The organism is Streptomyces sp. NPDC001156 (genome assembly GCF_053598275.1).
The window spans coordinates 1-41,859 of record NZ_JBSFJX010000075.1; the positions used below are offsets into that span (position 1 = coordinate 1).

Sequence of the window (41,859 nt, forward strand, 5' to 3'; positions counted from 1 at the left end):
CGGTCGGCGAGGGTTTTGGTGACCTTCTCTCCGCAGAAGCATGTCTGAGACAACTTCGTGGTGAAGGTGGAGGCACGGAGCATCCGCCCGCCGGTTTTCTCGCACTCGCGGGCTATGGCGGTGATGAATCTGCCTGGTGTGCTGGCCTGCAGGGCTTTACCCCACAGGCGGTACCAGGTGCGGATGTCGCAGTCCTCAATGGTGAGGTTCGCACCATGCTCGGCGACGATGTCTTCGGCTAGGCGCCTGGCGCGGTGGTCTTTCGCCGCGGCAGCGGCCGCCGCGGCTTCGGAGAGCTGGGCACGGTTGAGGCGGTAACCGACCGACAGAACATCCCGTCGGTACGCCTGCTTCGGAACTCCCGTCTTGTTCCTTGCGCGGGCACCGCCGGGCACCTGGACGGCCCGCTCGGGCAGGCCGGCGGCCGCACGTCGCTCGGCCCGGGCATGCTGCCGCTTCGAGGGCCCGTATTGGCCGGGGTTCGATGCCCTGCGGGAGCGGTCCAGGGCGCGCTTGCGGCCACGTTCCTTGCGCCGGGCTCTCGCCAGGACGGCGCGTTCGTCCTCGGAGAGCTGGATCCGGGTCGCCTCGATGTCGCCGTGGGCAGGGTCGAAGTCGGAGGGGAAGGAGACGATCGACAGGTTGGAGACGTTGCCGTCGACCCCACCGACCCTTTCCAGGGCAGCCGCAGCGGCTCGCCGAGCTTTCGTAGCGGGAGATGTGTAGGCGCCGCAGAGGACCATCAGGTGGGCTTCATACGCCCACCCGCCCGGCGCGGACGCGTCACGACGGCGTACGAGGTCAATCTTGTGCCACGTCTGCGGGTTGTTCAGAAAGTGCAGCAGACGCGGCCAGCGGCCGGAGCCGGAGGGCAGGCGTACGGGCAGGACCAGTTCGCCGCGGCTTGAATCGGCGCCGCCGGTGAACACAACGGCCAGCGCCCCATTGTGATCCCACCACGTCGCGGCCCGAGTCTTCGGTTTGCCCTTCGCCGTCACCTCACCCGTCGCAATTCGTTCCGAAGGCCGCGACGGTGCAGGCATACGCCCGGGCTGCTCGAGAACACGCGCCCCCGAGGGGAGAGCGGCGGCCTGCTCAGGCGTGATAACGGTTGGCGCAAGGTTGCGGTGCCGGTAGGCGGCCAGGTGCCCGGCGAGCGTGCCGTGCAGGCGGAACGTCTCCCACTTACGGGCCCTGGTGTGCGAGCGTGCACGGCCTGGGATACGGGTGTAGTCCCACCACCGGCCCACGCGTGGCCGCCCGTGTCGGCGGCCGGAGGAGTCCGGGAACAGGTGCCGGCTCACCGACGTCTCGAAGACCTCGTCGGCCTGGTGCATCACCAGCGCTTTGGTGACGTGATGGCCCAGATGCCTGGAATTTTCCATGTGCCGCCAGGCGCGGTGTTCCATCCCTTCCCGGGACAGGCCAAGCTCAAGACGCCAGGCCCTCGCATCCCTCTGGCGCCGGACATCGCCGCCCCAGTACGCATCGACCGCGTCCCTGGCATCCCGCTGCAGCGCACGCTTGACGGACCACATGGCCGAGTACAACTGCTCAACCCGGCGCCGAGTGCCCGGGTCGTGAACGTCCAACGGAAGGCGGATCACCGCAAGCTCGGTGTCCGCACCCCGCGCCCACCGTTTCCCTTTGTTCTTGCCCCGGAAGCGGCGGGCAGCAGCATCGGAGGCAGGTACGGCCTCACGCAGCTGCGTGCTCACCGATGCCCCACCTCCCCTTTTCCGCTCACGACCCCCACACCCGTCCGCGGCTCGGCCAGCGCGCGGCAACCAACGCCGAAGCTACATGCCGCCACTGACAACGCCCCGTGCGGCGACACCACCTCACGGCTCTACGATCCATCCATGCGTCCACGTCTTGCCCGCTGCTCGCCGGCTGACCTTCACGCATGGACGCTCGCCGATCTTCTCGGACCACCACCCACCGACCGGCGCGAACTGTGGATCGTCGACGGCACGCTGATCCCGTCTACGACCAGCAGCGCACTGCGAAGAGCAAGAACTACCGGCGTAGCGTCAACGTACAGATCGTCTGCCGCGCAAAGGACCGCCGCGTCGGCGATGCGTGGCCAGGCAACCGCAACGACGTTGTCGTCTTCCGCGAAACGCTTGATAAAACGCTCGCCGACCATCCTCGGCTGTCTGGGGACGGCGGCTACCGCGGCAGCGACCGCGTCCGAACGCCACGCCGCAGGCCCGGCGGCCGCACCATCAAAGACCGGAACTACCGCCGGTTCCGTACACACCGAGCTGCCGCAGAACACACCAGCGCCCGACTCAAAGACCACCAGATCTTGCGCCAATGCCGACGCCGCGGCAACACGATCAACCACGCCGCCGCAGGCGTCGCCACACTCCACAACCTCAAGCTCGACATCCAGTAGACGAAGCACCCACCACGGTGAGGTGCGTCCCGACCCGCATTACGTGACAGCACTTAGGAGATCTGGCGTGGAAGAGCTCGTCATCCGGGACGCCGACGTCGTGGACGGCAGCGGGGAACCCGCCTACCGCGCCGACGTGGTCGTCGACAACGGCAGGATCGTCTCCATCGTCAAGGAGGCCGCGGCGGCCGGCTGCCAGCGCCCCGAGGCCCGCCGCGAGCTGGACGCAGAGGGCCTGGTCCTCTCCCCCGGCTTCATCGACATGCACGCGCACAGCGACCTGGCCCTGCTGCGCGACCCGGACCACAGCGCCAAGGTCGCGCAGGGCGTGACGCTCGAGGTCGTCGGGCAGGACGGGCTGTCGTACGCCCCGGTCGACGACCGTACGCTCGCCGAGGTGCGCCGCGCGATCACCGGCTGGAACGGCTACGGCGACGACATCGACTTCACCTGGCGGTCCGTCGGCGAGTACCTGGACCGCCTGGACGAGGGCATCGCGGTCAACGCCGCGTATCTGATCCCGCAGGGCACGGTCCGGATGCTGGCCGTCGGCTGGGAGGACCGGGAGGCGACACCCGAGGAGCTCGACCGGATGCGGCGACTGGTCGCGGAGGCGATGGAGCAGGGCGCCGTCGGCATGTCGTCCGGGCTCACCTACACGCCCGGCATGTACGCCCCGGACACCGAACTGGCCGAGCTGTGCCGGGTGGTGGCCTCCTACGGCGGCTACTACTGCCCGCACCACCGCTCGTACGGGGCGGGCGCCCTCGAGGCCTACGAGGAGATGGTGGCCCTCACTCGCGAGGCCGGCTGCGCGCTGCACCTCGCCCACGCCACCATGAACTTCGGCGTGAACGAGGGCCGCGCCCCCCAACTGCTGTCCCTGCTGGACAAGGCGCTCGCGGCGGGCGCGGACATCACGCTGGACACCTATCCCTACACCCCGGGTTCGACGACGCTGGCCGCGATGCTGCCGAGTTGGGCGAGCGAGGGCGGTCCCGAGGAGATCCTCGCGCGGCTCGCCGACGACGCGGTGGCCGAGCGGATCCGGCACGACATGGAGGTCACCGGCGCCGACGGCTGCCACGGCGTCCCCATCGAGTGGGACACGATCGAGATCTCCGGGGTGAGCGGGCCCGGGCTCGTCTCCTACATCGGCCGGACCGTCCAGGAGTCGGCGGACCTGCGCGGCGAGGCCCCGTGGACGACGGTCCGGCGGCTGCTGGTCGAGGACCGGCTCGGCCCCACGATCCTGCAGCACGTGGGCCATGAGGAGAACGTGCGGGCGATCATGCGCCACCGGGTCCACACCGGCGGCTCGGACGGCATCCTCCAGGGGGCGAAACCGCACCCGCGCGCCTACGGCACGTTCCCGCACTATCTCGGCCGGTATGTGAGGGAGTTGGGAGTGCTGTCGCTGGAGGAGTGCGTCGCCCATCTCACCTCGCGGCCGGCGGCCCGGCTGCGGCTGCCGGACCGCGGCCTGGTCCGCGAGGGACACCGCGCGGACCTGGTCCTCTTCGACCCGGCCACGGTCGCCGCGGGCGCCACCTTCGGGCGGCCGCGCACGCTTCCCACGGGCATCCCGTACGTCCTGGTCGACGGCCGCTTCGCGATCGAGGACGGACGCAGGACGGACGTCCTCGCCGGGCGGGCGGTCCGCCGGACTCCGGTGTGACCGCCCGCCCCGCGCCTTCGGCGCCGGATGCTACGGCTTGGGCAGGACGCAGCCGCTCGCGTTCAGGTTCAGCTTGTTGCCGGTGCCGAAGCATGCGGGGAGCTGGTACGTCTCCTCGGCGTAGTTGATCCCCTGACGGACGGTCACGTTGCCGCTCGCGTCGACCTCGCAGGGGTTGTCCACCGTGCAGGTCTGGCCGTCCTCGTTGCCGGTGTTGTTGACCGCGACGACCTTGCCGGTGGAGGTGTCGACGACGGGCGATCCCGAGGTGCCGCCGATGGTGTCGCAGGCGGAGGTGTAGCGGACCGAGTCCTTCCAGGTCCAGCCGCCCTCCTTCAGGCGGTAGACGAACCCGTCGATGGTGCAGCTGTAGATCCGCTTCCAGTACCCGGAGACGACCTTGATCGCGGTGCCGGCGACCGGGTGGGTGTCGGCGACGGTGAGCGCACCGATGCCGTACGAGCTCTTGATCTGCGCGTAGGTGCGGGTCAGCTGGTAGATCGTCACGTCCGTGTCGGTCATGGTCGAGTAGGCGACCTTGCTCGCACGGAGGGTGGCGACCTTGGTGCCGGAGGAGTTGAGCAGGCCGAAGCTGCGGCTGGAGGCCTGGTCGACGATGACCTCGCCGGGGTTCGGGAATCCGGTCTCCAGGCAGTGGCCGTTGGTGAGCACGAGCGCCGGGTCGCTGTCCGCGGAGTTCGGGAAGCGGATGACGGAGCCGGAGCAGTTGCTGAGCGAGACGGTGCCGGCGAAGTCGACGGCCTGGACGGTGGCCGTCCCGGGCGCCGTGGCCACCGTGCCGGACGTCGCCGCGGACTGGGGTTCCGCGACCGCCGGCGCCGCGGCCGCCCCGGCGATGACCAGAGCGAAGAGCGCGGCGACGAGAGGCTTTCTCATGTGGGGGTCCCCTCTGGATGAGGTTGCGATGACGGGGAGGACCGGAGGTCTTCCTGCCCTCCTGGTTTGTCATGCGCATTGTCAGCAGTGGGGTGTACGGGGGCAAGGAGCGGTTTTCGGCCGCTTCAGGCGGCCGCCGGAACCGCCGTCACGCATGCCGGAGGAACCGGCGCGCGGACCGGCGGCACCCTCACGGCAGCCGCCCGTCGGTGCACCCTCCTGCCGGACACCGCAACCCGGCGCGCCCGCCCGCCTGGGACCGCGTCCCGGCCTCCGGCCCGGCGGTGCCCCCCGGAGCGCTCGTCTATCCGTGCCCCTTGGGGGGGCGGTGCCCATGGCCCGGCCCGCCGGGCCAGTCACCCCAGCCGCCGCTCGCGGTGGCGGAGGGGGATGGACTGGTGGGCGCCGGGGAGGAGGATGCCGGGGGAGCGGGCCGCGAGGCCGCGGTCGTCGGCGACACCGTGACGGCCGGTGCCGGTTCGCGGCTACTGGACGGCTCTGCGGTGACGGAGGGGGAAGCGGAGGCGGCGGACCCGTCCGCGTTCGACGCGGACGGGGTGGTCGGCGACGAGGACGGCGCGCCCTTCGGGCGTATGGACTCGCCGGCATCACCCGGCGCACCCGAGGAGCCGGAACCGAAGCCGGCCACGAGCGCGACGGCGATGCCCACCGCGCCCAGCGCGCCGACGGCGACGGCCGCCCGCCGGGGCAGCCCGGAGCGGCGCTGCGCGAGCCGTGCCTCCCGGCGTGAGCCGACCTCCGGCCGGGGCGTCACGGGGGTCGGCGCATCGGGGACCGGCGCATCGGGGACCGCGGGCAGTTTCTGCGTCTCGTCGTAGGCGTTCTGCCAGCCGTGGGCGGCCGCGGGATCGTTGTACTGCTCGTACTCGGGCGCCGTCGCGGCATTCGGGTGGTACACGTTCGGGGGACCCTGTGGGCCGCCGTTCGCCGGGTGCACCCCCTCCGTGGCGTACCCACCCTCCGCACCGTTCGCGGCATTCGCCCCGTCGGCCCCGCCGTCGTGCCCCTGCTCCCATGCCATGGGCGTGCATTTTAGGGGTGAGAGTGATCCGCGGGGCAGTTACCAGCGATAACCGCTCAAACCCACCGTGCTCCACGTGGTGGAAAACACGCGGCACGAGGCGGTATGCGGCCGTAAGCTCACGGACATGCAGGTGATCCAGTCCACGAAGCTCGCCAACGTCTGCTACGAGATCCGGGGCCCGGTTCTCGAGGAGGCCATGCGACTGGAGGCCGCGGGCCACCGCATCCTCAAGCTCAACACCGGCAACCCGGCCGCCTTCGGCTTCGAGTGCCCGCCCGAGATCCTCGAGGACATCCTGCGCAACGTCTCGACGGCGCACGGGTACGGCGACGCCAAGGGCCTGCTCGCGGCCCGCCGGGCGGTCGTGATGCACAACCAGACCCTCGGCATCGAGACGGACGTCGAGCACGTCTTCATCGGCAACGGCGTCTCCGAACTGATCGTGATGGCGATGCAGGGCCTGCTGGACGACGGCGACGAGGTGCTCGTGCCGGCCCCCGACTACCCCCTGTGGACGGCGGCGGTGTCGCTGTCGGGCGGTACGGCCGTGCACTACCGCTGCGACGAGCAGTCGGACTGGATGCCGGACCTCGCCGACGTGGAGCGGAAGGTCACCGACCGCACCAAGGCGATCGTCATCATCAACCCCAACAACCCGACGGGCGCCGTCTACGACGAGGCGGTGCTCCGCGGTCTGACGGACATCGCGCGCCGGCACAACCTCCTCGTCTGCTCCGACGAGATCTACGACAAGATCCTCTACGACGGCGCGACGCACACGCCGACGGCGGCGGTGGCCCCGGACCTGCTGACCCTCACCTTCAACGGCATGTCGAAGGCGTACCGGGTGGCGGGATACCGGGTGGGCTGGATGTCGATCTCGGGCCCCCGGGCACACGCGGCGTCGTACATCGAGGGGCTGACCATCCTCGCGAACATGCGGCTGTGCGCGAACATGCCGGGTCAGCACGGTGTGGTGGCGGCGCTCAGCGGCCGCCAGACGATCAACGAGCTGGTGCTGCCGGGCGGACGTCTGAAGGAGCAGCGGGACGCGGCGTACGAGCTGCTGACGCAGATCCCGGGTGTGTCGTGCGTCAGGCCGAAGGGGGCGCTGTACCTCTTCCCCCGCCTCGACCCCAAGGTCTTCAAGATCAAGGACGACCGCCAGATGGTCCTGGACCTGCTGCGCCGCGAGAAGATCATGGTCGTGCAGGGGACGGGCTTCAACTGGCCGGAGCCCGATCACTTCCGGGTGGTGACACTGCCGACCGTGCAGGACCTGACCTCGGCGATGACCCGCATAGGGGACTTCCTGGACGGCTACAGCCAGCCCTGAGGCTCACCGTGCGTGTTCGGCGCACACGTTGCGCGATCCGGCTCAACTTTAGACGAAATCCAAGCTAGGATGGTTTCCTGTCAGAGCACAGGAGGCCGTCCCATGTACGAACCGATCCGCACCAAGTCGGTCCACACGACGGCTTGCACCACGCCTGACTTCCCGCACCGTTCGCGCGAGGAGGAGCTGGACATCCAGCTCGCGGGTCATCTGGCGGCACTGCTCGCGGTGACGGACGAGCTGCGGGCGCTGGAGCCCTCCGGGGAGCTGGATACGGCCGCCGAGCGACTGGCCTGCCAGGTGGCACGGCTGCGATGGGGCTCCCCCCTGCCCGAGCGCAGCCGAGAGCTTGGGGGAGGAGTGCCGCCGACCCCTGCGGCACGAGCTGCACACGGCGACGCGTCGCGCGTCACGGAACTGCACCGGCGCGCCCACGCGCTGGCGGGCCGCGCCCTGGTGGTCGCGGCGTCCCGCGCCGACACGGCCGCGGCGATCCTGTCCGCCGAACGCATGGACGCGCACACCGCCGCGCTGGCCGGGCCCCGGGCGCCCATCGCCGCCGGCTGATCCCTCCGGGCCGCGGCGAGCGGCCCCCTCGGACGGCCCCGGTCCGCGTGCACCCGCAGCGACGCGCGGACCGGGCGCCACAGCACTGCGTTCGGGTGGTCTGCCGTCCCGAAGCGCCTGCCGAATGGCGGTGCCATCGGGAAGTCCTCGTAACGTCGGCGGAAATGACGGCCGTTCGACGAGATGTGACCAAGTGAGAAGTACGAGATTGTGGGCAGTGCTCGGCGGAACGGCGGCGGTCGCCGCGGGCGCGGCGATCTGGACCGCGCAGTCCCCGTCGACCGCACCATCCGATTCCAAGCCCGCTTCAGCGGCTGAGAAGAACCAGCAGGCCAACTCCCTTCTGCAGAGCGCCCTTGTGCAGGAGCAACGCCAGGACTCCAAGGGCGCGTCCCACACCTACAAGCGAGTGGTGGAACTCGACCCCGGCAACAAGCTCGCCTGGTACAACCTGGGGGTCATCGCGCAGCGGGACGGCAGGACGACCGATGCCCGCGCCGCCTACGACAAGGCACTGAAGGCCGATCCGGGTTACACACCGGCCCTCTACAACAAGGCGATGCTGCTGAAGTCGAGCGAACCCGATGCGGCCATGGAACTTCTTCGGCGTTTTCTCGCCGCCGACCCGAAAGGTGCCGCGGCCCATCTGCAACTCGGGCACATTCTGGCGGAGAAGCACCGCGACAGTGAGGCCAAGGACGAATTCCGTCGTGCCGTCGCGGCCAATCCCTCACTGCGTTCCCAAGTGCCGAATCAGTTCAGATAAGTCCGGAGAAAAAAGGGACGGTGCCCCGAGAGGTCAGTCTCGGGGCACCGTCACATTCCCTGATGAGGCGGCAGCCACTGACTTCTGCCGCTCGCGCGGGAATCAGACGCCCGGCACCCTCGCACAGACGATGTAGGCCGTGAGGGTCTGCCCGGGGGCGAGGAGGCCGGCAGCGGTGACGTGCCACTCGTCGGGGGCCGTGTCGACGGGGCGGTTCTCGACCACGTTGACGACAGGGAGGAGGGGCGTGGTGCCGATCAGGTAACCGCCGCCAACGACTTCGTCGTTGTTGTCGGCGCATGTGGCGACCGAGGTACCCGGAACGAGGTCGGTGGTCGGGCTGGGGTCAGTCCTGACGTAGGTGTCGGCGTATCCGGACGGACCGGCAGGGCCCTCGGGACCCCGGGGACCCGGGTCGCCCCGCTCGCCCCGCTCGCCGCGCGGACCGGGGTCGTTGACGGTCACACCGGACTTGTGCATCGTCCCGGCGACGGCCATCGCGCTCGGGGCGACATTGAGTGCGAGGGCAAACGCGCCCGCCACCACAACGGCGGTTTTCACGCGTGAACTTCGGATCGTGCTACGGCTCACCAGAGAACCTTCCTCGAACTTGAGGGATCAGACCGCAAGCGCGCGCACTCGGTGCGCCATTCGCATGCGTGCCACGTCGCCTTTTGACGCCGGGCGAACTCATTGTTTACTCTCCGAATTCAAACGATTACGAAAAGTGCCCGTGTCATACGCCAAGGTCACCCGAGCAGCGGCAGTCACGCCCCACCGCTGATCGGCGTGGCTCATTCCGGTTGCGTACCGGGACCGGTCCGTCACCCCCTGTTCACCGCGGACCAGGGGGAACGTTGGGTTCCGGGAGCACGCTCCTCGCGTGAGACGTATCGCAGGAATCGTCCTCGCGGTGCTGCTGATCGGCGGAGTTGTGGCAGCCGTCGTCGCGGGCCGCGAAGGTAAGGACAACAGCACGGCAACGAAGACCGTGCGGGGAGTGATCGGATCGGAGAAGGCGGAGTTCTTCGCCGATCCCGCCGTGGTGAAGGCCCTAGCCGCCAAGGGCTACACCGTCAAGACCGAGACCTCCGGGTCCTGGGCCATGGAGGGACTCGACCTCAAGGGGTACGACTTCGCCTTCCCCTCGAGCCAGGCGCCCGCCGACGCGCTCGCCGGCAAGTTCCACGTCCGGCAGCCGCTCCCCCGGCCCTTCTACTCCCCGCTGGTCGTCGTGGCCCACCGCAACGCCGCCCAGGTGCTCGCCGCCAACGGGATCGCCACCCTCGACCACCACCGCGGCACCCTCCGTATGGCCGCCTTCCTGGACGCCGCGCGCCACGACCGCACCTGGCAGCAGCTCAAGGGCGCCGCCGGGCACGGGGAGTTGACCGGGACGCTCTACATCGCCAGCACTGATCCCAACACCTCGAACTCGGGCGCCCTGTACCTCGCCGCCGCGAGCTATGTGGCGGCGGGCGGCCGGGTGGCGGCGAGCGACGCCGACGTCGGCCGCACCGCTCCCCTGATGCGCAAACTGATCAGCGTCCAGGGTGCCCAGCAGTCCAGTTCGGACGCCGCCTTCCGGGACTTCATCAGCGGTGCGGGCAATCCGCTCGTCCTGGTGTACGAGTCACAGGTGGCCTCGCTGCTCCGCGACGGTCAGGGCGCGGACGACCTCACCGTCCTCTACCCCGACACCACCGCCAACAGCGACCACACCGTCGTACCCCTCACCGAGGCCGGCCGGGACCTCGGTGAACTCCTCACCACCGACCCGGCGTTGCGCAAGCTCGCCGTCCGGCACGGGTTCCGGCCGCAGGGCGACACCGCCGAGTTCACGGCCGCCACCGCCTCGTACACCCAGTACCTCAACCAGAAGCTGACCGGCATCCGGCAGGCGCCCGTGCCCACCTCCGCGGTGCTGCACGAGATGGCGCGCCGGGCCCGGGCCCAGGGGGGAGACCGCACATGACCGACAACGACGACGCCTTCACCTTGACCCCGCCCGAGCCCGTCGCCGCCGTGCCGCGGGAGAAGGCCGGCGGGTTCGTACCGCTCGACGACTCCGTACGCGCGGACATGGACCGGAAGGCCACCGCCTATATCGAGGGACTCGCCGCGCTCGACGCCCGCTCTCCCCAATTCGCCGGCAAGGTCGGGGAGATCACCGCGCTCGGCGCGAGCGAGATGCGCAACGCCGCCGCCCAGTCCAATCGCATGCTGGAGCGCACCATCCGCAGCCTGCCCGGCAAGGGCGAGGACGCCCAGTCGAGGGTCGGCGGCTCGCTCGTCGAACTGCGGCGGGTGGTGGAGGACCTGGATCCGCGCGACCTGCCGGCCAACAAGGGACGGAAGTTCCTCTCCCGGCTCCCCGGCGGCAACAAGCTGCGCGACCACGTCGCCAAGTACGCCTCCGCGCAAGGCACCCTGAACAAGATCGTCGGGTCCCTGCGCGGCGGTCAGGACGAACTGCGCCGCGACAACGCGGCACTCCAGACCGAGCGCGTCCGCCTCTGGGAGACCATGGGCAAGCTCCAGGAGTACGTCGTACTCACCGAGGCTTTGGACACGGCGGTCGAGCAGCACATCGCGGGCGTCGAGGCGGCCGATCCCGCGCGGGGCGACACCCTGCGGGCCGATGTCCTGTTCCCGGTCCGGCAGAAGCACCAGGACCTGCTGACCCAGCTCGCGGTGTGTGCGCAGGGCTACCTCGCCATGGACGTCGTGCGTCGCAACAACGACGAACTGATCAAGGGCGTGGACCGCGCGGCCACCACGACCGTCTCGGCGCTGCGCATCTCCGTGATGCTCGCTTCCGCCCTGGACAATCAGCGCAAGGTCGTCGACCAGGTGAACGCCCTGCGGGGCACCACCGAGGACCTCATCCGCGGCAACGCCGAGTTGCTCGCGACGCAGAGCGGCGAGATCCAGCGCATCGCCGCCGATCCGGCGGTCGGCGCGGAGACGCTCCGCTCGGCCTTTCAGCAGATCTACCGCACCCTCGACGCCATCGACACCTACAAGGCGCAGGCGACGGAGACCATGGCGGCCACGGTGGAGTCCCTGACGGCGGAACTGCAGGAGGCCAGCTCGTACTTGGAGCGGAGCCGGTCGCAGAGCGCGCTGGAGGGAGGGCTCGGATGAGACGACGTCTGGCCGTGGTCGCCGGGCTCGCCGTCCTGCTGACCGCCTGTACGGTCCCGAAGGGCGAGCCGAAGGACCGCGGCGCGCCCGGGCCCGGCACCCTGCGCGTCCTCGCCTCCAGTGAGCTCAGCGACATGGCGCCGATCCTCGACCAGGTGCGCAAGAGCACCGGTATCACCGTCCGGCCCACCTACATGGGCACCCTCGACGCCGTGGACCTCCTGGCGAAGGGCAAGGTCGACGGCGCGTACGACGCCCTGTGGCTCTCCTCCGACGACTACCTCCGCCTCCGCCCCGACGCCGCGAGCAAGGTCGTCTCCGAGACGCCGGTCATGTCCAGCCCGGTCGCCATCGGTGTCAAGCCCCGGACCATCAGCGCACTGCACTGGGACCCCGAGCACGTCACCTGGTCCCAGGTCGAGCAGGCCGTGCAGGACGGCAGGCTCACCTACGGCATGACCGACCCCGCCCGCTCCAACTCCGGGTTCTCCACGCTGATCTCGGTCGCCTCCGGACTGTCCGGCGCCCAGTCCGCGCTCACCGAGGCGGACGTCGCCAAGGCCACCCCGAAGCTGAAGGAGTTCTTCAAGGGGCAGAAGCTGACATCGGGCTCGTCCGGCTGGCTGGCCACCGCGTACACCCGCCGCGGCAGCGTCGACGCCCTGCTCAACTACGAGTCCGTCCTCAAGGGCATCCGGGGCCTGACCGTGATCCGCCCCCGCGACGGCGTGGTCAGCGCCGACTACCCCCTCTCCTCGCTCGCCTCGACGAGCCCCGGCACCCGCGACGACGTCCGCCGTCTCGCCGAGGCCCTGCGCACCCCGGCCGTGCAGCGGATGATCACCGAACGCACACACCGCCGCCCGGTGGTCGCGTCGGTACGGCCCGCCGTGGGTCTCGACCCGAGCCGGCGGCGGGAACTGCCCTTCCCCGGCACGCGCAGCGTGGCGGACCGCCTCCTCGACGCCTACGAGAACAAACTGCGCCGCCCGTCCCGGACCGTGTACGTCCTGGACACCTCGGGATCGATGGAGGGTGACCGCCTCGCCCGGCTGAAGCGGGCCCTCACCGACCTCACCGGCGACTTCCGCGACCGGGAGGAGGTCACGCTGATGCCGTTCGGCTCGCAGGTCAAGAGCGTACGGACGCATGTCGTCAGCCCCGCCGATCCGCGGCGGGGCCTGGACGCCATCCGCGCGGACACCGAGGCGCTCCACGCCGACGGCGACACCGCCATCTACACCTCGCTGGAGAAGGCGTACGGGCAGCTCGGCGACGACCGTGACACCTTCACCTCGATCGTGCTGATGACGGACGGCGAGAACACCAGCGGTGCCAAGGCCGGTGACTTCGACGGCTTCCACCACCGGCTGACCGGCCACCAGCGGGACATCCCGGTCTTCCCCATCCTCTTCGGCGACTCCGACCAGGCGGAGCTGGAGCACATCGCCGACCTGACCGGCGGCCGCCTCTTCGACGCCCGGAAGGGCTCGCTCGACGGTGCCTTCGAGGAGATCCGTGGCTACCAGTAGGTTCCTGCGCTATGCCGAGTCCCGGAAGAACATCGCCGGGAGCGCCTGCGGACTCGTGGGCCTCGTGCTCACTTTCACCGGCGTCGCGGGCCCCTACTGGCCCGGCGTCGTCGCCGGTCTGTACGGTGCCGGCGCGCTGATCGCCCCGCCGGAACGCCCGACGCTGCCCCAGTTCCCCGACCCGTCGGCGCAACTGGACGAGCTGAGGGCCGACTTCGGGCAGCTGCGCGCCTATCTCGCGGACGTCGAGCTGCCGCCCGCTGCCGCCGGCCGGCTCACCGAACTGACGGACGTGCTGTCCGCGCTGCTGGACCCTGGCTGGGTCGCCGATGTGCTCGCGCAGGACCCCGAAGGCGTGCACGCGCTGTCGCGGGCCGTGCGCCAGGACCTGCCCGAGGCCGTCGACACCTTCGTACGCACACGCTGGTGGAGCCGGATGACACCGGGGCAGGAGCCGCCGGAACGTCATCTTGAGCGCCAGCTCACCCTGCTCCACGACGAGGCGAGCCGGCTGGCCTCCGCCCTGCGGGAGACGGAGGCGAGGCGGCAGGAGACCCACACCCGGTACCTGGAGGACCGCTCGAAGTGATCCGCCCCAGGACCGAGCGCAACGGGCCGGGCCTCGCACTCCGTGGTGCGGGGCCCGGCCCGTTCGCTGCCATCACCGCGGCCGGTCGTGACGACGTCGCAGGTCAGGGCAAGCCGGACCGGCCGCGGAGCTCATAGGGGCGTCAGCCCAGGCGCTGCACCAGCGCGCGGTACTGGTCCCACAGCTCCTTCGGCGTGTGGTCGCCGAACGTGTTGAGGTGCTCGGGGACGAGGGCCGCTTCCTCGCGCCACACGTCCTTGTCGACGGTGAGCAGGAACTCCAGGTCGGACTCCGACAGCTCCAGGCCGTTCGTGTCCAGCGCGTCCCTGGTCGGCAGCACGCCGATCGGGGTCTCGACGCCCTCGGCCTTGCCCTCCAGGCGCTCCACGATCCACTTCAGGACGCGGCTGTTCTCGCCGAAGCCCGGCCAGACGAACTTGCCCTCGTCGTTCTTGCGGAACCAGTTGACGTAGTAGATCTTCGGCAGCTTGGACTGGTCCTTGTCCTTGGCCACGTCAACCCAGTGACCCATGTAGTCGCCCATGTTGTAGCCGCAGAACGGCAGCATGGCGAACGGGTCGCGGCGCAGCTCGCCGACCTTGCCCTCGGCCGCGGCGGTCTTCTCGGAAGCGACGTTCGCGCCGAGGAACACACCGTGGTTCCAGTCGAAGGACTCCGTCACCAGCGGGACCGCGCTGGCGCGGCGGCCGCCGAAGAGGATCGCGGAGATCGGCACGCCCTTCGGGTCCTCCCACTCGGGCGCGATGATCGGGCACTGCGAGGCCGGGACCGTGAAGCGGGCGTTCGGGTGGGCGGCCGGGGTCTCGGACGCCGGTGTCCAGTCGTTGCCCTTCCAGTCGGTGAGGTGGGCCGGAGTCTCCTCCGTCATGCCCTCCCACCAGATGTCGTTGTCGTCGGTGAGGGCGACGTTGGTGAAGACGGAGTTGCCCCACAGCGTCTTCATCGCGTTGGCATTGGTGTGCTCACCGGTACCGGGAGCGACGCCGAAGAAGCCGGCCTCGGGGTTGATCGCGTACAGGCGGCCGTCCTGGCCGAACCGCATCCACGCGATGTCGTCGCCGATCGTCTCGACCGTCCAGCCGGAGATCGTCGGCTCCAGCATGGCGAGGTTCGTCTTGCCGCAGGCGCTCGGGAAGGCCGCGGCGACGTACTTCGACTCGCCCTGCGGGGGCGTGAGCTTGAGGATCAGCATGTGCTCGGCCAGCCAGCCCTCGTCGCGCGCCATGACAGAGGCGATGCGCAGGGCGTAGCACTTCTTGCCGAGCAGCGCGTTGCCGCCGTAGCCGGAACCGTAGGACCAGATCTCGCGGGACTCGGGGAAGTGCGAGATGTACTTGGTCTGGTTGCAGGGCCAGGCGACGTCCTTCTGGCCGGGCTCCAGCGGGGCGCCCAGCGTGTGGACGGCCTTGACGAAGAAGCCCTCGGGGCCGAGCTCGTCGAGGACCGCCTGGCCCATGCGCGTCATGGTCCGCATGGAGGCGGCCACGTACGCGGAGTCGGTGATCTCGACGCCGATCGCGGAGAGCGGAGAGCCGAGCGGGCCCATGCAGAACGGCACGACGTACATCGTCCGGCCGCGCATGGAGCCGCGGAACAGGCCGTTCTCCCCCTGGAATATCTCCCGCATCTCGGCGGGGGCCTTCCAGTGGTTGGTCGGGCCCGCGTCCTGCTCCTTCTCGGAGCAGATGAACGTCCGGTCCTCGACCCGGGCGACGTCGGACGGGTCGGAGGCTGCGTAGTAGGAGTTCGGGCGCTTGATCGGGTCGAGCTTCTTGAACGTGCCCTTGCGGACGAGCTCCTCGCACAGGCGCTCGTATTCAGCCTCGGATCCGTCACACCAGACCACACTGTCCGGCTGGGTCAGTTCAGCGATCTCGTTGACCCACGAGATCAGTTCCTTGTGCTGGGTGGGGACGGTTGAGGGAGCCGCGTTGTCGCGCGCCACGATCGCTCCTAGATGAGGGATTTTCTGTTGAGTGCCCCGTGGGGGCCGCGACCCGGATGCTTCGTAGCCGCTCATCCGGTGCCGACTGCACTCATTTGATCATCCGACTAGTTTGCCCATCTGTCCAGAGGACGTCACAGCTGAGCGGAGTGAGGATCGCCACGTGCCCCCGCGTTTCTTTGCGTGCACGTAAGGTTCGACTGAAAGATTTTTTGCGGTACGCACGTTTGCCCGCAGGCCGGGCACGCCCGGTGATATCGGTCGCACCTTGATACGTAACTTACGGTTCCGTAGGTAGCATGCCGCCCATGACTGCGCCCGTCCCCGACGCGCCCACGGACTCGCCGGCAGCCGGCCGCGGTCCCGTCGCGCTCTCCTTGCCCCATCCGGTCAAGCCGAAGCTCCGCGGCTGGTTGCATCTCGGGATGTTCCCCACCGTGCTCGTCGCAGGCCTGGTTCTCACGGCCCTCGCGAGCTCGACCCGAGGGCGAATCGCCTGCGGCATCTATGTCCTGACGGCGTGTCTGCTCTTCGGTGTCAGCGCGCTCTACCACCGCGGCGACTGGGGCCCGCGCATGGACGGAGTCCTGCGCCGGCTCGACCACGCCAACATCTTCCTGATCATCGCGGGCACGTACACCCCGCTGACCCTGCTCCTCCTGCCGGGGGCCAAAGGGCAGTGGCTGCTGTGGGGGATCTGGGGCGCGGCGGCAGCCGGGATCGTCTTCCGGGTCTTCTGGGTGGGCGCCCCGCGCTGGCTCTACACGCCCTGCTACATCGCGATGGGCTGGGCCGCCGTCTTCTTCCTTCCCGACTTCATGCGCACCGGCGGCATCGCCGTCCTGGTGCTGGTCATCGTCGGCGGCCTGCTCTACAGCGCCGGCGGCGTGATCTACGGCATCAAGCGGCCGAACCCGTCACCGCGCTGGTTCGGCTTCCACGAGGTCTTCCACTCCTTCACGCTCGCGGCGTTCGTCGTGCACTACGTGGGGATCTCGCTGGTGGCGTACCAGCACGCCTAGCCCTGACGACCGGACTGCTCCGAAAAGGCCGCGGCATCGAGCCGCGGCCTTTTCGTATGTCTGTTCGTTCGATCACTTGCTCGTTCACATGCACGTTCGCACGCCCGGAGCAGCTCACACGCCCGGCGCACCAGCCCTGTACGAGGCCCAGCCCCGGTCCCGCAGCTCGTACAGCCTTAACGTTTCTGCCGCAGAACGCAGGGGCCCGCGTGCGACGAGGGAGTGCTAGGTGCGGCTCGGGAACTCGGTGAGGGCGCGCGCCACGATGGCTTCCAGCTGCTCGTGGTGCGCGCCCTTCCAGTAGGCGCGGCCGCACACCAGGCAGCGCGCGAACACATCGTACGAGCGCCGGGTGCCGTGTTCGAGCTGGTCGACGACCTCTTCCTTCGTTGCCTCGCGCAGCAGACCGTTGCAGGCGGTGCACCGCGTCCACGGCCGCAGTTCGGGCGCGAACCGGTGCAGCACGTCCCGCAGTTGGTCCTCCGGCCGGGTGCTGTAGACGAACGCGCCCGCCCACAGTTCCCGGCGGCGCAGCAGCCCCCGGTCGCGGCTGAGCATCACCCGGCGCTCGGCGGCCGAGCGCGAGGCGAGAGCCGGGTCACCGATGTCCATGGACTCATATGCCGCATCCACACCGAGCAGCCGCAGACGGCGGGCGAGAGTGCCGAGGTGGACGTCGAGGAGGAAGCGGAGCGGAGCGCCGGGCACCCGCTGAGGGCGCTCCACGGGCCGCACCTCGACCCGCTCCCCGGCGGCCGGCACATGGGAGGGGCGCAGGACGCGGCCGTCCACGACGAGCGCGCCGACCTCGGTCAGCGGCACACCCAGCGACTCGACGACGTGGCCGAGCGTGGAAACGCCGTCGGTGACGACCTTCGTGGCTCGCCCGCGCCGCCCGTGCGGGATGAAGAGCCCCAGCTCGGGGGCGAAATCGACATGGATCTCCGGTCTGTTCACCTGGTCAGGATGGCACGGGGACGGCTCAGGGGGCTTTGAATTCCGGCGTCAGACCCCGCTCCAGCACATCGAGCGCGCGGGCGACACAGCCGCCGAGGTCGTCCTGCCGCCCGTGCTCGGCCCAGTAGAGGAACGCCTCCGTCAGCGCGGCGGCCACGCCCATGCAGTGGACGCGCACCTCCAGGCTGTCCGGGTCGCGCCCGGTGCGCTCGGCGGCCACCCGGCACAGCATCCGGCCGGTCAGGGCCATGCGCTCGTTCATCCGCGACCGGACCGCCGGCACCTCGACCATCAGCCGCCGGAGCAGGCCCGTCTCCTCGGGCGTCCCGAACTCGCCCCGCATGCTCCGCTCGACGGCGTCCGGGACCACGCGGCGCAGCGACTCCGCGAGCGGCTCGCCGGGCGGGCGGGCACGCAGTTCCTCCTCCAGGACCGGGGCGTACGCGGCGGTGAGGACGATGTCCTCCTTGGCCGGGAAGTACCGGAACACCGTGGAGGTGGACACCTCGGCCGCCTCCGCGATCTGCTCGATGGTGGTCGCCTCGTACCCCCGCTCGCGAACCAGCCGGTAGGTCGCCTCGCGGATCGCCGTACGGGTCTTGATCTTCTTCCGCTCACGCAGCCCCGGACGGGGTGCGGCAGAGGTCGAGCGGTGTGCGGTGGCGGCCATGGTTGTCATTGTCGGACATCCTCGGGACCCCGGCCACGCCGCCGGCGACGTACCGCTGCCGCCCCGGTTGGCCGGACGGCGGGACAGCGGCCCCGCACGGCGGGTGAAGGCGGCTAGCGCCGCGTTTCAGCTCCTCAGGGCCCTGCGCAACTGCCGGGGATCCGTGGTCGGTGCGTCACAGGTGAAGTTGCGGCAGACGTACGCGGTCGGATCGCCGTTCACCAGGATCCGGTCGGCGAGGAGAGGCAGCTCGTCGTCCGGACGGCCCACCGCCACGACGGCGCCCGGCGCGGTGCCCGTGAGTGCCGTGTGATGCAGGCTCCTTGTGGCCGGGTCGTCCAGGGACGGGCCGACGATCGCGACCTCACGCGGCCCGTCGAGGAACGCCTCGGCGACGGCGAGCCCCCAGCCGATGAACCGGGGCACGCGCGGCCCCAGCACCCTGACCACGCCCAACGCCCGCTCCGCGGCGGCACGATGGGGCTCGGAGCCGGTGTGGGCGGCGTAGGAGAGCAGTGCGCCGGCGGCCGCGGACCAGCCGGACGGTGCGGCGTTGTCGGTGGGGTCCTGCGGGCGGCGGATCAGCTTCTCCGCGTCGGCGGCGGTGTCGTACAGCGACCCTCTCCCGTCGGTGAACTGTGCGAGCACATGACCGAGCAGGAGCCCGGAGAACTCCAGCCAGACGCCCTCACCGGTGACGGAGGCGAGCGCGAGGAAACCCTCGGCGACGTCGGCGTAGTCCTCCAGCACACCCGCGTTGGCGCCGACCTGACCGTCCTTCGACGTGCGGGCCAAACGGGCGTGCTCATCCATGTGCAGCCGTACGAGCAGGTCGGCGGCGCCGAGCGCGGCCTCCACCAGATCGGGGCGGTCGAAGTAGGCGCCGGTCTCCGCGAGCGCGGCGACGGCGAGGCCGTTCCAGGCTGCGACCACCTTGTCGTCGCGGCCGGGAGCGGGGCGCTTCCCTCGTCTCCCGAGCAGCCGGCTCCTGATCGACTCGATCTTCTGCGCGCCGAACACACCCTCGCTCTGCGGAAGTTGCAGCACGGAGCTGCCGTGCTCGAAGGTGCCCTCCTCGGTGACGCCGAAGTACTGGGCCGCGATCTCGGCGTCCTCGGGCCCCAGCGCCTCGGTGAGCTGCGCGGGCGTCCACACGTAGTACGCGCCCTCTACGTGCCGGCCCTCGCCTCCGCCCTGCTGCGGACGCTCCCCCGGCTCCCCTCCGGGGCCGGCCGCGTCGCGCGGCACCTCCTCCTCGCTGTCGGCGTCGAACGCGGAGGCGAAACCGCCCTCCTTGGTGCGCAGTTCACGCACCATGAAGTCGGCGGTCTCCAGCGCCACCCGGCGGGCGAGCTCGGAGCCGGTCGCGCGCCACAGGTGGGCGTACACACGGCACAGCAGCGCGTTGTCGTACAGCATCTTCTCGAAGTGCGGCACGACCCAGTCGCGGTCGACGGAGTAGCGGGCGAAACCGCCGCCGAGCTGGTCGTAGAGACCGCCGCGCGCCATGCGCTCGCAGGTGTCCTGCACCATCTGCAGGGCGCCCTCCGAACCGGTGCGGGCATGGTGGCGCAGCAGGAACTCAAGGACCATGGAGGGCGGGAACTTGGGGGCACCGCCGAACCCGCCGCGCTGCGGGTCGTACTCGCGGGTGAGGCCGAGCAGTGCCTGGGCGAGCTCCCCCTCACCGGGCGCCCGCACCTCGCCGTACTGCAGATCCCGGCCCGCGAGGTCACGCACGATCTTCCCGGCGACCTCCGCGACCTCGTCCCGGCGCTCGGCCCAGGCGTGCCGGACGCCTTCGAGGACCTGCAGGAAGGACGGCATGCCCTGACGCGGGGCGGGCGGGAAGTAGGTGCCGAAGTAGAACGGCTCGGCGTCGGAGGTGAGAAAGACGGTCATGGGCCACCCGCCCTGGCCCGTGGCCGCCTGGACCGCCTCCATGTACACGGCGTCGACATCCGGTCGCTCCTCGCGGTCGACCTTGATGCTGACGAAGTACTCGTTCAGATAAGCGGCCGTCGCGTCGTCCTCGAAGGACTCGTGCGCCATCACATGGCACCAGTGACAACTCGAGTAACCGACGCTGAGCAGCACCGGCACGCCCCGTTCGCGCGCCGCGTCGAAGGCCTCTTCCGACCAGGGCCACCAGTCGACGGGGTTGTCCGCGTGCTGGAGCAGATACGGAGACGTCTCGTGAGCCAGTCGGTTCGGCATACCCCCATCCTGCCCGACACGGCCCGTTCGGTCGCCTCACCGCCGACACGCGGTCGGCCGCCGCTGCCGGTGTCACCCGGAAGGAGCGCCGGAGTGGCCTGCGGGATCCGGATGTCATCCAACCCGCTCCGTGATCGCCCGCAACCCTCGCGCTGATGTCCCCCTCGAAGGACACTGAAAGCCAAGGGAGTTGACGCCGGAGGGGGACGTGACATGCGCGACGGCCATCGGACGGAAGCCGAGCGGCTGCTGGCACGGGCCGTGGAGGAGGAGGTGCGCCGCTCGGGCGGTCGCACCAATGGGGGCGTACTGCTCTCGCGGGCGCGCGGAGCGCTCGACGCCATGGCGCAGACGGCCGCGGAGGAGTACGAGGCCTACACACGGGCTCTCGACGAGGTGGAGGCGGGCCGGCTGACCTTCGGTCAGCGGTATGCGAAGGAGGGAGCCACGACGGCGCTCGCGGTGGCGGTCGTGGCCGCGGCCACGACCTGCGCCGCGGACCTCGTGCTGGGCACGGGCGGCGGCACGGCGCTGAGCGCCGCCGTCACCGTCGGGATCGCGGGGGCCGCGACCACGGTGGTGAAGGTGACCGCGTCGCATCTGCCGGCGGCCGGCCGCCGGGCCGGTGAGCTCGGCCGCCCCGGCGGCCTCGAGCAACTGCGGCTGCAGTGGCTGACCGCCCTGGAGGTCCGCGGCATCCGCCCCTTCCTCGACCAGCAGCGGGTGATCCTCTCCTCGACGACCCCCACGAAGGGCTCACCCCAGCTGCGCCGCGCCGACAAGAGCGCGGCGGCGCGCCGGCGCACGGTGCTCGACCAGTCCTTCGGCCAGCTGCCGGAACCCGTGGGCCCGTTCGCGGGCCGGCGCCAGGAGCTGGCACGGATCCGGCAGTGGGTCCAGGCGGCCCGGGCGGCCACGGAGACCAAGCCGTCGGTGGTCGTCCTGCACGGCGCGCCGGGCTCGGGGCGCACGACGCTCGCGATCCGCGCCGCGCACGACCTCAAGGACCACTTCCGGGGCGCGTGCGTGGTGAACCTGCGCGGCGACAGCGCCGACGAGCCGCCGCTGTCCACACGCGACGCCCTGCTCAATCTGCTCAACCGGCTCGGCGCGCCCCGTGAGCAGCTTCTGTTCCGTGAGCGCTCCTCGCCCGATCAGCACGTCAAGCGGCTGATCGAGCTGTACCACCAGCATCTGACGGGCATGCCCGTCACGATCGTGCTCGACGACGCCTCGGACCCCGAGCAGCTGCGCGCCCTCCTTCCCGAGCGTTCCGAGAGCCTGGTGCTGGTCACCGTGCGAGGACCTCTCGACCTTCCCGAGGACCTGCCGGCCCGGGTGCACGAGCTCCAGGTCGGGCCGCTGGACGCGGCGGGCGCGGAGGAACTGCTGAACGCGGCGGCCCAGGACGCTTCGGGCCCGTACGACGCCGAGGCCGCCGAGCGCACCCGGGAGCTGTGCGGCGGTCTGCCTCTGGCACTGCGCGTCTGCGGCTCCTCGCTCGGCCCGCGCACCCCGCGCCAACTGGCCGCGGACCTCGCGGCCTACGGCCCGGTGGACCCGCTGGAGCGCGCTCTGTGGCTGCGGTACACGGACCAGCCGGAGGCCGCACGGCGCCTGCTGCGACGGCTCGCGTTGGCGGGCCGCACCTCACTGGGCGCTGCCGCGGCGGCCGCCCTGCTGGCGACGGACGAGGAGGACGCGACCCGGCATCTGCAGACGCTGGCGCGCGCCGGCCTGATCGACCATGTGCGCGGCAGCCGTTACCACCTGCACGACGTGGTACGGGCCTTCGCGCAGGCCAGGCTGCTGGACGAGGAGGAGCCGGCTGAGCGTACGGCGGCCCAGGAGCGCCTGATCGTGAACTACGCGGAGCTGGCCGACTCGGTGCTGCGCCTGGTGGACGGCAATATGTCGACCCGCTCGGACCGCTTCGGACCGCACGGCTTCACCTCCCTGGACGCGGCGCTGCGCTGGCTGGACGACGAGTCGAGCTTCATCACCGCCACCCTGCGGCATGCGGAGGGCGTCGATCAGTCGGCGGTGCTGAACCTGCTGGGCGCCCTGTGCGACTACTGCCTGCTGCGCGGCGACCTCTACCGGCTGGGCGAGCTCAGCGAGCTGACGATCGGGGGCGCCCCGGCCCGCACGGAACCGACGGCGGGAGAGGTGGACCAGGGCCTTCTGGTGCGCTCGGTGCGCTGGCGTACGGGCATCGCGGCGCGTCAGCTGGGTGAGCTGGACAAGGCCCGGACCACGCTTGCCTCAGTGGTGGACCTGTACCGGCAGGCGCATCACGACGCGGGCGCCGCCCGGGCGCTGTGTTCGCTCGGTATCACCCTCCACCACCAGGGCAACCTCACCGAGGCGACGGCCAGGCTCGAGGAGGCGCTGGAACTGCAGGCCTCCCACGAGCTGGCGGCGGACCGCGCGTGGACCATGCACGCGCTGGCCGCGGTGGAGCGCGACCGCGCACGGCCAGCCCGGGCGCTGGACCTGCTCACCCGTGCCGTGGTCCTGCACCGGGAGAACGAGTCCGTGCACGGTGAGGCCTGGGCGCACTTCCAGCTCGGTCAGCTGGCCCTGCGCATGGGCGAGGTCCCGCGTGCGGAGACGGAACTGCGCACCGCACTGGAACTGTGCACCCGCACCCGTGACCCACGCGGTGAGGCCTGGGCGCTGACCCAGCTGGCTCGTGCCCGCCTGGTCGCGGGCGACGGGTCGTCGGCCGCCGAGGAGCTGCGCCGGGCGGCCGCGCGTCACCGGGAGAACGAGGACGTGCGCGGCGAGGCCTGGACGGTCTACTACCTCGGCCAGGCCCTGGAGGAGGCGGGCGAACTCGATGAGGCGGTCCGCGACCTGGAGCGTGCCCGCACGATGTTCTCGCGGATGCGGGACGTGTACGGGCTGGCCTGCGCCCGCCACCACTCGGCGCGGGTGACCCGTGACCAGCGGGCGGCCCGGACGGGGTCGCTGCGCAACTCCGGATTCGCACGGCAGCTGCTGGTGGACGCGAGGGCGGACTTCCAGCGCATCGGCGTGGCCCACGGCGAGGCGTGGACGTGCCTGGAACTGGCGGTGGTGGACGCGGGCAACGCCCGCACGCAGCAGGCGCTCGCCCTGTGCGACGAGGCGGTGGAGCTGTTCACCTCGTACGGCGACCGCAGGGGGGAGGACTGGGCCCGCTTCCTGCGCTGCACCCTTCTGCCCTACGCCTCCCCGGGAGGCGTCGAGGTGGGTACCGCGGTGGCCGAGGAGGAACTGGCCCAGCTGTCCCGCGCCGGGCATCCGGCGAGGGACGAGAAGCTGGACGACGTCGTCGGGGCGTACGGGGTGCTGCTGGAGCGCGGTGTGAGCCTGGAGGACGGCTGGCAGGCGTGGCGCCTGGGGATGGTGCCCGGGCGGCACGCCCGGGAGGTGATGGGGGTGGAAGTGCCCGCCGGGAACTGACGGGCATCCCGACGGGGGCCGCGCCCGGGTGTCGGCGCGGCCCCGAAGGGCGAGTCCTCAGCCCCGCTGGGCCTTGGGTGCTCCCTTGACCGTGCCCGAGCCCTCCGTACCGGCCTTCTCGCCGGTGTCGGAGGCGTCCTCCTCGAAGCGGACCTTGCCCATGTGCTTGTTCATGGACTTCATCAGGCCCCACACCGCCACAGCCATCACCGCGAAAACGATGAAGCCGAGGACACCGGGGGTGACCTTGTTCTGGTCGACCTCGGCGAGGGTGACGAGGTGCGTCATGGCCGGGCTCACGCTTGCGCTCATGTCAGGCATTGTCCCTCAGGGCCGGCGGACGCCTGCAAAGAGGTCGTCCTCCGGGAGGGAGGTGTCCACAAGGGACTTCGCGAGCTCGTACTCCTCGGTCGGCCAGACGTCCTTCTGAAGCTGGAGCGGGACGCGGAACCAGCCCCCGTCGGGGTCGATCTGCGTGGCGTGGGCGATCAGCGCCTTGTCCCGGATCTCGAAGAAGTCCGCGCACGGGACGTGCGTGGTCAGCGTGCGCTCGACGCGCTCGAACTCGTCCCAGCGCTTCAGCCAGTCCGCGTAGGGCGACTCCAGGCCGCGCGCGAGCATCGCGTTGTGCAGTGCCTCGGTCCGCGGGCGGTTGAAGCCCTGGTTGTAGTACAGCTTCAGCGGCCGCCACACCGGGCCGAACTCCGCCTCCGGGTACTTCTCGCCGTCCGCCGCGCCCTCGAAGGCCACCATGGAAATCTTGTGCGTCATGATGTGGTCGGGGTGGGGGTAGCCGCCGTTCTCGTCGTAGGTGGTGATCACCTGCGGGCGGAACGCGCGGATCCTGCGGACGAGCTCGCCGGCCGCCTTGTCGACGTCCTCGAGGGCGAAGCAGCCCTCGGGCAGCGGCGGCAGCGGGTCGCCCTCCGGCAGGCCGGAGTCGATGAAGCCGAGCCAGTCCTGCTTGACGCCGAGAATCTCCCGGGCCTCGTCCATCTCCTTCTTGCGCACCTCGTGGATGTGCTCCTCGATGTACTTGTCGCCCTGGAGCTTGGGGTTGAGGATGGAGCCGCGTTCCCCGCCCGTGCAGGTCACCACCAGCACGTCCACCCCCTCGGACACGTACTTCGCCATGGTGGCCGCGCCCTTGCTCGACTCGTCGTCGGGGTGGGCGTGCACTGCCATCAGTCGCAGTTGGTCAGTCAAGACTCGATCCTCAGTAAGTCGGCAGGTCGGCGCCCGGTGTGATTCGGCGCGATGTGCGGCTTCTATAGTGACCGAATCGGGGGGCGAAAAATTCCGGGGCCCCGCCCGGAGCACCCCTTCCGGGACGTCCGTCCCGGTGACGGCCGAGAGGACGACCATGAGTACGGCGAGCACGCGGCTGCCCGAGGGCCGTTACGGCCGCTCCGCCGACGACCGCGCCGACCGCACACTCAAGATCGTCGCCAGTGTGCTCGGGGCTCTGCTGCTGATCCTCGTCGGCTGGTTCGGGTATCACTACGTCGTGCAGAACAAGATCAGCGGCCAGGTGATCACCTTCGAGGCGGGGAAGGACTCGGTCAAGGTCCATCTCGAGGTGCGCAAGGACGCGGACGCCACCGGTTACTGCACCGTGCGCTCCCAGTCGGCGGACGGCACCGAGGTGGGCCGGGCGGACTTCCGGTTCGGCGGGCACACCACCCGCATCGACAAGGTCGTCACGCTGCGTACGACGTCCGAGGGGTCCACGGCGGAGCTGCTGGGCTGCCACGCCGACTGACGTCACTCTTCTCACGTAGGGGCTGACCTGCATTGACATAATTCTGATGGCTTATGTCCTCCCCCTTCCGCCGCTGAATTGTTAGGCTCGTGGTTTCGCCCACCCGTGAAGGAACATTCTTCTGGGTAGGGCGATGCTTTGTATTTCCCAGTACCGACGAGGAGCACCCTGTGACCCAGACCAGCGAGAACGTCACCTGGCTGACCCAGGAGGCGTACAACAAGCTCAAGGACGAGCTTGAGTACCTTACTGGTCCTGCGCGCACGGAGATCGCCGCCAAGATCGCGGCTGCGCGTGAGGAGGGCGACCTGCGCGAGAACGGCGGGTACCACGCGGCCAAGGAGGAGCAGGGCAAGCAGGAGCTCCGTGTGCGCCAGCTGACCCAGCTCCTCGAGAACGCCCAGGTCGGAGAGGCCCCGGCCTCGGACGACGGTACCGTCGCACCCGGCATGGTCGTGACGATCGCCTTCGACGGTGACGAGGACGACACGCTGACGTTCCTGCTCGCCTCGCGCGAGTACGCGAGCGCCGACATCGAGACGTACTCGCCGCAGTCTCCGTTGGGCGCCGGCGTGATCGGCCACAAGATCGGCGAGGACGCGCAGTACGAGCTGCCGAACGGCAAGAAGGCTTCGGTGAAGATCCTGAAGGCCGAGCCCTACCAGGGCTGAGCCTCCCCGGCGTCTTCCGCGGGCCCCCGGTGCCTTCAGCACCGGGGGCATCGTCATGCCCGGGGCCTGCGGCCCCGGGCCCCTGGCGGGTCAGGCCGTCGCCGAACGGTACTTCCGCACCGCCAGCGTCCGGAACACCACGATGATCAGAACCGAGTAGATCAGCGACGCCCAGACGGGGTGCTCCATCGGCCACGCATGCGCGGACGAGTGCACCGGCGGGTTGCCGAACAGCGTGCGGCAGGCCTGCACGGTGGCGCTGAACGGGTTCCAGTCGGCGACGTGCCGCAGCCACGGCGTCATGTGGGTGGTGTCCACGAACGCGTTCGAGATGAACGTGACGGGGAACAGCCAGATCAGTCCGCCGGACGTGGCCGCCTCCGGCGTACGCACCGAGAGGCCGATCAGCGCCCCGATCCAGGTGAACGCGTACCCCAGCAGGAGCAGCAGACCGAAGGCGCCCAGCACCTTGCCGATATTGGTGTCGGCGTTGGACCCCACGCGCCAGCCGACCAGGACGGCGACGATCGCGAGGACCAGCAGGGTCAGCGCGGTCTGCACGAGGTCGGCGAGGGTGCGCCCGGTGAGCACCGCGCCCCGCGCCATGGGCAGCGAGCGGAAGCGGTCGATGAGCCCCTTGTGCATGTCGTCGGCGATGCCCGCGCCGGCGCCCGCAGTGGCGAACGTGACGGTCTGGGCGAAGATGCCGGCCATCAGGAAGTTGCGGTAGTCGTCGGGGCTGGTGCTGCCGCCGACCCGCATGGAACCGCCGAAGACATAGCTGAACAGCACCACGAACATGATCGGCTGGATCAACCCGAAGATCACCATCTCCGGGATCCGGGTCATGCGGATCAGATTGCGCTTCGCGACGACCAGCGAGTCACGGACGGACTGGCCGAGAGGATTCGCGGGCGCCGCCGCGGTCACGGTGTCGGTGCCTGCACTCACTTGGCGGTCTCCTTCGTGCGCTTGCCGGCCTTGGGGTTCTCGGCCGCTCCGTTGTCCTCGGGCTTCTCCTCGGCCACATGGCCGGTCAGGGACAGGAAGACGTCGTCCAGGGTGGGACGGCGCAGCCCGACGTCATCCATCTCGATGCCGCGGGTGTCCAGTTCGCGGATGACCTCCGCGAGGAGCTTGGCACCGCCGGCGACGGGGACGGTGAGCTTGCGGGTGTGCTCTTCGACCGTGGCCTCGCCCTTGCCGAAGCCGCTCAGCACCTCCACCGCGGTCGGGATGTCCTCGCGCTGGTGGACGACCACCTCGACGCGCTCACCGCCCGTGCGCGCCTTGAGCTGGTCGGAGGTGCCGCGGGCGATGACGCGGCCATGGTCGACGACGCAGATCTCGTGCGCCAGGTGGTCGGCCTCTTCCAGGTACTGCGTGGTCAGCAGCAGGGTCGTGCCTCCGGAGACGAGCTGCTTGATGACCTCCCACAGCTGCTGGCGGTTGCGCGGGTCCAGACCGGTCGTCGGCTCGTCCATGAACATCACCGGCGGGCGGACCACCAGCGCGGCGGCGAGGTCGAGGCGGCGGCGCATACCGCCGGAGTACGTCTTCGTGGGCCGGTCGGCGGCCTCGGCGAGGTTGAACTGCTCCAGCAGCTCGGTCGCCCGCTGCTTGGCCGCCTTGGACCTCATCTGGTAGAGCTGCCCCACCATCTGAAGGTTCTCGCGGCCGGTGAGATACTCGTCGACCGCGGCGAACTGCCCGGACAGACCCACCGAGCGTCGGACGGCGTCGGGGTGCGCGAGCACATCGATCCCCGCGACGAGCGCCTTGCCGCTGTCGGGGCGCAGCAGGGTCGTCAGGCAGCGGACGGTGGTGGTCTTGCCCGCGCCGTTGGGCCCGAGCAGGCCGAGCACGGTGCCCTCCGGGACGTCGAGGTCGACGCCGTCCAGAGCCCTTACATCGCCGAAGGTTTTCACCAGGCCTTCGGCATAGATGGCGCCTGGCATATGAGTTCTCCACGTCGTTGGGGTTCGGGGAATGGGGGACGAGCGTACGTTCATGCGTTCGTTCGCTCGATGTGTTTTTTCCGCCCGCGCAGGCGCGATGGTCCCGCAGCACGGCGGACGCGATGAGGCGACCACACCATAACGCGATGTATCGCGTCTCTCAAACGAATTTTTCCACTCGGCCACGACAACGGCCGGTACTCAGTCGATGACGGTGTAACCCGCGTCCCGCAGCGCCTGCCAGACCTCGGCGCAGTGCTCCGGGCCCTTCGTCTCCAGGTGCAGCTCGACCTCCGCCTCCGTGAGCCCGAGCCGTGGATCGGTCCGTACGTGACTCACATCGAGGACGTTAGCGTCGAGCACTGACAACACCCCGAGAAGCGTCGCGAGGGCTCCGGGGCGGTCGGTCAGCCGCAGCCGGACCGCCAGGTAGCGACCCTGCGCGGCCATGCCGTGCCGCAGGATGCGCTGCAGCAGCACCGGGTCCACGTTGCCGCCGGACAGTACCGCCGCCACCGGGCCCTCGAAGGCGCCCGGATCGCTCAGCAGCGCCGCCACCGGACTCGCGCCGGCCGGCTCGACCACCAGCTTGGCCCGCTCCAGGCACAGCAGCACCGCGGCGGACAGCGCGTCCTCGGACACCGTACGGACCTCGTCGACCAGGTCGCGGATGATCCGGAACGGCACCTCACCGGGCCGCCCCACCCTGATCCCGTCGGCCATCGTGGCCGGGTTGTCGACCGACACCGGGCGCCCGGCCGCCAGCGAGGGCGGGTACGCCGCCGCTCCCTCCGCCTGTACGCCTACCACCCGCACATCCGGGCGCAGCGCCTTCACCGCGGTCGCGATGCCCGCCGCCAGCCCGCCGCCGCCGATGCCCACGACGATCGTGCGTACCCGCGGCCACTGCTCGAGGACCTCGAGACCGACCGTGCCCTGGCCCGCGATGATGTCGGGGTGATCGAACGGGTGGATGAAGACCGCACCCGTCTCGGCCGCGTACCGCTGCGCCGCGGCCAGGGTCTCGTCCACCACCTGGCCCTGCAGACGTACGTCAGCGCCGTACTCGCAGGTCGCGCTGATCTTCGGCAGTGGGGCACCCTTGGGCATGAAGACCGTGGAGTGCACCCCGAGCAGCGAGGAGGCGAGGGCCACGCCCTGCGCATGGTTGCCCGCGCTCGCGGCGACGACGCCCGCCGCCCGCTCCTCGGGCAACAGCCCCGCGATCCGCACGTATGCCCCGCGCAGCTTGAACGACCCGGTCCGCTGGAGGTTCTCGCACTTGAACTGCACCGGCGCACCCACCAGCTGGGACAGGTGCCTGCTGCCCTCCATGGCCGTGACGCGGGCGATGCCCGACAGCATCTTCTGGGCGCCCCGTACGTCGTCCAAAGTCACCGCCGGCAAGGAGTCAGCCGTGCTGTAGTTCATGACCACCAGTCTCGCAGTTCACGCCGCTTCGCAGCGGGTGTGACCAAAGCCCTGGACAGGTTTGTGCAGCGCCGGTACGACCTGCGCCCCGGCCGCGTACCCTGTCCCCCAACCCAGCCCCACGCATGAATTGAGCCCCCGGCCATGCCCACAACGCCTGAAATGTCGATGGACATGTCGACCGTCGGTGAACCCGGCCTTCTGGACACCCTGCAGCACGAGGTCGCGGTGTTCGCGCGGCGCGCCGAACAGACGCGGCTCGGCGGGGTCGGGCCGGTGCGCAACTCCATGGACCGCGCCGCGTACCTCCTGCTCAACCGCCTCGACAAAGAGGGCCCGATGGGCGTCAAGGCGCTGGCGGCGAGCATGGGCATCGACTCGTCGACGGTGACCCGGCAGGTGGCCCCGCTCGTCGACACCGGCCTCGTCAAGCGCACCTCCCACCCGGAGGACGGGCGCGCGGTGGTACTCCAGCTGTCCCCGCGCGGACTGGCCCGCCTGGAGGAGGTCCGCTCGTCCCGGCGGCAATTCATGGCCGAACTGACGACCGACTGGACACCGCAGGAGCGCGAGGACTTCTGCACCCTGCTCACCCGGTTCAATGCGGCTCTCTCCGCCCGGCAGGCCACCCAGGGGGTCCCGGGACCGGAGTCCCAGCCGGCCACCTGAGCCCGACGTCCTGAGCGCCACGTCCCGCGCGGGCAGCCCTCGTCCTGCACCGCGCGCCGACGTACCGCGCCCGACGTACCGCCTCCCCGTACCGCGCGGACCCCGCTCTTTGCGTCACCGGCCCGGCACGCGCGCGCTCGAGCGCTCCCCGGCTCTTGACCCAGAGGGCGCGGCCGGTCTGATATGAGACCGGAACCCGTCGTACACGGTCCGGTTCGCCGTACACGCCCAGATCCTGCCGTGCGTGCGCGGCGGCTGCCGCACGGTGTCGACGAGGTCCGGTCCGCTTCATGATCGCCCGCAGGGGGGAGGCGCGGTGCGAGAACGGCACGCTTCCCATGGCGCCCGCCGGACCCGTGAGTTCGAGGCGTTCGTCGCGGGCGCGGCCGGGCGGCTGCTGCATGCCGCAACCCTGCTCACCGCGGAGATCCCGGACGACAACCCGCGCGCGCAGCGCCTGCTGACGCTGGCCCTCGCCCAGACCTACGCGTCCTGGGACCGGCTGCGCGGGGACGACCCCTACGACCGGGCGCGCCAGTATCTGGCCAGTCGCTTCGCGCGCGGGGCGTGGCACCAGTACGGGGCCTGGTGCCGGTACGGGGCCTTCGGCCGGCGCCGGCCGAAGGCCCAGGGCCTGCTGGCGGACCTGTCGCCCCAGGAGCGGCTGATCCTCGTCCTGAGGCTGTACGAGGGTGTGGCCGAAGAACAGGCGGGCGCCCTCCTCGGCCTGTCCCCCGAGCGGGTGCGCGCGATCTGCGCCCGGGCGATGACCACGCTGCTGCACCCGCCGCCGGGGCCGGCGGCGACGGTGCCGATGGCGAAGCCGGCGCCCTCGTGACGGGGCCGCGCCCGAGAACAGGGCGCCTTCCGGGACCCTGCCGGACCCGGTCAAGCGGAGGTGACCGATGAACATGCCCGAGCGTGAGGCGACCGTACGGCGGCTGCTCGAGCGGACGCCGCCGCATGTGCCGCCCGGCCTGTACCCGGAGGCCCTGCGGCGCGGCGGCCGGATGCTGCGCCGCCGCACCGTGGCCCGCCGGCTGATGTGGCTGGTGCTGATCGCCGCCGCCGTCGCCTTCGCGGTCTGGGCCCTGTACACACGCCCCTGGGTGGAGCCGCCGTCCACGACGACCCCACCGATCAGCGACTGGTGAGACCGCGCGGCTAGCCGAGGGCCTGCTGCAGGTCCTCCAGGAGGTCGTCGACGTTCTCGATGCCCACGGAGATGCGGACGAGGTCGGCGGGGACCTCCAAGGCCGAGCCGGCGGCCGACGCGTGCGTCATGCGCCCCGGGTGTTCGATCAGCGATTCCACACCGCCCAGGGACTCGCCCAGGGTGAAGACCTTGGCACGGTTGCACACCTCGACGGCCGCCTCCTCGCCGCCCTCGACCCGGAAGGAGACCATCCCGCCGAACGCCTTCATCTGCTTGGCGGCGATCTCGTGCCCGGGGTGCTCCGGCAGACCCGGGTACAGAACGCTCGTCACGCGCGCGTGCCGGGTGAGCATGTCGGCGACCTTGGCGGCGTTCTCACTGTGCCGGTCCATGCGGACGGCGAGCGTCTTGGTGCCGCGCAGCACCAGCCACGAGTCGAACGGGCCCGCGACCGCGCCCATCGCGTTCTGGTGGTAGGCCAGCTCCTCGCCCAGCTCGGGGTCGTTCACGATCAGCGCACCGCCGACGACGTCGGAGTGTCCCCCCATGTACTTGGTCAGGGAGTGCACGACGACGTCCGCGCCGAGCGCGAGGGGCTGCTGCAGGTAGGGCGTCGCGAAGGTGTTGTCGACGACGAGCCTCGCGCCCGCGTCACGGGCGATCTGGGCGACGGCGGCGATGTCGGTGATACCGAGCAGCGGGTTGGAGGGGGTCTCCACCCAGACGGCCTTGGTCCGCGGGGTGAGCGCGGCTCGTACGGCCGACGGATCGCTGGTGTCGGCGACCGACCACTCCACACCCCACCGCGAGACGACCTTGGCGAAGAGGCGGAACGTACCGCCGTACGCATCGTTCGGGATGACGACGTGGTCGCCGGGGCTGAGCAGCGTACGCAACAGGCAGTCCTCGGCCGCCAGTCCGGACGCGAACGCGAGGCCGCGGCGGCCGCCCTCCAGGGCGGCGAGGTTCTCCTCCAGGGCAGTTCTGGTGGGGTTCGCACTGCGGCTGTACTCGTAGCCGCCGCGCAGACCGCCGACGCCGTCCTGTTTATAGGTCGAGACCTGGTAGATCGGCGGGACGACCGCGCCGGTGAGGGGGTCGGCGGTGTTCCCCGCGTGAATCGCGAGGGTCTCGAAATGCTGACTGATGTGCCTGTCGCTCATGAGGACCGAGGGTAGTGCGCCCGGGACGAGGATGACGGCGAAGGCCCGACGGCGCCGGGGCGAGCACGGAGTGTCCGGTGCGCGAGCGCGGAGGGTCGCTTCCGTCGACGGAGTCGACGTGGGGGCTGGAGCGGTCGACGGGGCGCGGGAGCGGTCAGCGGGTGGGCGGGAGCGGCGACCGCGGCGACGGAAGGCGGCCGGCCGCCTCGCCGCAATACGCCGCCGGGTTTTCCACAGGCCCGGCGACCAGGTTGGCCAACTGCCGGACCCGTCTGGTTCGCTTGAGACATGGTGATTCTTTGGGTCCTGATGGCGCTGGCCATGATCAGCCTGGTCCTGCTGCCCGTCCTCATGCGCAGGCGCGCGGGTATCCAGCAGGTCGCGCCGGGCGACCCGGACGCCGCGGATCCGGCGAACTACGGCTTCGTCCGCCAGGAGGAGCTGGACGTCCGCATGCCCGGGCCCGACCAGGACCTGCTGGATGTCCTGGACGTCGTGCAGCGTACGCAGGACTACCACGCGGCCTCCCAGCTCCTGGCCGGCACGGAGAAAGAGGGCGAGACACGCTGGCAGCGCGTCCAGGCCTTCGCGGGCGCGGCATCCCTCGAATTGCAGCAGCGGCCCGGCGGCGTGAGCGAGATGCCGGGCGCGCAGTGGTTGCGGGTATGGCGGGCCGAGGCCCCCAAGGACGCGGGCGGCGCGGCCGTGCAGGCGGAGTTCCTGGTGCAGCAGGCATGGCGCACGTCGACTCCGGGGACGGACGAGTTCCGGATCATCATGGAGGAGGCGAAGTCGGCGTGTGCGGAGGCAGCGCTGCTGGCCCCCGGTGACCCGATCCCCTACATCATCGAGCTGTCGGTGGCCCGCGGACTCGCCTATCCGCAGCCGGAGTTCGAGCAGCTGTGGCTGAAGATCCTGGACCGCTCCCCCGCCCACATGGGCGCGCACCTGGCGGCGCTGCACTACTGGTGCGAGAAGTGGCACGGCTCGCGGCAGGTGGCGTACTCGTTCGCGGAGGCGGCCGCGGCCCGCGCCCCGCAGGGCTCGTTCCTCGCCGCGATGCCCCTCTTCGCGGTCTTCGAGCACCTCCCCGAGGTGAACCTGGTCCGCAGCTTCTATCAGAGCGAGGTCGTGACGAAGGCGATCCACGGCGCCCTCTACGCGGTGCAGTCGGCCCGCTCCGACGACCCGATGCTGGCGCACGTCCGCCACCTCCTGGTCTTCTTCCTGGTCCGCAGCGAGCGCTGGTCGGAGGCCATGGCTCAGCTGGTCCACGTCGACGGCCATGTCGGCGCACTGCCCTGGACCCTGACCTCCGACCCGGCCGCGGACTACGCGGTCTTCCGCGCACTGGCGGTGGCGGGCTACGAGGCGAACGGAGGAAGCCCGGCGACGCTGCCACGCTGAGCGAAAGGCGAAGGAGCGGCCAGGGGGTGGGCGACTACTCCGCCCCGGAGGGGCCCGGAATTCCCGTGGCGACGGGCACGTTGTCGAAGGCGCATCCCACCCCGGCCGCGACCCAGTGGAGACCGCATGTTCCTGTACAGCCGCGTGCCCCAACTGCCGACCCCGGAACAGGCCCTGCGCGGTCGCTCCACCCCGCCCTTCACGGTCCCCGAACGGCACACGGTCCTCGGCACCCCGCTCCTCGGTCCCTACCCGGAGGGCCTGGAGATCGCCGACTTCGGTCTGGGCTGCTTCTGGGGCGCCGAGCGCAAGTTCTGGCAGCTCCCGGCGGGCATCCACACCACACTCGTCGGATACCAGGGCGGCTACACCGAGAACCCCATGTACGAAGAGGTCTGCTCGGGTCTGACGGGCCACACGGAGGCGGTCCGCGTGGTCTACGACCCGAAGCAGATCTCGTACGAGCGCCTCCTCCAGGTCTTCTGGGAGACCCACAACCCCACGCAGGGCTTCCGCCAGGGCAACGACGTCGGCACGCAGTACCGCTCGGCGATCCACACCCACTCCCCCGCCCAGGCCGCCACGGCCAAGGCGTCCCGCGAGGCCTACCAGAAGGTCCTCACGGCCTCCGGCTACGGCACCATCACCACGGAACTGCTCCCCGCGGAGGGCCGCGAGTTCTATCCGGCGGAGGGGTACCACCAGCAGTACTTGGCGAAGAACCCGGCGGGGTACTGCGGGTTGGGCGGGACGGGGATGTCCTGCCCGATCAGTGTCCCCAAGGCCGAAGGCTGACGGCACCGGGTGGGTTCGGAACGTAGGCGCAGAGAGTGGCTGGCACCGCACCCGCCCTCTCATGGAGCAGAGCGTGACACAGGTCAGCACGGCTCTTCGTTCAGCCACATGGCTCTCCAGCGGTCGGCGGGTCACGTGCGGAGTGCTTAGCCTCGGCAAAGAAGCAGCCGACCGAAAGAAGCCTGGTATGACGATGCCGTCGTATGAGCCGAGCCGGATGGGCCTGCTGCTGATCGACACGGTCAACGAGGTGTTCTCGGAGAAGGGAAAGCTCTACCCGACGTTCAAGGACGAGTTCGACAGGATCGGCACGTTCGAGAACCTCAAACGGCTGCTGACCGGGGCCAGGCAGCACAAGCTGCCGGTGTTCTTCGCGCCGATGTCCTACACCGAGCACGACTACACCTCGTGGAAGCACCTGACCGGCATCCACCAGGAGATGTTCGGCAACCGCGAATTCGCCGCGGGCAGCTGGAACGCCGATTTCCACCCCGAGCTCTCACCCATCGACGGCGAGGTAGTGATCGTCCCGCACAAGAACATCGACGTGCTCGCCAACACAGACCTCGAGGTCCAGCTGCGCCAGCACAACGTCGAGTACATCGCGATCGCCGGGATGATCGGCACGCACTGCGTGGAGTCGACCTCGCGCAGTTGTATGGAACACGGCTACCACGTGACCACCTTCACCGACGCCACCGCGGCGCTCGGCGGGCGCGCCGCATACGACGCGATGGTCCAGCGCTACCCGACCATCTCCCACGCCACGTTGAGCGTCGACGAGTACCTCGCCGCTGTGGGTGCGGCGCTGAAAAAGTGAGCCCCACCTCCGGCGGCGCAACCTCCACGTCCGCTACCCAGACGTCCTCGCCGCCCAACGCGAGGAACGCGCCGCCCGCATCCGCAGCGAAAAACGCATCCGATGGGGCGACCGCCGCATCCCCGAGACAGCCTGACCAACCCGGTGAATCATCGCGTTCACAGCACCAGGAAGCGGCTCTGTGAGGCTCGGCGGCTTCACCGGTGATTTCCTCCAGCCCGCATGCTCTGCCCCCATGAGCCTGAGCGCGGAGTTCCGCCGGCTGCCCAGGAAGGCACGACGAGGGCTGCACCGCCCGGCGCGGCAGCACAGAATCCCGCATCCATTGCAGCATCACCCCCTCCTGCCCGAGACCGCGGCGTGCTCCACCCGCCATCACACCCTGGCTACCGAGTGTGACGTGCCACGTCCGTTCCGAGTGGGAGACGTCGGCGTGCTCCCTCACCATGCACCGCGCCGCGCATGTGCCCGCCCACGTCGGCTCGCGGCACCTGGCTGGGGGAGACGCCCGGAAAGAGAATCAGTTTCACGCTTGCACATCAGGGCAAATCCCCCTAATAGCCACCTTCCTGGTCATCCAGCTGGAGGTCTCGTGAACGCGATGATCACGCTTCCGGTAGGCGAGCAACCTAACGTTGACGCCGGTGAGGTGCACTTCATCGGCAACGCCACGACATTGATCCGATGCGCGGGGTTCACGATTTTGACCGACCCCGCGTTCCTGCACAAGGGAGGGCATGTCCATCTCGGGCATGGCATCTACGCCCGCCGTGAGGTCGATCCCGCCTGCCAGGTTGCGGATCTTCCCCCACTGGACCTGATCGTTCTGTCGCACTATCACGCCGACCACTTCGACGACGTCGCAGCTCGGGATCTGGACAAGAGCATCCCCATCGTCACCACGCACCATGCAGTCGAGCAGTTGCGCCCGCTGGGCTTCGCGAATGGCCACCCGCTCGACACCTGGGAGAGCCAGACCGTGCAGAGAGGTGACGCCCGGCTCAAAGTGACAGCCATGCCGGCTGAGCACACCAACAACTTCGAACTGCAGGACATGCTCATGCCGGTCAACGGCTCACTTCTGGACTTCTTCACCGGCGACCGGCACCTGTACCGGCTGTACGTCAGCGGCGACACCATGCTGCACAACCGGCTGTACGACATACCCCAGCGCTATCCGGAGATCGACCTCGGGTTGTTCCACGCCGGCGGGACCACGCTCTTCCTCACTGTGGTGACCATGACCGGGGCCCAGGCCGTCAGGTGTGCGGAGATCGTCAGGCCGCGCACGGCGATCCCGATCCATTACAACGACTTTTCGGTGTTCCGGTCCGGGCTGGAAGATTTCAAGCAGTCCGCTGCCGCGTCCTCGGTTCCCATCGAATACCACTATCTGAACCACGGCGAGCGCTACCAGTTCACCATGACGAAGTAGGTCAGGCCGCGCGAGCTCGGCCGTCACCTTCGGTCGGCTGACGCTCAGAGCGCTCCTAGGATGGGCGCGTACGTCGAACGGCTATCCACCGGTGGCTCAAGCCCCCTCATAGACCTTTTGTCCTGCGGTCGGACAACACCAGCAGTACTTGGCGAAGAACCCGGCGGGGTACGGCGGGTTGGGCGGGAGAGGCTGACGCGGTCGAAAATCGGTGGCCGCACGGACCGGTCGGCTCCACGCTGTACGTCATGGAAGAGCCGCAACGCGGGATCCGGGCGGTCTACGCAGCATCCACGATCACCGTCTACCAGGCGTACTCCCCGGACATTGGCCTGCCCGCCGTCCGCGAGGGCCGTTTTCCCGCCCTGTGGAAGCGGGACCGAATGACGTGGATCAAACCGTCGTTCCTGTGGATGATGTACCGCTGCGGCTGGGCCACGAAGGGCGGTCAGGAGACCGTCCTGGCTGTTGAGATCACCCGCGACGGCTTCGAATGGGCCGTGCGCAACGCGTGCCTGTCGAGCTACGTCCGCGGGGTACACCCCGACCGCGCCACCTGGCAGCGTCAGCTGAAGCGCGCGCCCACTCGCATCCAGTGGGACCCCGAGCGGGACCTGCATCTGCAACCCCTGCCGTACCGCTCCTTGCAGCTCGGCCTCTCCGGCGAGGCCGCTCGACGTTACGCCGACGAATGGACGGTCGCCATCCGGGACGTGACCCCACTCGCCCACGAGATCCACACGCTCGTACGCAGTGGCAACCTCGACGCGGCTGCCCGCCTGCTGCCCCGGGAGCGTCCCTACACCGCCGCAATCGAACTGCCGACCCACCTGCGTCCCTGATCCAGCAATCCCCCACAACAGACCGCGCCATCGGGTCACATGGCAGCACAGCCTCGCCAAGAGCGGGGTGTCCTGCCCGATCGGGTTGCCTGGGCCGAAGGATGATCAAGTAGCCGTCGGCCGCGCGTCCGGATGGCCGGCCAGGTTGTGCCACTCGTAGGTGCACCCGTCAGCGCAGTGACGCTCGCGTCGACGGGTGTCGGCGACAGCGAACAGCGCGAGCAGCAGAGGGAACGCCCTGGCGCGGTCGAAGGGCGGCAGGGCGGACATGTTCAACCGCCATCGGGACAGCATCACGGCGGGTGTGTAGGTCCGGCGTATCCCGGAGCGCTCAATGGCCTCCTCGACGTCAGCCTCTATCGCACATGCCTGGAGGCAGAACTGCACCAACTCCGGCAGAACCAGGCGCTGTTGCTCCTCCTCCAGGCCGGCGACCACGCCAGGCCTTCCGACACCGGCCGTATCCCCTGGGCACGCTCGTTGAGAATGACCTGGCGCTCATGCATGTTTCCCGCCCCCCTCTGGCAAGGCAGCGCTTCCGCCCCCCGTCCGACCCGATTGAACCAAGTCAGGAACCAGAATCCGGCCCCCCGGCCAGATCGCGATCCACGATCACCGCCACCTTGCCCACCGTGCCGTGGCCTGCCTTGAGCGACTGCAGCCCCGTGTTGATCGCCTCCACGGTGCTGTCGATGGTCTGGCTGATGTGCGGGACCACAATTCCCTGCTCCGCCCACTCCATTGCCAGAGCCATCCCACGCTGGAGAAGATCACGCGCCTCGCTGTCGAGCGTGGCGGGTTCGGAGAAGTACCGCAGCAAGTTGACGTTGACATGCTTGGCGCCGCGCTCGGCCAGGATGGTGTCCACCGGGCTGTCCGTTTCGACCAAGCGTGTCGTCTTGCCGGGGCCGACGCCGAGCACGATCCAACTGCCGTCGCGCCGGACGGTCTTCGCGGTCTCGACAAAGCCCCGCTCGCTGTAGGTGGCGTCGAAGACGAGGTCGACGCCTTGACTGCCTGTCAGCTTCGCGATTTCGGCCGGGACGTCGTCGCGCTTGTAGTCGAAAACGTGTTGGGCTCCGGATTGCCGGGCCAGCGCCATTGATTGCGGCGTACTACCGCTGCTGATGACCAGTCCCGCGCCCAGGGCACGCACCGCCATCTGCACGGCGAGGTGCCCGACGCCACCGCCACCTCCCGGGACATAGACCGACTCACCGACGTGGACGGCCTGGTAGAGACTCGCGAAAGCGGACAGGAAGGCCATCGGTAGCGCCGCCGCATCGCGAAAGCTCAAGGACGGCGGCTTGCGGGCGGTGAGGAATCGGCTGGCGACGGCATAGCCGCCTTCGCTTCCGCTCCCGACCGTCGCTGCCCAACCGCCATTAGCGTTCAGATCGGCCAGACCGGCCACCGCGTCGCCGACGGCTACGTCGCTCACTCCATCGCCCACGGCGACCACCACCCCCGCGAGGTCAAGACCGAGAGCGACGGGAGGCGTCCGCCCCATGAAATTGAGGTCGGCCAGCTTGTACTCCAGCGGGTTGAGCGACGAGGCGGCGACGCGGATCAGAACCTGGTCGGCAGTCGGCTGCGGGACGGGAACACGCACCGCCTCGAGCGGCAGCCCGGCTCGGTCTCTTGTGTAACCGACACCGAGAAACGTCTCGGGGATCGTCGGAGTCTGCTCCATGTTTCGCTTCCATCCGATGACACGCCCGGCCGCGACGGCACCGGCAGGACCGGGGCGATTTCGCGTTGGATCTCGAGGTGCACCCGGCCGAACGGCCGGCCCTCCGCAAGATGCTGCTGGGCCTCCGCCGCGGACTCGAGCGGGAATCGCTTCGCGACGATCGGCTCGACCGGCCCGACTGCGGCCCGGACCTGCGCGTTCGCCCCTCGTTGGAGGCCATCGCAACCTCCCGCGGGGAGGCAGTACGAAACAGGCACCTCAACATCACCAGAGTACGTACCAGGGAGGCCTTCGGCACGCTCAGCGGGCATCGCCCGCCGGGGCGGAGACGCAGGGTCCCCGACGGACCCGGCCGCCGCGGCAGTCCCTGTGCCGCCCCATCCGGCGACGCCTCGCGCTTGCCGTCGCCGTCCGCGGCCGAGGACGCCACCGCGGTGAGCGCGCCGGTCAGGCTCCTCGAGCGGTTCCCTGCGTCCAGGGCGTCGATTGATCAGGCACATCACCACCGGCTAGTCGGCCAGGTGGGTGTCCACGGCGACGACACCGTCGACCCCCTGGCACAGGCCCACGACCACCGGCACGAGACGCGATTCCGGGACGTGACCCCACAGGGTGATGGCACCGTCCTGGACCTCGACCTCCACGATGCCCTCGTCCAGACCGAGGATGCGCCGCAGGACGTCCCGCTCGACCTCGCCGCGGATCTCGTCGTCGGAGCGGATGAAGGTGTCCAGCAGGTCGCTGCGGCTGACGATGCCGATGAGGAGCCCGTCGTCACCGACGACCGGCAGCTGCTTGACGTGCCGCCCGCGCAGTTCCCGCACGGCCCGGGGGATCGTCCAGTCGGGATCCGCGGTGAAGACGGGGCTGCTCATGAGCGCGCTCGCGGTCCGGGCCCGGGCCTTGCTCCAGGCGCGCTCGTCGTCCCCGTCCAGCCCCTGCGGATCGGGCATGCCGGTCTCGTGCCGCAGCACGTCGGACGCGGACACGACGCCGATGGGGACACCCTCGTCGTCGATGACGGGGGCCGCGGCGATGTCGTTCGCGTCCAGCAGGGCGGCGATCTCGTGGAAGGGGGTGGTGGGGCGGACGGTGATGACGTCCTTGGTCATCACGTCACCGACCGTGCGGCGGTGCAGCATGACATCGTCCTCCTCCGCTTCGCCTCGGGGCGGCGCCCCGGCCTCCGCGGCCGCTCGTCCACGCCGCCTCCCCTATCCATGACAGCACCGTCCCGCCCCCGCGACCAGTGACGTCCGGCCCGGCGAGGCGGGGCAGACGCCCTCACGCCCGAGAGTGCGTCCGGATCGACCAGGCGGGGCAGGCACCCTCACGCCCGGGAGTGCGTCCAGCTCGACCAGGCGCGGCAGACGCCTTCACGGCCGGGAGTGTGGCCGAGCGCGTGGGAGTCGCACGCCGAACGGCACCCCTCGTCCGAGGGGTGCCGTTGTGTGCGCCGGGGCGGGAGGGGCTAACCCGCCATGGACAGGACATACGGCGACAGGGCCGGGGCCAGCTGGACGCCGGGGGCCAGGCCCAGGGCGACGAGGGCGTCGGGCAGGCCGCGGCCGACGCGGGCCGCCTCCACCGTGCCAAGGACGGCGAGCTGTCGGCAGCTGGCGGCGATGATCTCGAACAGATGCTGTACCCGGCCGGGGCCACGGGGCAGCAGCTGTCCGTGGAAGTCCTCGTGGTGAGCGAGAACGAGGGCGGCCAGACCCACGATGTGGGCCGAGGCCGTGCCGGTGCCGTCGAGCGCCGCGTATCCACCGTGCGGTGCGCACGACAGGACCGCCACACCGGGTGCGGCCGCGTCG

At 70.1% G+C, this 41,859-nt stretch carries 38 protein-coding genes and 2 pseudogenes; 22 read left to right on the forward strand and 18 right to left on the reverse strand.

The annotated features are described in order from the left end of the window. A partial coding sequence (locus ACWDA7_RS28850; RefSeq protein ID WP_450607653.1) for a transposase occupies positions 1-1,718 on the reverse strand: 1,718 nt, incomplete at its 3' end. A 239-nt stretch (positions 1,719-1,957) separates the two neighbouring features. Between ACWDA7_RS28850 and ACWDA7_RS28855 the strand changes: the two genes are divergently transcribed. Continuing rightward, the gene (locus tag ACWDA7_RS28855) at positions 1,958-2,401 is read left to right on the forward strand and encodes a transposase family protein (RefSeq protein ID WP_450607655.1); all 444 of its coding nucleotides are present in this window, start codon (positions 1,958-1,960) and stop codon (positions 2,399-2,401) included. Between the two features lie 67 nt (positions 2,402-2,468). Continuing rightward, complete coding sequence (locus tag ACWDA7_RS28860; protein WP_450607657.1) at positions 2,469-4,079, forward strand: N-acyl-D-amino-acid deacylase family protein; 1,611 nt, start codon at positions 2,469-2,471, stop codon at positions 4,077-4,079. Positions 4,080-4,109: 30 nt separating this feature from the next. Here ACWDA7_RS28860 and ACWDA7_RS28865 read toward each other — a convergent pair whose 3' ends face one another. Together ACWDA7_RS28865 and ACWDA7_RS28870 are read right to left on the reverse strand one after the other, a co-directional pair. After that, positions 4,110-4,976 (reverse strand): S1 family peptidase, encoded by an 867-nt coding sequence (locus tag ACWDA7_RS28865; protein WP_450607659.1) that lies wholly within the window; start codon positions 4,974-4,976, stop codon positions 4,110-4,112. Between the two features lie 304 nt (positions 4,977-5,280). Further along, entirely contained in the window at positions 5,281-6,018 is a 738-nt protein-coding gene (locus tag ACWDA7_RS28870) for a hypothetical protein (protein WP_450607661.1), read from the reverse strand. Positions 6,019-6,145: 127 nt separating this feature from the next. Here ACWDA7_RS28870 and ACWDA7_RS28875 point away from each other — a divergent pair, with 127 nt between their 5' ends. The 3 genes from ACWDA7_RS28875 to ACWDA7_RS28885 all read left to right on the forward strand — a co-directional run bounded on the left by ACWDA7_RS28875 (position 6,146) and on the right by ACWDA7_RS28885 (position 8,690). Further along, the gene (locus ACWDA7_RS28875; RefSeq protein WP_359392218.1) at positions 6,146-7,357 is read left to right on the forward strand and encodes a pyridoxal phosphate-dependent aminotransferase; all 1,212 of its coding nucleotides are present in this window, start codon (positions 6,146-6,148) and stop codon (positions 7,355-7,357) included. 102 nt (positions 7,358-7,459) lie between these two features. Next, a complete protein-coding gene (locus tag ACWDA7_RS28880; RefSeq protein ID WP_450607663.1) occupies positions 7,460-7,924 on the forward strand; it encodes an SCO4983 family protein in 465 nt (154 codons plus the stop codon). Between the two features lie 217 nt (positions 7,925-8,141). Continuing rightward, positions 8,142-8,690 (forward strand): tetratricopeptide repeat protein, encoded by a 549-nt coding sequence (locus ACWDA7_RS28885; protein WP_450607664.1) that lies wholly within the window; start codon positions 8,142-8,144, stop codon positions 8,688-8,690. 102 nt (positions 8,691-8,792) lie between these two features. Here the strand turns inward: ACWDA7_RS28885 and ACWDA7_RS28890 are convergent, their stop codons facing one another. After that, complete coding sequence (locus ACWDA7_RS28890) at positions 8,793-9,251, reverse strand: collagen-like triple helix repeat-containing protein (protein ID WP_450607666.1); 459 nt, start codon at positions 9,249-9,251, stop codon at positions 8,793-8,795. A gap of 322 nt (positions 9,252-9,573) precedes the next feature. Between ACWDA7_RS28890 and ACWDA7_RS28895 the strand changes: the two genes are divergently transcribed. The 4 genes from ACWDA7_RS28895 to ACWDA7_RS28910 are packed head-to-tail and all read left to right on the forward strand — an operon-like array spanning position 9,574 to position 13,958. After that, positions 9,574-10,665 (forward strand): hypothetical protein, encoded by a 1,092-nt coding sequence (locus tag ACWDA7_RS28895; protein ID WP_450607668.1) that lies wholly within the window; start codon positions 9,574-9,576, stop codon positions 10,663-10,665. Further along, complete coding sequence (locus tag ACWDA7_RS28900; RefSeq protein ID WP_450607670.1) at positions 10,662-11,837, forward strand: toxic anion resistance protein; 1,176 nt, start codon at positions 10,662-10,664, stop codon at positions 11,835-11,837. The genes ACWDA7_RS28895 and ACWDA7_RS28900 overlap by 4 nt, the downstream gene beginning before the upstream one ends. Next, complete coding sequence (locus ACWDA7_RS28905) at positions 11,834-13,369, forward strand: substrate-binding and vWA domain-containing protein (protein WP_450607672.1); 1,536 nt, start codon at positions 11,834-11,836, stop codon at positions 13,367-13,369. The genes ACWDA7_RS28900 and ACWDA7_RS28905 overlap by 4 nt, the downstream gene beginning before the upstream one ends. Then, positions 13,356-13,958, forward strand: coding sequence for a hypothetical protein (locus ACWDA7_RS28910; protein WP_450607673.1), 603 nt, complete (start codon positions 13,356-13,358; stop codon positions 13,956-13,958). The genes ACWDA7_RS28905 and ACWDA7_RS28910 overlap by 14 nt, the downstream gene beginning before the upstream one ends. Positions 13,959-14,100: 142 nt before the next feature. Here the strand turns inward: ACWDA7_RS28910 and ACWDA7_RS28915 are convergent, their stop codons facing one another. Then, positions 14,101-15,924: a phosphoenolpyruvate carboxykinase (GTP) gene (locus ACWDA7_RS28915; protein ID WP_450607675.1), complete on the reverse strand. Its 1,824-nt coding sequence runs from the start codon at positions 15,922-15,924 to the stop codon at positions 14,101-14,103. A gap of 308 nt (positions 15,925-16,232) precedes the next feature. On the opposite strand from ACWDA7_RS28915, the gene trhA reads away from it, so the two are divergent. Then, the gene (gene trhA / locus ACWDA7_RS28920) at positions 16,233-16,946 is read left to right on the forward strand and encodes a PAQR family membrane homeostasis protein TrhA (RefSeq protein ID WP_450607677.1); all 714 of its coding nucleotides are present in this window, start codon (positions 16,233-16,235) and stop codon (positions 16,944-16,946) included. Between the two features lie 225 nt (positions 16,947-17,171). Here the strand turns inward: trhA and ACWDA7_RS28925 are convergent, their stop codons facing one another. The 3 genes from ACWDA7_RS28925 to ACWDA7_RS28935 all read right to left on the reverse strand — a co-directional run bounded on the left by ACWDA7_RS28925 (position 17,172) and on the right by ACWDA7_RS28935 (position 20,790). Next, complete coding sequence (locus ACWDA7_RS28925; protein WP_450607679.1) at positions 17,172-17,903, reverse strand: Mut7-C RNAse domain-containing protein; 732 nt, start codon at positions 17,901-17,903, stop codon at positions 17,172-17,174. Positions 17,904-17,928: 25 nt separating this feature from the next. Further along, positions 17,929-18,573 carry a TetR/AcrR family transcriptional regulator gene (locus ACWDA7_RS28930; protein ID WP_450607681.1) on the reverse strand — a complete coding sequence of 215 codons (645 nt, stop codon included), beginning with the start codon at positions 18,571-18,573 and terminating at the stop codon, positions 17,929-17,931. Positions 18,574-18,699: 126 nt separating this feature from the next. Next, complete coding sequence (locus ACWDA7_RS28935; RefSeq protein WP_450607682.1) at positions 18,700-20,790, reverse strand: thioredoxin domain-containing protein; 2,091 nt, start codon at positions 20,788-20,790, stop codon at positions 18,700-18,702. 213 nt (positions 20,791-21,003) lie between these two features. Here ACWDA7_RS28935 and ACWDA7_RS28940 point away from each other — a divergent pair, with 213 nt between their 5' ends. Further along, complete coding sequence (locus tag ACWDA7_RS28940; protein WP_450607684.1) at positions 21,004-24,240, forward strand: tetratricopeptide repeat protein; 3,237 nt, start codon at positions 21,004-21,006, stop codon at positions 24,238-24,240. Positions 24,241-24,297: 57 nt separating this feature from the next. Here the strand turns inward: ACWDA7_RS28940 and ACWDA7_RS28945 are convergent, their stop codons facing one another. Both ACWDA7_RS28945 and mca read right to left on the reverse strand, forming a co-directional pair. Continuing rightward, positions 24,298-24,561: a hypothetical protein gene (locus tag ACWDA7_RS28945; RefSeq protein ID WP_359392246.1), complete on the reverse strand. Its 264-nt coding sequence runs from the start codon at positions 24,559-24,561 to the stop codon at positions 24,298-24,300. Positions 24,562-24,567: 6 nt separating this feature from the next. Next, positions 24,568-25,446 (reverse strand): mycothiol conjugate amidase Mca, encoded by an 879-nt coding sequence (gene mca, locus ACWDA7_RS28950; RefSeq protein ID WP_450607686.1) that lies wholly within the window; start codon positions 25,444-25,446, stop codon positions 24,568-24,570. A 157-nt stretch (positions 25,447-25,603) separates the two neighbouring features. Between mca and ACWDA7_RS28955 the strand changes: the two genes are divergently transcribed. Together ACWDA7_RS28955 and greA are read left to right on the forward strand one after the other, a co-directional pair. Continuing rightward, positions 25,604-26,002 (forward strand): DUF4307 domain-containing protein, encoded by a 399-nt coding sequence (locus tag ACWDA7_RS28955; RefSeq protein ID WP_450607688.1) that lies wholly within the window; start codon positions 25,604-25,606, stop codon positions 26,000-26,002. Between the two features lie 170 nt (positions 26,003-26,172). Beyond that, positions 26,173-26,673, forward strand: a complete 501-nt coding sequence (gene greA / locus ACWDA7_RS28960) for a transcription elongation factor GreA (RefSeq protein ID WP_359392252.1) — start codon at positions 26,173-26,175, stop codon at positions 26,671-26,673. 90 nt (positions 26,674-26,763) lie between these two features. Here greA and ACWDA7_RS28965 read toward each other — a convergent pair whose 3' ends face one another. From ACWDA7_RS28965 to ilvA, 3 genes are all read right to left on the reverse strand, one after another. Beyond that, positions 26,764-27,624, reverse strand: coding sequence for an ABC transporter permease (locus tag ACWDA7_RS28965; RefSeq protein ID WP_450607690.1), 861 nt, complete (start codon positions 27,622-27,624; stop codon positions 26,764-26,766). Next, entirely contained in the window at positions 27,621-28,631 is a 1,011-nt protein-coding gene (locus ACWDA7_RS28970) for an ATP-binding cassette domain-containing protein (protein ID WP_450607691.1), read from the reverse strand. The genes ACWDA7_RS28965 and ACWDA7_RS28970 overlap by 4 nt, the downstream gene beginning before the upstream one ends. A 201-nt stretch (positions 28,632-28,832) precedes the next feature. Further along, entirely contained in the window at positions 28,833-30,062 is a 1,230-nt protein-coding gene (ilvA, locus tag ACWDA7_RS28975) for a threonine ammonia-lyase (RefSeq protein WP_359392258.1), read from the reverse strand. Between the two features lie 162 nt (positions 30,063-30,224). On the opposite strand from ilvA, the gene ACWDA7_RS28980 reads away from it, so the two are divergent. The 3 genes from ACWDA7_RS28980 (at position 30,225) to ACWDA7_RS28990 (ending at position 31,885) form a co-directional block, all read left to right on the forward strand. Further along, positions 30,225-30,731, forward strand: coding sequence for a MarR family winged helix-turn-helix transcriptional regulator (locus ACWDA7_RS28980; protein WP_359392260.1), 507 nt, complete (start codon positions 30,225-30,227; stop codon positions 30,729-30,731). A 316-nt stretch (positions 30,732-31,047) separates the two neighbouring features. Further along, positions 31,048-31,569 (forward strand): sigma factor-like helix-turn-helix DNA-binding protein, encoded by a 522-nt coding sequence (locus tag ACWDA7_RS28985; protein WP_450607693.1) that lies wholly within the window; start codon positions 31,048-31,050, stop codon positions 31,567-31,569. Between the two features lie 67 nt (positions 31,570-31,636). Continuing rightward, on the forward strand, positions 31,637-31,885 hold the full coding sequence (locus ACWDA7_RS28990; protein ID WP_450607695.1) for a hypothetical protein: 249 nt from the start codon (positions 31,637-31,639) through the stop codon (positions 31,883-31,885). Positions 31,886-31,895: 10 nt separating this feature from the next. Here ACWDA7_RS28990 and ACWDA7_RS28995 read toward each other — a convergent pair whose 3' ends face one another. Further along, positions 31,896-33,050 (reverse strand): cystathionine gamma-synthase, encoded by a 1,155-nt coding sequence (locus ACWDA7_RS28995; protein ID WP_359392266.1) that lies wholly within the window; start codon positions 33,048-33,050, stop codon positions 31,896-31,898. Between the two features lie 288 nt (positions 33,051-33,338). Here ACWDA7_RS28995 and ACWDA7_RS29000 point away from each other — a divergent pair, with 288 nt between their 5' ends. The 6 genes and pseudogenes from ACWDA7_RS29000 (at position 33,339) to ACWDA7_RS29025 (ending at position 38,349) form a co-directional block, all read left to right on the forward strand. After that, a complete protein-coding gene (locus ACWDA7_RS29000) occupies positions 33,339-34,457 on the forward strand; it encodes a hypothetical protein (protein ID WP_450607697.1) in 1,119 nt (372 codons plus the stop codon). Positions 34,458-34,583: 126 nt separating this feature from the next. Beyond that, the gene (gene msrA, locus ACWDA7_RS29005; protein ID WP_450607699.1) at positions 34,584-35,252 is read left to right on the forward strand and encodes a peptide-methionine (S)-S-oxide reductase MsrA; all 669 of its coding nucleotides are present in this window, start codon (positions 34,584-34,586) and stop codon (positions 35,250-35,252) included. Positions 35,253-35,439: 187 nt separating this feature from the next. Beyond that, positions 35,440-36,072, forward strand: coding sequence for a cysteine hydrolase family protein (locus ACWDA7_RS29010; RefSeq protein ID WP_450607701.1), 633 nt, complete (start codon positions 35,440-35,442; stop codon positions 36,070-36,072). 4 nt (positions 36,073-36,076) lie between these two features. Further along, positions 36,077-36,208: pseudogene (locus ACWDA7_RS29015) on the forward strand (IS630 family transposase); the annotation flags it as partial. 465 nt (positions 36,209-36,673) lie between these two features. Then, positions 36,674-37,507, forward strand: coding sequence for an MBL fold metallo-hydrolase (locus ACWDA7_RS29020; protein ID WP_450607710.1), 834 nt, complete (start codon positions 36,674-36,676; stop codon positions 37,505-37,507). A 248-nt stretch (positions 37,508-37,755) separates the two neighbouring features. Further along, positions 37,756-38,349: a DUF4291 domain-containing protein gene (locus ACWDA7_RS29025; RefSeq protein ID WP_450607703.1), complete on the forward strand. Its 594-nt coding sequence runs from the start codon at positions 37,756-37,758 to the stop codon at positions 38,347-38,349. 105 nt (positions 38,350-38,454) lie between these two features. On the opposite strand, the gene ACWDA7_RS29030 is transcribed toward ACWDA7_RS29025, so the two are convergent. From ACWDA7_RS29030 to ACWDA7_RS29045, 4 genes and pseudogenes are all read right to left on the reverse strand, one after another. Further along, positions 38,455-38,787, reverse strand: a complete 333-nt coding sequence (locus ACWDA7_RS29030; protein WP_450607705.1) for a DUF5958 family protein — start codon at positions 38,785-38,787, stop codon at positions 38,455-38,457. Between the two features lie 130 nt (positions 38,788-38,917). Then, complete coding sequence (locus ACWDA7_RS29035) at positions 38,918-40,042, reverse strand: quinone oxidoreductase family protein (protein WP_450607707.1); 1,125 nt, start codon at positions 40,040-40,042, stop codon at positions 38,918-38,920. Positions 40,043-40,551: 509 nt separating this feature from the next. Beyond that, a complete protein-coding gene (locus ACWDA7_RS29040; protein ID WP_360995723.1) occupies positions 40,552-41,184 on the reverse strand; it encodes a CBS domain-containing protein in 633 nt (210 codons plus the stop codon). Between the two features lie 329 nt (positions 41,185-41,513). Further along, a pseudogene (locus tag ACWDA7_RS29045) lies at positions 41,514-41,859 on the reverse strand (S8 family serine peptidase); the annotation flags it as partial.

What these genes read in the sequence shown, in the direction of transcription:
- ACWDA7_RS29025 (WP_450607703.1), top strand. Translation starts at nt 37,756, where the DNA reads ATGGAAGAGCCGCAACGCGGGATCCGGGCGGTCTACGCAGCATCCACG.
- ACWDA7_RS28935 (WP_450607682.1), bottom strand. Translation starts at nt 20,790, where the DNA reads ATGCCGAACCGACTGGCTCACGAGACGTCTCCGTATCTGCTCCAGCAC.
- ACWDA7_RS28980 (WP_359392260.1), top strand. Translation starts at nt 30,225, where the DNA reads ATGTCGATGGACATGTCGACCGTCGGTGAACCCGGCCTTCTGGACACC.
- ilvA (WP_359392258.1), bottom strand. Translation starts at nt 30,062, where the DNA reads ATGAACTACAGCACGGCTGACTCCTTGCCGGCGGTGACTTTGGACGAC.
- ACWDA7_RS29000 (WP_450607697.1), top strand. Translation starts at nt 33,339, where the DNA reads ATGGTGATTCTTTGGGTCCTGATGGCGCTGGCCATGATCAGCCTGGTC.
- msrA (WP_450607699.1), top strand. Translation starts at nt 34,584, where the DNA reads ATGTTCCTGTACAGCCGCGTGCCCCAACTGCCGACCCCGGAACAGGCC.
- ACWDA7_RS28875 (WP_359392218.1), top strand. Translation starts at nt 6,146, where the DNA reads ATGCAGGTGATCCAGTCCACGAAGCTCGCCAACGTCTGCTACGAGATC.
- ACWDA7_RS29040 (WP_360995723.1), bottom strand. Translation starts at nt 41,184, where the DNA reads ATGCTGCACCGCCGCACGGTCGGTGACGTGATGACCAAGGACGTCATC.
- ACWDA7_RS28905 (WP_450607672.1), top strand. Translation starts at nt 11,834, where the DNA reads ATGAGACGACGTCTGGCCGTGGTCGCCGGGCTCGCCGTCCTGCTGACC.
- ACWDA7_RS28955 (WP_450607688.1), top strand. Translation starts at nt 25,604, where the DNA reads ATGAGTACGGCGAGCACGCGGCTGCCCGAGGGCCGTTACGGCCGCTCC.
- ACWDA7_RS28870 (WP_450607661.1), bottom strand. Translation starts at nt 6,018, where the DNA reads ATGGCATGGGAGCAGGGGCACGACGGCGGGGCCGACGGGGCGAATGCC.
- ACWDA7_RS28995 (WP_359392266.1), bottom strand. Translation starts at nt 33,050, where the DNA reads ATGAGCGACAGGCACATCAGTCAGCATTTCGAGACCCTCGCGATTCAC.
- ACWDA7_RS28945 (WP_359392246.1), bottom strand. Translation starts at nt 24,561, where the DNA reads ATGCCTGACATGAGCGCAAGCGTGAGCCCGGCCATGACGCACCTCGTC.
- ACWDA7_RS28930 (WP_450607681.1), bottom strand. Translation starts at nt 18,573, where the DNA reads ATGGCCGCCACCGCACACCGCTCGACCTCTGCCGCACCCCGTCCGGGG.
- ACWDA7_RS28865 (WP_450607659.1), bottom strand. Translation starts at nt 4,976, where the DNA reads ATGAGAAAGCCTCTCGTCGCCGCGCTCTTCGCTCTGGTCATCGCCGGG.
- ACWDA7_RS28900 (WP_450607670.1), top strand. Translation starts at nt 10,662, where the DNA reads ATGACCGACAACGACGACGCCTTCACCTTGACCCCGCCCGAGCCCGTC.
- ACWDA7_RS29020 (WP_450607710.1), top strand. Translation starts at nt 36,674, where the DNA reads ATGATCACGCTTCCGGTAGGCGAGCAACCTAACGTTGACGCCGGTGAG.
- ACWDA7_RS29035 (WP_450607707.1), bottom strand. Translation starts at nt 40,042, where the DNA reads ATGGAGCAGACTCCGACGATCCCCGAGACGTTTCTCGGTGTCGGTTAC.
- trhA (WP_450607677.1), top strand. Translation starts at nt 16,233, where the DNA reads ATGACTGCGCCCGTCCCCGACGCGCCCACGGACTCGCCGGCAGCCGGC.
- ACWDA7_RS28880 (WP_450607663.1), top strand. Translation starts at nt 7,460, where the DNA reads ATGTACGAACCGATCCGCACCAAGTCGGTCCACACGACGGCTTGCACC.
- ACWDA7_RS28940 (WP_450607684.1), top strand. Translation starts at nt 21,004, where the DNA reads ATGCGCGACGGCCATCGGACGGAAGCCGAGCGGCTGCTGGCACGGGCC.
- ACWDA7_RS29010 (WP_450607701.1), top strand. Translation starts at nt 35,440, where the DNA reads ATGACGATGCCGTCGTATGAGCCGAGCCGGATGGGCCTGCTGCTGATC.
- ACWDA7_RS28970 (WP_450607691.1), bottom strand. Translation starts at nt 28,631, where the DNA reads ATGCCAGGCGCCATCTATGCCGAAGGCCTGGTGAAAACCTTCGGCGAT.
- ACWDA7_RS28990 (WP_450607695.1), top strand. Translation starts at nt 31,637, where the DNA reads ATGAACATGCCCGAGCGTGAGGCGACCGTACGGCGGCTGCTCGAGCGG.